Consider the following 51,037-nt stretch of genomic DNA (forward strand, 5'->3'; position numbering starts at 1 on the left):
CTTTACCCTCAAGATTTTCAACCAGCCTGATCATTCCCTGACCGAAGCCCCACAAGGTATCGACAGGGATCAAAAGGTTTTCTCTCTTATTACGATCTGGTTTACAGGTTTGTATGGTGCTATAGAGGGTCAAGGCTTTAATAGTGGCAAGTTTTCTCAAGTTGATAATCTTCTCACTATAACCAAGTGGAAATTGCAAATAGCTGTTTTGTCTGTTAAGATCGGGAAATTTATAAAGCAGATACAGAAGGTATTTTTGATGCGGTGGAGTCAGTTAAAAAAGAGAATTGAAATAGGAGCAACATCCTATCGAAAGTCGCATGACCAGGTTGGGCGAGGATGGATAGCTATTGATAAATGTCAGATTATCAATATGTGTACAATTACATATGAAATAGAATTGTTCCAGAGAAGACAAAGGGAAAATCTCAGCTACCAGGAGATGGGTAGAAAACTCAATGAAATGAATATATTTTGTCAATACGATTGGTATAAATCTCTCTCTATCTATTTAAACTTATCAATCGATGAAATTATTGACTCTGACAATGAAATTGTACGGGCAATAGGGATGATTGATTCTAGAACAGGTAAGCGAAAGCTTAAAAAATTTGATGTTTCAAATGAACATGAGTTAGTTAAGAGGCTCTATGATTTTCGTTGTAATGCAGAAGGATTATTTACAACTTTTGATTTCGAAGACGAACCAAGTTTTACGACTCCACTTCCTGTCAATAGGCTATCAAAGATATCTTCTGAAGATAAAGTGAAACAAAGAGAAGCAGACAGGAAATTGGCAAATGCTCGAAAAACTCATAAAGTCAGAAATCTTATTGAAGCTATCTATAATGGGCAGATAAATGAGAATAACCTGGATAGGGAAATTTCAAAGATAATTTTTGAAGGATTTAAGAATTCTTCTGATCCTTTAATCCTTTTAAAAACGCTTCGATACCTTGAAGGAAAGTCAAAACTAATCAAAGAAGCTAACCATATTAGAGGTGTTATTGCATTAACAGCAAAATCTTCTCAATGGTTGAGGCCATTAGATACCTGGCAACCGTCATCACATAATGTTGGCAAGCAATTTTCTTCTCTGTCTAGACATTTGTTGGCAAACTATAAAGTACCTTTATTCATGGATGCAGCATGGTTGAAAGACAATGAAGTTTACCAGAGTTGGTTCATTAATTTGGGGGGTGGAAAAAATATTCGATCTGCCGAGAATCTTCCCATAACCTTAACAAAAAAGATAGCCCACTGTTTTTTAGAAGCACCAAATAATTATTCCATTGAAGCCGCTCTCAGGTGGGGTCAAGTTATAGCTTTGGGGGGAAATAAACGTTTGACTGACGCACTTTTGGAAACAAGACTGATAAATAGTTTTGAACATGATGATTTCTGGTTGTCTGTGATCCGTTTTTTTATCAACAATCCCATGTTAGATACTATTCACATTAACCCAATTATTGATTATATACATCATCAAAAATACGAAAACCAGATAAGGTTTTTGGAAAGGGGAGTAGCCGAAGAAATTGGACCGGCACAACCTAATTTTACTATGAGAGGCAGAACTGTTAATTCTATTCTCCGTCAAGTAGATATATGGCATGGACAATTAGGTAAGGAAAGAAAGGGTGGAAATTTAATCTGGAAAAAATCTTCATTTAACGATTTTAAATTTATTGAAGGCACAAAAGAAAATAAGAATATGAAAATCTGGAGAATAAGAGAATTATTAAATAGTAGAGAACTTATAGCTGAAGGGAGACATCATAGTCATTGTGTGGCAACATATTCACAATCTTGCTTCAATGGTTTATGCTCCATTTGGTCTATGCAAGTTGAAACTGAGGAAGGGATTGAAAATATTCTTACGATTGAAGTGAATAATAGAAACAGGGAAATTAGACAAGTCAGAGGAAAAAGAAACCGACTTTCAACCGAGAAAGAAAAAGAAATACTGAAAAGATGGGCTAGTAAAGAAAGTATTACGATAGCATCTTACATTTAAAAAGAGCTGAATAAACATCAATAATTGAGATGTATTTAATAATATGGAAATGAAAGAAAATAAAACAAATATAAAGATTATTGCTTCTGAAAAAAACTGGATTGAAGGGGAAGCAATTCAACAATTAAATAATACAGCGAAGCTTGAAGGGATGCTTAAGGTGGTGGGCTTACCCGATCTTCATCCCGGTAGGGGAAATCCTGTTGGAGCTGTATTTGTTATTGAAGATAAGATCTATCCTTATCTTGTTGGTAATGATGTTGGGTGTGGCATGGGGTTCTGGCAAACGAATTTGAAACGTAAAAAAATCAAACTCGATAAATGGGTGAAAAAGCTGGAGGGATTGGAAAGTCAATGGAAGGGTGATACCGACTTGTGGCTTAAAGAATTTGATTTACAATCTTCCAGCTTCGACTATTCGCTTGGAACAGTAGGGGGAGGGAATCATTTTGCCGAGCTACAACTTGTTGAAAAAGTGAAAGACAGGGAAGCATTTGGAGCGATGAAACTTGAAAAGGATGCTCTTTTTCTGCTAGTTCACAGCGGTTCCCGGGGGCTGGGTGAAAAACTTTTACGTACTCATGTTGATCGATATGAGGCCCGTGGTTTAGAGGTGGATAGTGAGGATTGCGATGAATATATTAAGGGCCATAATTATGCCGTTAATTGGGCTGTCAGTAACAGGGCATTAATAGCGCATCGCTTCCTTTCAATGCTTTCATCTGAAGGCAGGCAGATTTTAGATTCCTGCCACAATAGCGTAACTCCCGTTACCTTTGCCAGTAAAGATTACTGGCTCCACCGGAAAGGGGCAGCACCTTCTGACAACGGTCCACTCATAATCCCCGGATCAAGAGGGACATTCAGTTATCTGGTTCATCCTTGCGGCGGTCAGGAGGATAATGCATATTCACTTGCTCATGGTGCAGGCAGAAAGTGGAAACGAAGCGATGCGAAAGATCGCTTGCGCCGGCGTTTTAATAAAGAATCACTGAGCCAGACAGAGTTTGGTGGCAGGGTGATTTGTGAAGATAAAAACCTGCTTTATGAAGAAGCACCACAAGCTTACAAAAACGTAGATATCGTCATATCGGATATGGTTGATGCCGGATTAATCCGTGTGATTGCCACTCTCAAACCACTGATTACCTATAAAACGAGGGTAAAATAGTGAACTGCTGGCTTCAATTGACGTCCGGTCATGGTCCCGCTGAATGTTGTTGGGTTGTATCTCAAACAACCAGGGCAATCATGAGGGAGGCAGGAAAAATGAATATTAAAGTTACCATGCTTGATGCTATTCCCGGTGATAAGCCCGGTACCCTTAAATCTGCCCTGCTCTCTTTGGAGGGAGAAGAGGTATCACCTTTTGCAAGGCAGTGGCTTGGTACTATTCAGTGGATAGGTAAAAGTCCCTTTCGGCCAAGGCACAAGCGAAAAAACTGGTTTATAGGTGTACAAATTTATTACCCCCCTGACAAGTCATCCATTTCTGAACAGGACCTTAAGTATGAAGCAATGAAAGCCTCCGGTCCCGGTGGGCAGCATGTAAACAAAAGTCAGACAGCTATTCGTGTTGTCCATCATCCGACAGGCTTATGTGCTGTTGCTCAGGAAGAGCGATCACAATACTTAAACAAAAAACTGGCCCTGGCCAGGCTTTATTCACTTATTGAAGAGGCAGAAAAAAAGTCTCAGCAGAAAGAACAAAAGGAACGCTGGAACCAGCATAATGAGCTTGAACGTGGTAATCCTGTTCGTATTTATGAGGGTGAGACTTTTAAAAGGGTTTGAAATAATTTTATATACTTTCTTGACAATGTACGATTACTGTCGTACACTAATAGATAGTGTAAATGGCTTTTAAGAAAGCAAAAAAACAGGTTATTCATTGCTTGCAAAATGGTAATGTGAGCCATGAGACGCGTGGAAATATTGATATAAAAAATCTCTTGGCTACCGGTGCAGTTGCAATTGATGAAGTGATAAGCATTATTCTTCGCGCCAAAGGAGGGGACTATAGCTGTAGCCCTCACCACTTTGATAGCAATGTTCCGGTGCATTTGATCAAGACTATAAACAGAGGTAAGACATGGTATATAAAGTGGTACATTCTTGACCCTGATGCAGTTTTTATTAGTGTCCACAACTGAGGAGAATGATTATGAAAATTATAAAAGTTGGTGATAAAGGCAAGGCGGCTTGTGATAAATGCGCTGCCTTTGTGAGCGTAACCTATGATCTTCGGGATGTACCTTTTAGTGATGGTTCCGGTACGGTTAGTAAGGTATTAGTTGGAGTCTGTGATCAGTGTGGTCATGTATGTGTTTTACCTCACCAATCTACACCTCTTGTAAAACGTCAGTTAGAAAAGCAACGCAAGTCTATAGAGGCCCGTATCCCTGCACACCTGGTGGATATTTTAAATCTGGCAAGTGAAGAGGTTGGCTGTAATACTGACTTTGTACAGTCGATGATTAAATATTACTTGCATGCTCTGGCTAGTAAAAAAATATCGCCAGGTAAATTGGCTGACTATTTAAAGAGTGATCTTGCCAAGGGACCTTCAATTAAACGTATTTCATTAAAAGGGCAGCATCTTCATGAAGATATCATGGCACTTAAGTCATTAACTCACCTGAAATCAAATGCCGACTTGATTAAAAGTGTAATTCTTAAAATTTACGATGACATTCTTCAAAATAAAAGGTCAAGACCTATGCATGATTTAAAAGGTATTGCGGCTGCTATTAATTAATCCACCTTTTTTGAATGTGGATGCTGTACTTTACTTAATCTGGGACCTGACCGTTCTTCTCCCCCTTCCCTTCCAGAAAAAACCGCTCATCAAGAATCTGGATTTTACCCTCAAGCTTTTCAACAAGCCTGATCATCCCCTGACCGAAACCCCACAAGGTATCGACAGGGATCAAAAGATTTTCTCTCTCATTTCGATTAGGCTTGCAGGTTTGTATGGTGCTATAGAGGGTCAACTGTTCAGCCAGGGCTTTGATAATGGCAAGTTCCTCTCCGAGAACTTCATAGTCCGATAGTAAAAGGAATTTGTCTTTCCCTTTTTCATAGTGTTCAATCCTTTTTTCAAATTCTTTTATCATGTTTGAAGCTCCCATTTTTATAATTTCCCCATATAATACTTTCTTAACCCGATGTTGCTTATATTAACATTAAGTTTGCCAGCAATGCAAAGTTTATTAACAGTATGTTCTTTTAATTTACTTTGAGTTGTTTTTCCTATAGAAAACACTAATACAACAACACAAAGGAATTATTTGATGATCATTTGCAGATTAAAATCACTTATTGCAAAAATTGAAGAAGAGCAAAATTTAAGAATATCTATGCAGGAACTTGCCGATGCTTGTGGATCGACAAGACAGACCATATCAAAATTGGCAAACAACCAGGAAACACGAATGACCGTTCAGCAATATGACAAGATATTGAAGAAACTGAATTCCTATGGTTATGAATTTAAGATAAGTGAATTATTCGAGGAAAGGTAGTTCACTTTGAGGGAATTGATGCGCTACTGAAAAGCTCAGAGTGGATTGTGAGTAAAAGGTTGAGAGCCCTCCTTGGAACAGGCCTAAATAAAGGGGGTGCTCAGGAAGGAGAATTTACCTGGGGTTGTCGCTATCTTCCCCTCATTATAATAAACTTTAAAACTACTTCCTGTAATGCACAAAAATACCTTATCTTCAAAACTTATAGAATACGATCAGTAATCAACTGAAATTGTCATTAATAGATATATTTGCGCGACTTAAGAAACTTTATGAAAGATTGTTACCTTTCAAGGAGATAAATTAATGAATGGCCAATGGATGGGAGACTATAACGGTACTAGCAGTGGGGTTATTATTGTTAATATTGACGATATGGGGGATCACTTTAAAGGGATAGCTTACTTAAATGAATCAGACAATACTCTCCCAAGTACAGCCATACCTTTTAGGACAAATGAAAAAAGTAATGACCTGACGCTTCAAGCATATGTCTTTCCTATTAATAGTGAGACAGGTGTTCTAGATGTATGGGAGAATGTTAAACAATTTTACCCCTCTGATTTAATTTTCCCCGCTAGTGCCGATATTATAGGGAAGTGGGATAATGAAGAACTAATATTGACTTGGACAACAAATATTGGGACATCAGGATCATGTCTTTTGCCTAAAAGTAAAGCGGATAACCCCTCAGATTACTCACCTATTACTAAAGTCAAAGACTGGAGCAGTTATAAAAGTTATGTAGCTGATTTAGTGGAATGTAGGTTTTTATTTAGAGGACAAAATGCCCCATGGCGGCTTCGGACGGCATTTCACAAAACAGGAAGAGCCGATTTAACTAAATTTATTAATGAAGATATCCCGACGTTATATAAGCATTTAAGTTCAAAAACACGCCATATTTTCAATTTAAATAATCCTGATGAAAACGGTGCTTTTTTTAACCTGGCACAACATCATGGTTATCCTACTCCATTACTAGATTGGACTTTCTCTCCTTATGTAGCTGCCTTCTTTGCTTACAGAGGAATTACAAATGCTCAAGCATCTAAAGCAGATGAAAAACAAAAAGTACGCATTTTTATTTTTAATCAGGAACAATGGAAAAAGGATTTTATTCAAGTTCAACAGCTACTCACATCCGGGCCTCATGTATCTATTGCAGAATTCATTGCAATAGATAATGAGAGAATGCTACCCCAGCAAGCGGCCTCATTGGTAACTAACATTGACGATATTGAAGATTATATTAAGTCCAAAGAGGCGAAAACAAAACGATATCTTAAAGTCATAGACTTGCCAGTGAACGAAAGAGCAAAAATAATGCAAGAGTTAAGTTATATGGGAATAACTGCGGCTTCCTTATTTCCAGGTCTAGATGGGGCATGCGAGGAGTTAAAAGAACGTTTCTTTAATATATAAAACCATTTGGCATAGCAAGCGTAGCCTGGATATAATCCAGGAAATAAAACATATACCTACAGTCTGCCAACAAAATATCATTTTAAAATGATTGAAATCATTATCCCTCTAATCCTTTTCATTTTAATTATTTTCCTTGGTTTTATTTTTAAGTCTCTTTTCTATAGGACAAAGCTTGGGAAATTTAAAAATGTATCTGTTAAAGGGAATAAACTTATAGTAACTGATTATGGTCAATTTTTAATAGAAAGAGATAAAGAACAAATCAGAATAAAAGCTGAAAAAACCAGAAATCAAAAATGCATTGCTTATTCGGAAATTGCCGGACTCAAATATGAATATGACAGGCAATTTGCTTTTCTTCCTGAATTTTTATTCGGTGACTGGCCATTATTTAAAAAACATGAAGATACTTATGAGTGGTACCATATCTATCTGGAATTAAGAAGCAATGAAAAGATACCTCTTTATTCTATTGGTAATTATGAACAGCGACAGCTTGCACTTGGATGGAAGATTTTCTTGGAGAAAATCTTCCTTGAAAAGCTTGGAGTTTATGAGGATATAGAAAAAAGTAGTAGTATTGTATTTAATGAAATAATGAAAATCTTCAGAGAAGCAAAAGTGCATGTTTAGTTGTAGGATTGGCTTAAAGAAAGAAGCACTGTAGGGCGAATAAGCTAGCGCCATCCGCCGCATGATTGAAACATTACATCCTACTAAATAGTAACCGGGGACAGCGACCATTAAACAAGAAACGAAAACATCTGTATGGCTCTGATGAGAATTGAACTAAGGACTAAAACAGGGACTACCATCCCCTTTTATTCGGAACAGTAGCAACTTTCAACCAGAAAGTTGCAATATTTTTCGCAATGTGTTTTTAATATAGGCATAAAATCAGTCAACAGTTAAAATCTTAAATATTGCGATATATGGTCACCACAAATATTGAATATATCGATTGTCACTTAATGAGCGAGTTGACTGAGCAAAGCTCAGTGATTGCAAGGTGGACACGCCGGCACAATGACTACCGCGTCCGGCCGTATGCAAATGAACAGAATGATTGACGATGAAATAGAGCAGAGGAATGACGGTCCCATCGCAGCCAAAAATATATCACATTATGCATGCAGATCGGTTGCCATCGTTTATTGCGGATGGCAGCCTGTGGTGTGATGCAGAAATTGTGCGTCGTAAGCCACCTGGTACCACCATCGGGATGAATGGTATTAAGCAGCGCCGACTCCAGTTATACCTGAGCAGTCACCCGAACTTGCATGTGGGTGACTGCGTGCCTTTTTACTTCTGTCCACGCTCCATTATGCTTTACCTAATCTATCGAGGCAATGACTCCGAGCTGGACTATAAGGGTGGACAAGCGTCTATTATCCATTTGAAAGCTGATTTATATGATTCTGTAAAATGGGCTATGCAGAATAATAAGCGTTGGGCCTTCACTCTATCAAATGCCGGAGCTTATTATTTTGAAGACCGGTGTAATCTGGAACAGTTAAATGAAATCGATTGGGATTCGGTGAATGCAGGCAAATGGGTTGAATGTAAAGAAGGAAAGCAGGCGGAATTCTTGATAGAATATAGTTTCCCCTGGCATTTGATCGAACATGTTGGAGTATATTCACAGGCCGTCTATCAACAAGTAGTAAATGTGTTACCTGTGAATGGTCATCGGCCGAAAGTTGAAGTCAAAACAGACTGGTATTACTGAAAAAGAGGAGGATTCAATGATTGAATATAAGAGTGGCGACATTCTAAAAGAGGATGCCGAGGCCCTTATAAATACCGTGAACTGTGTTGGTGTTATGGGGCGTGGTATTGCGCTTCAATTCAAGAAAACCTTTCCTGAAAATTTTAAAAGCTACGTCGCAGCGTGCAAGAATAATGAGGTGCAGCCCGGTTGTATGTTCGTATTTGAGACCAGAAAGTTAATTAACCCACGCTTTATTATAAATTTTCCAACCAAACGCCATTGGCGGGGCAAGAGTCGGATAGAGGATATCGAATCTGGGTTAAAGGCACTGGTGGAGGTTATTCAAAAGTATGACATTCATTCAATCGCTATCCCACCTCTGGGCAGCGGTCTAGGAGGGCTTAACTGGGCAGCGGTTAAGCAGCGTATAGAAGAAGCATTGCATCCGCTTACGGATGTGCGCGTTATAATCTTTGAGCCAAAAGGCTCTCCAGCCACCGAAAAAATGATACATAACCGAGAGGTGCCGAATATGACAGCCGGCCGGGCAGCTTTGGTGGAATTAATGCATCGTTATCTTGGTGGCCTGCTCGACCCCTTTGTTACTCTGCTGGAAGTACACAAGCTGATGTATTTCATGCAGGAGGCGGGAGAGCCTTTGCGGCTTAAATATAAACAAGCTATTTATGGTCCCTATGCTGAAAACCTTCGACATGTATTGCATGCCATCGAAGGGCACTTTATTTCAGGTTATGCTGATGGAGGTGATACGCCGGATAAACAATTAAATCTCGTGCCAGGGGCTATCAAGGATGCGACGGCTTTCTTGGTAAAACATGACAAAACCCGCGAACGTTTCGACAAGGTGGTTGATCTTGTAGATGGATTTGAGTCACCATTTGGCTTGGAGCTTCTGTCGACGGTTCACTGGATTATGAAGAACGAAGCTGTTCATTCAATGGAAGACGTTGTAAGTCTTACTTATGCCTGGAATGATCGCAAACGGCAATTCACCCCTCGTCAAATTGAGCTTGCCGTGAATGTACTTGCACAAAAGAACTGGGTAGCCTTCAAGGGAGATTAAATTTGATAGCGATATTCCTTCTGCATAATATAGGGATAACCCCCGTATTCAAAATGACATGTTGCATACCATGAAATAAGCTTAGCCCATGCCGAGAATAGCAAAAGTAGTAATCCCTGAATATCCTCATCACATCACCCAAAGAGGGACTAATAAGAGGGATATCTTTTTGGATGATAGAACAGCACTGGAGGGAAGAGAGGGTCAGACTTGACTATTGACCTTGAGTGTTGGAGCCGTAATTGGGAGATTGGGGTCAGACCGACTCAACCCATTGACACCAAGGAATAAATACCTAAAAAAGGCCTCTTTTCAGCCTTAGAAGGCCCTTTTTGACATCAAAATGAGGGATTTAATCAAATGCTGGATTCCCGCTAAAACAATGCGGGAATGACAAAAGATTTAAACCCCCGCCTACCCTGATAAATAAAGTTGACAGTTCAAAGGTACGCGAGTAATTTACGCTACCGCCGGGACCACGGTTTTCTTCAGCTTCCTCTCAAGGAAAAAACAGGCGAAGGGGATGACGGAGGCGAAAAGGGCTATAATCCACTGAGGATAGCAAGGAAGCAGAGATAAGAAAGGCAAGCTCAACGGGTCGTCCCTTAGGCGGATTGGATTTTTTGTTGACGATGGAAGAAATAACCGGTCGAATGCTCAGACCTAAAAAAGGGGGGCGGCCCAGGAAAGAGCATTAACCCGGGGGTTATCCCTATATTACCTTTATTAATGCGATTTGCTATGTTCTGGAAGTTTTTCTTCAGCTATCATCTTCCAAATAAATGAAGCCATAAGTGTTGAAACAATAACTGTATGCCTGTTGCCAAGTTTAGTCTGAGCTGCCCTCATTTTTGTTTCCATATTAATATCCCCTGTTAAGTTAAATATGACATCCACACTCTCCGTCATCTGCGTGATCTCATCTTCGTGAGCGCAAATATGTACCCCTAATCGTTTAGCATAGCGAAGCCCGGGAGCGTTAATATTACGTTCAAATACTGCGGTGATATTTATTCCTTTTTCTTTAAATCCGTAAAGTTTTTTTGTAAAAGTGCTTCCAACCCTCCCAAGACCGATAATGGCAACATTTATTTCATCTATCATAAGAAATCCTCCATGATCTAAAATACTGTATTATATAACTTGGATTTTATTGCTTCAATCAAAAAGAATCTCTAAAAAAGCTGAGAGAAGGAAAAAGGGTTTTCTCCATGGGTAAATTAAATCCTTATTGATCCCCAATTTCTCAGTAACTTCCGGCACACTTCTTCCTCGCTTTTGAGGCAGCATCACCTCATTTCTCTTAACGTCTGAGTCATACTCCCTTCTACTTTGAATACCCATTTTTTTACCTGCCTCAAAGTGAAAAGTCTTCCCTGGTTTACATTTTTCCAGACCTTTATCTTTTATATCCAATTATTTTGCATTCATTTACTCCACCATACTTGTATTGCGCGACATTTACTCCACATTCAAAGGCCACAGGATTCCCTGCTCTGCAAAATCAAAAATATTTAAAAAGTGAAATATGTCACAAAAAAAAGAAGATATGCCACGACAGCGGAGAGATATTTGTGCTATATATAGCCCTGTTTTGATAAAAAAGTTTGATTCGGCACTAATACACAAACAGCAGATAACCATAAGAACTTATTAAAAATATTAATAGCTGATTATTTTAACTCTTAATGAATGGCGCCTCATATTTGTTGCCATAAATGCTGAGGGAGAGGGGATAAAGGCTTGAAGAAGAAATTGACAAAAGTTGAAATATATTGGGATTGTCCAATATATAGACTTGTTTCCTATGAACTCTCCCCTATGAACTCCCCACCGTGGCTATTTTTCAGAACTAAAAGATCCGTAAAACCACGTGAAAGCAGATATCCTTAATGATGCAATAAGAAACGGCAGAAAGCTTATATTCAATTGAAATCCAATAGATAAGTTTTAATAAGGATACATCCAAATAATCTTTCAGTTCCTGGAAAGTAAAAAAAATCCATTTTTTTAAATCAAGGAGATTTATTATGAAAAAGAAATTAATGTGCATGGTTTTATTTAGTATTTTTTGGAACCCCTTTTTATCACAGGCAGATGCGTCTGTTATAACCCAGCTTACCAATAATACAATTAACGATATTGTTCCACGAATAGGCGATAACGGCCATGCAGTATGGTATGCAAATGACGGTACAGACAATGAGATCTACCTTTATGACGGCGCTACCGTAACCCAGCTTACCAATAATGACGGTTATAATGATTCTTTTCCCCGGATAAATAGCAGTGGCCATGCAGTATGGCTAGGTTCTGAAGGTTCAGGTTCAGACAGTGACATCTACCTTTATGACGGCACATCAGTTATCAAGCTTACCAATAACACTTATCTTGACATTAGTCCCAAGATAAGCGATAACGGCCATGTGGTATGGCATACATTGGCCGGTTCAGACTTTGAGATCTACCTATATGACGGCGCCGATGTAACCCAGCTTACCGATAACACTTATCATGATCAGTATCCCCGGATAAATGGCAGTGGACATATAGTATGGTATGGAAGTGATGGGTCAGACAATGAGATATTTCTTTATGACGGCGTCTCCATAACCCAGCTTACCAATAACGCCTATAATGACTTTGACGCCCAGATAAACAACAACGGCCATGTGGTATGGATTGGAAGTGATGGATCAGATGATGAAGTCTTCCTTTATGATGGCGTCTCCATAACCCAGCTTACCAATAACGCCTATAATGACTCTGAGGCCCGGATAAACAACAATGGCCATGTGGTATGGTATGGAAATGATGGGTCAGACAATGAGATCTACCTTTATGACGGCGCTGCCGTAACCCAGCTTACCGATAACACTTATCATGATCAGTATCCCCATATAAGCGATAACGGCCAAGTCGTATGGTATGGACTGGATGGGTCAGACAATGAGATCTATCTTTATGACGGCGCTGCCGTAACCCAGCTTACCGATAACGCTTACCATGATCAGTATCCCAGTATAAACAATAGCGGCCAAGTCGTATGGAGTGGAAGTGACGGTTCAGATTATGAAATCTACCTTTATGACGGCACATCTTTAAAGCTATCCCCGCCTTCAGGCGATTATATTTTAACCCAAAAGATGGATCTTGCTCTTATTGTTAAAGGCCAGGGTTTTTCAATTACGAATATAGGTGGCACATTAGACGGCGTTGATATATCCGGGACTCTTAGCGCTTGCTCTATTTCCGGAACCCTTACATCAGGTGGCCATACCTTAAGATGTCCTAATGTTTATGGGACTTTTCTGGGAGTTGGCGCCCATACTCTGGATGTTACCCTTGACCTGAGTAATGGAACCACTGTGAGTGACTCCATTCTCTGGAATGTCCTGGAAAACACTGAACCTTAATAAAGTGCTATTCTATCGGTATTTCTGATAGAGCCTTTAGAGGGCGCCCCCCTATCCTGTTATTCGGGGGCGCCTTTTTTTATTATCCTGGAAAGGACAGTTGGATCCGGCATTGTCCGGTTAGGAAATTGCCGTGATTAATTTTAAGGTAAATATTCCATAAAATTGTTATTTCGACTCGGAGATCTCTGAGAGGTACGAGGAGAAATCTTTAAGATCTCTCATCACATTCGAAACAAGGATTTCTCCTTTCACCCCAAGGGCACTTGTCACTTTGTTCGGGCGCCTTCGAAATGACAATTAACCTGGGGGTTGTTCCTCTGTTTCTCTGCTGAAAGTATCACTATAGTGATAGGAGAAATTTCAAAATTAAAAAAGATGAGTACGCCCATATTAGCATGCTGCAAATTGCAGATGGAATTACACCGGCATGAAAGAGATAAAGCTATGGAAAAACCCGCCCTGCCGGATATGTTCCTAATAATATGAAAATAATGCACTGAATTATGCTTCAGCCTTTCTGTTTTTCAACCATTCAATAAAATCATCCGATGGCACAGGCTTGCTCAGATAAATGCCCTGCACAATATCGCAATTCATTTCTTTTAACAAATTGATTACCTCATTGTTTTCAACCCCCTCAGCGATAACCTGGTAATTCAGGTCATGGGCCAGGTCGACAATAGCATGAACGATACTACGGTCATTTTCGTTGGTTTCCATATCGAGGACAAAAGATTTATCGATTTTCAGTTTATCAACGGGAAAACGCTTCAAATAGGCCAGCGAAGAAAATCCTGTTCCAAAGTCATCAATGGAGAGGCTAAAGCCCATTTTATTGATCCTGTTAAGCGCTTCCATCGTATTATCAATATTTTCCATTAATCGGCTTTCCGTCATTTCAAGTTCAATTGATTGAGGAGAAATTTTCGAATCCAGTAAAAGAGATTCAAGTTCTAAGGGGAATTTATAGTCGTAAAAAAGATGAGTACTGATATTTATGGCGATAGAAATATCCAGCTCCATTGCCTTCCATGATTTTAAATCCTCAATAGCCTGCTTTATAACCCACATAGTTAACGGTTTTATAAGGCCTGATTGCTCGGCAATGGTTATAAATTCATCGGGAGGGATAAGATCCATTTTAGGATGCTGCCACCGAACCAGCGCTTCAACACTGTCTACCTTATGATTATTAAGATCCATCTTTGGCTGGTAATGAAGTAAAAGCTGGTTGTTCTCAATGGCTTGCCTTAATTCTCCAAGAAGCGTTAAACGGCGAATGCTGAAGGGGTCTTCCTCTGCGTCATAGATGGTCCAGCCTGATTGGCTCTCTTTAGCTTTATACATGGCAATTTCCGCATGACGAATAAGCGTTTCTGCATCCTTGCCATGCACGGGATACATGGCGATGCCCATGCTCGTTCTTATATGCAGAGAAAAAGCATTAACGGTAATTAACTCATCAAGCAGGGAGGAGATCTTTTTTGCAAAAGCGATGGTATCCTTTTTATTCTCCGTAATTTTCAGGATGGCAAATTCATCTCCTCCCAACCGGGCTATGGTATGGCAGAAATCTTTATATATATTTAACCTTTTCGAAATTTCGATAAGAAGTTCATCACCACAGCCATGGCCGAGCGTATCATTGATCTCTTTAAATCGATCGAGATCAAGAACAAAAAGAACGAGGCTTTTTCTTTTTTTTCTAATTTCCTGAATGCTGTTATTCATGTTCCTGAAAAGAAAGGTACGGTTTGGTAAACCCGTTAGATCATCGTGCAGGGCCTGATAGAGAATAGTATCATTCTGCTCGTTAAGGCGTCTTGCTATCCAGGAAGATAAAATGAGAGCTGCCCAGATGGCAATCCACAAAATAACAATGCCTGTGATAATGAGTCTCGTTGCGATGGCCCCTAACGCATGGCTTGCTTCTTCAGGCAGGCGTCTGGCCAGAGTAAGTTTATAAGCGGTTCCCTTAACATCCATTGATGCAAAAGAAATATGATAGTCCTTGTCGTCGATATGACTGGTTTGATAGGGACTATCATTGTCCGTAGCGGTTTTTAGATGATTTTTTACGAGTTCTAAAAGACGAGAATCGTCACAATGATGGTAGGCTAATCCGCTTGAATCGCTAATGATGATGAATTTTGTCGGTGAGCTTAAGGGGGCATAGCTTTTTTCGATCCCCTCTGGGTCAAATTGAACATTTTGAAGCTGAGGGGCCAGAAGGGCAGCGGTATCCTTCATGAGAGCCAGTGTTATTTCTCCTTCTCTTGTTTTGTCGATATCCTGCGCTATCCGGTAGGATAGCAGACCACAGAGGGCGAGAACCGTAATGGAAATTAAAATAAAGGAGACGAGAAGTTTGGACCGGAGTGACATCCCTTGATATTTACTCTTTAGGAACCGTACTCAGGCCGGCTAAAAGATAAAAAGGACAGAAACGAAAAAAAGCAGATCCTATGTTAACAGCGCCAAAGATTCCGATCATTACGGCATAGAGCCGATCCCCTATGATGCTCTGATTAACGAAGCCCAAATAGATGAAAAGTAAACCGACAGTCAGCCGAAGGATCTGATCTACCCGTCCCATATTTTTTTTGAGTAAAATCATGATGATCTCCACTTTTGAAAGGTCAGTAAAAAACTTTCTGTATGATTAAGAAAATTCCTGTTTATAATTAAACTATAATAGCTTTTGCTTTACTTTCTGTAAAGGTTTTGTTTGCGTATATTCATTGTATTGAATATATGAATTTCTCTCTTGCTATTAAGATGAAATACTAAGCTGAATGGATTCTAATTACTTAGACATTAAAGCGGAAATGTATGACATCTCCATCTTTTACGACATATTCCTTTCCTTCTATCCGTAAAAGCCCTTTTTCCCTGGCGCCCTGCTCTCCCTTTGATGAGATAAAATCATCAAAGCCTGTTACTTCGGCTTTAATAAAACCTCTTTCAAAGTCTGTGTGAATGACACCGGCGGCCTGGGGTGCCTTTGCTCCTCTGTGAATAGTCCAGGCCCTCACTTCCTTTACTCCTGCCGTAAAATAGGTGTCGAGAGAAAGAAGCTTGTAACCGGCCTGTATCATTCTGTCGAGGCCTGACTGACTTAAGCCGAGGTCATTCAAAAATTCCTCTTTTTCGTCAGGCTCAAGTTCGGATATCTCCGCTTCAATGCTTCCACACATAACGACCACTTCTGACCCTTCCTTTTCAGCGATACTTTTTACGAGATCGACATATTTGTTACCTGCAGGCAGATCGTCTTCTCCAACATTGGCACAATAAAGAACCGGTTTTGATGTTAGAAGAAAGAGGTCTTTAATAGCTTCCCATTCCTCAGCTTCGAGGCCGATAGTCCTTACGGGGTGACCGTCATTGAGGTGATTACTCACCTTTTCCAGGATCGACTGGGTTTTCTGTGCATCCTTATCTCCCGATTTGGCGAGCTTTCTTGTTTTTTCGAGCCTCTTATCGACACTCTCCATATCGGCAAAGATAAGTTCTGTATTAATAATTTCTATGTCCCTTTCCGGATCGACGGAACCGGCTACATGAGTAACGTTTTCATCTTCAAAACAGCGGACGATATGAGCGATGGCGTCAACCTGTCTGATATGACCTAAAAACTTATTGCCCAGCCCTTCTCCCTGACTTGCTCCCTTTACAAGGCCGGCAATATCGACAAACTCCATGGAGGTTGGCACGACTCTCTCGGGCTTAACGATGCCCGATAAGTCATCGAGCCTTGTGTCGGGTACCTGAACGATGCCGACATTGGGTTCTATAGTGCAGAAAGGAAAGTTTTCCGCATGTGCTCCAGCTGCTGTAATGGCGTTAAATATAGTAGATTTTCCGACGTTTGGCAGTCCTACAATGCCGCAATTAAATCCCATGATTTCTCCTGATAAAAATTTTGTCTCATTATAGTCCTAATTAATGGGGTACTTCAAGAAGGATATGCTTTTGTTAAGCTTTACCTTGACAAATTGCTATGCCCATATAGAATAGGCTCTAACGTTAATGGAGGCAATGTATAAGGATTCTCATGGCCAGATCCTGCGGAATAGTATTTGATAAAAGATACCTGCTTCATGATACGGGCGCTCATGTTGAAGTCGCAGACCGGCTCCGGTCCATTGGAGATATGCTTGACGAAACCGGTATATTGGGCCGCACCACGCTTATAGAGCCGAGATGCGCAACGGAGGAGGAGATTCTCCTGAATCATAGTTCTTCCTACCTTGAACGATTAAAAAAGATGGGGCCTGGTTACCTCGATGCCGATACGGTCGTATCGGAAAAATCTTACGAGACGGCGCTCCTTGCCGCCGGTGGATGTCTTAATATGGTCGATGCTATTATGAAGAAAGAAATTGATAATGGCTTTGCCTTTGTGAGACCTCCGGGCCATCATGCCGAACGGGAGAGGGGCATGGGCTTTTGTCTTTTTAATAATGTCGCTATTGCAGCCAGATATCTTATTAATGAGTACAAACTCCAAAGAATTGTCATTTTAGACTGGGATGTTCATCATGGCAATGGAACACAGCATTCATTTTATGGAGAAAGAGAGGCGCTTTATCTCTCTATACACCAGAGTCCCTGCTATCCCGGCACCGGCTCGGTTTTTGAAACAGGAGAAGGGGATGGAGAAGGTTATACTATAAACCTGCCCATTCCTGCGGGGGCCGGTGACAGGGCTTATCTTAAAAGCTTTGAAGAGCTTTTTATTCCCGGGATTAAAGCGTATGCGCCGGAAATTATCCTGGTTTCAGCCGGTTTTGATTCACATTGCTGCGATCCTCTTGGCGGTATGGAGGTTTCTGCAGCCGGTTTTGCTGAAATGGCACGCATGCTGGTCCATACAGCCGAGAACCAGTGTGATGGTAAAATAGGGTTTTTTCTGGAAGGTGGTTATTCTTTGGATGGCCTTGCAGAGTCGGTGAAAGAAGTGCTTTTGGTTGCCCTCGGGGAAGAAGAGATTAAGAAGAAATTGACCGATGGAATTAATATCGACCCTGTTATTGAAAAGGCAAAGTCGATTCATCATCTCGCATGATGGAACTTTTCTTGAATTCTATTGACAAAATATGATTAACAGCAAGTATGAACAAATGTAAAGGAGTTTCAATGAAATATTTAGGGAAATATTTAGGGAAATATTCAAGGTATTCTTTTTTTACCCTTATCTTTCTGTTTTCTTTATCATCACCGGCTATTTCTTCTATTCTCGAGGACATCAAAATAGATTACCTCGATAATGGATTAAAGGTTGTTACCATTGAAGATCACAAGGATCCTGTCATAACGTTCCAGGTTTGGTACCGCGTGGGTGGTATGAATGAGATCACAGGAAAAACAGGCCTCGCCCACCTGACGGAACATATGATGTTCAAAGGAACAAAGAAGTATGAAAAGGGGGAGGTTTCCCGTACCGTGGCAAGACATGGTGGAAATGAAAACGCCTTTACCAGCCAGGAATATACAGCCTATTTCCAGAACTTTGCAAAGGAAAAACTTCACATATCGCTTGAACTGGAGTCCGACAGGATGGTTAATCTCGTTGTGGATCCCAGGGAGTTTCTTCTTGAAAGAGACGTTGTTATGGAAGAGCGGCGGCAAAGAACGGATGATGATCCTACTTCGTCAGTTGTTGAAGAGATGTACGCCTCGGCATTCAAGGTTCATCCTTACAGAAATCCCGTTATTGGCTGGATGAATGATCTTGAAAACCTGCAACTCGAAGACCTCCTTGACTGGTACAGGACCTATTATGTTCCCAATAATGCGACCGTTATTGTTGCCGGTGATATTACGAGAGCAGAGGTGCTCCCTGAGATCAAAAAGTATTTTGGGTCCATACCGAAGGGGGATGAACCCCCACCGGTAACAATTGTGGAACCGGAGCAAAGGGGTGAGCGAAGGGTGTGGGTTAAGAAAGAGGCTCAGCTCCCTTTCATATTTGCAGGCTACAAAACGCCTAACATCGGTCATCCTGATGAGTTTGCCCTGGAAGTGATTGCAAATATCCTTTCCTCCGGCAAAAGTTCGAGACTTTATAAATCGCTTGTCTATGACAAGCAGACGGCGCTTTATGCCGGAGGCAGCTATGACGGGCTTTCGAAGGCGCCGGGTTTGTTTTACTTTTATGCTGCTGCTAAGCCGGGTGTGAAGACGGATGATGTTGAAAATGGAATTTATGACGTTCTTGAAAAACTGAAAAAAGAGGGTGTTACCGATCTGGAAATAGAGAAAGCAAAAAACCAGATTGAGGCCCATTTTGTTATGAGCCAGGATTCTATTTTTTACCAGGCTATGACTATTGGCCGTATTGAGTCTGCCGGTATCGACTATTCTTATCTTGATGCCTATCTTGATAATGTAAGAAAAGTGACGAAAGAGGATGTAATGAGAGTTGCCAATCAATACTTTATTCAGGGTAAGAGAACCGTTGGAATACTGATTCCTTTAAAGAAAGGGGAACATAATGAAAAGCACTAGAGGGCTCAACTTTTATAGGCTAACCGCTTTGATGGCGGTGTTTCTTCTGTTTTCAGCAGGCTGTGCCGGGCAAATAATAAAAAGCGGTCCTGAAACGACAAAAAAGGGCCTCGTCAAAGAAGAGACTTCATTAAGAAAACCGGAAAGATTTATTACGGACAACGGCATTACGGTCCTCTTTCTCGAACGTAGTTCTCTCCCCTTTATTACGGTCAATGTTACTATCCGGGCAGGATCTGTTTTCGAACCTCCTGAACTTGCCGGCCTTGCCGGTTTTACGGCAGACTTGCTTACTGAGGGTACGGCTGCCAGAAGTTCCGGTCGAATTTCCGAGGAAATCGATTTTATTGGCGGCTCTCTCTCCTCTTCCGGTGGCATTGATTTTTCTTCAGCTTCCCTCAAGGTTCTCTCCAAAGACAGGGAAAAGGGTTTTGAACTGCTTTCGGACATTCTCTTGAACCCTTCCTTTCCTGAAGAAGAGATAGAAAGGGAAAGGAGCCAGGTAAAAGCGTCCATTATTTCCAAAGCAGATGATCCCTCTACTGTGGCTGCCGAAGAATTCAATGAGCTTCTATTTGGTGATCATCCCTATTCAAGACCGGCCGAAGGCTATCTTGACAGCATCGAAAAAATCAGCAGAGACCACATTGTTGATTTTCATAAAAGATATTTCCTTCCCAATAACAGCATTATCGCTGTTGTCGGTGATATGAAGAAAAGGGAGCTTGTCAGACTTCTTGATAAATACTTTGGCCCATGGAAGCGAGGAAACGCTGTGGCGGCAAATTATGCTCATGTTAAACCGCTTGTAAAAAAGGTTGTAAAGGTAATCGATAAGGACCTTACCCAGGCCAATGTCCAGCTTGGACATATTGGTATGAAGAGGGACAATCCTGATTTTTATGCTGCCTATGTAATGAATTACATTCTTGGCGGCGGCGGCTTTGTATCACGCCTCATGACAGAGATCAGGGATAATCAGGGGCTTGTTTATTCCGTATATAGCTATTTTAATCCTCTCAAAGATCCGGGGCCGTTTAAAGTGGGACTTCAGACGAAAAATGAGTCGGCAAAGGAGGCCATCGAGGAATCCTTAAGACAGATAAAGGCAATGATTGAAAAGGGAGTTACCGGGGAGGAGTTGAGAAATGCCAAGGACTACCTTGTGGGCAGTTTTCCTTTAAAATTTACGACCAATTCGAAGATTGCCGGTTATTTGACTTACATGGAGGTCTATAAGCTCGGTCTCGATTATCTTGACAAGTTTCCAAAAATAATAGAATCATTAACTATCGAAGATATTAACAGAGCTGCCGGAAAGTATCTTGATCCTGAAAATTATCTTCTTGTTGTCGTCGGCAATGAAAAAAAGATGGGAGAGCTTGATATTTAAAATACCTTAATTCTTGATCAAAATGCTGAGTTCAGATGAAAGACGTTATAAAAATTATAATAGCTATTGTCGTTACTTCACTCCTATGGCTTGTGGCCATGCAGGATGCAAATTACAATAACCTCAGAAGGAATGAAAAAGAGGTATGGATTCCCACACTGGTTATCATTAATGATTTGAAGATTACTTCAAATAGGGGGGAAAGGGAAATTTTAGATCAAAAACTCAAATTATTTGAAAAAAATTGGCGATCTTATTCTCAGGGTGGAGATAAGCCTCTTGTCTTTTATGAAGAGATTATAAAAATCGGCAAGGATTTAGAAAAGAAAAAACCCTGATTTGATACCGGGATTTTTCTATTCATATTCCCGGCCGCTTACCTTATCCCGGTTCTTCAAATGACAGAAGTCAAAGCCAATGACCTGGCAGATGGTGAAGCAGTAGAAGACCTGCTTCAAGGAAAGTTAAAGATAATCCAGAATGAGAAAGGATTTCGCTTTTCCATTGATGCCATTCTTATTGCCCATTTTGCAAGGATAAAAAAGAAAGATAATATTGCCGACCTCGGCACCGGTTCCGGAGTGATACCGCTCATTCTCTCCTATAGATACCCTCTTCATTCCATTACCGGCATAGAGGTTGACGAGGCTGCAGTTTCTATGGCAAAGCGCAGCGTTGATCTCAACAATTTATCTGAAAAAGTTAACATTCTTGCCGGGGACATAAGAGAAATCAGGACAATTTCAGCGCCTGAGGCTTATTCTTTTGTTATTGCCAATCCGCCCTATGGCAAGGTGGGCAGCGGCAGGTTAAGTGAAGGCCTGTCCAGGGCCTCGGCAAGGCATGAAGTGACAGGGGGGCTCAAGGATTTTATTAAAGCCGGCGCCTATTTGCTCAAATACCGGGGGGTCATGAGTATTATTTATCCTGCTAAAAGGCTTGCCGACCTTATGTATGAAATGAGACGTTGCGGCATAGAGCCGAAAAGGCTGAGAACGGTTCATTCCAGAAAAGGTGATGCTGCAAAACTGGTTATGGTTGAAGGCGTTAAAGGCGGGGGAGTAGAAATGGAGATAGAGGCTCCCCTTTATATCTATGAAAATGAAGATCGTTATACGGAAGAGGTTAAGGCCATGTATTTATAGGCGCCTGCAGACTTTTTAGCGGCAGATTCGGTCCAGGTCCGGCCGGCGCCTGATTTCCTTACCCTATTTCTTGCCTTCATTTTGCAGCATTTGAACCAGCTTTTTTCGTTTCGCTTCCTTAGCCATTGCCCTTTTTATGCTTTTTTTGATTTCCCCATTGCCTATATTTGATGTGGCTTCTTCAATTCTCTTACGCTCTTTCTCTGAAAGGCTGATTTTTTTCAGCTCTGCTTCAATATGAGGCGCTTCAGCTTTTTGTGCCTTTAAGGCGCCTATTTTAAAGTAAATATTTTCGACGCTGTTTTTGCCCAGTCTCTCATTGAGTCTGTTTTTTATTTCCTCTTTTAGAAACTGAAGCTGCTGCAACCAGCCATGGTCCGATACGGTGACTTTGAGCACACCCCTGGTAAATGCCTCCGGTTCCGCATGAGCAGCTATTTTATCTCCTACACAGCTATGCCAGTATTCAAAAACCTTGCAATCTTCTATCCTCTTTTTATACTTCTTTTTGCCAAGAAATGTTTCCAGAATAGATGACAGTTCGGTGGGAAAAGACTTTTTTCTGCGAGAACTCATTACTTACCATGCCGGAAGGCTTAATGTGTTAAATTAACCGAACAGAACTGCTCCCCTATGAGCGTAAAAAAAGAGCATCTTTTCAATTTTCCCTGAAAGGCATATTTAGCAATAATTAAAATAATGAAGCCGGGGATTATCATTCCGATTCGTCTCTTTTTCTTTTAGAGGCCTTTAATTCTAGGGTAAAGTCCGGGAGTTGGTCAAGGGATAACTCATTAGCGCCTTATTGTTTAATAAGATCTGCAGATTATCCGGGTCTCATATCCTTCTGCCATGAAAAATTGAATAGTAGCGAACATCTGCAGGCGCATGTGAGATCATTCCTGAAATGATTATAAGAAATATAATCATTGTTATTTCATGGCCGGGCAGGGCAAAGAGAAAGGACAGGATTACTAATTTAAGATATATAGCCATTCCTCTTAACTGGATCAGCCATACACCGTTTGACCATAGCTCGATAGCGACAAAAAGGAAGCCCGTCACATATATAAGTATTACAAAAGGATAGTAGTGATAATTTGGCGGTGTAGAAAAAAAGATGCCCGCCATTCCGGCCATACCGGCCAGATGCAGTGTTCGAAGGCTGATTTTTAGCCATCTCATTAAGGGGAAAGACCTGCTTTTTGCAGGGAAAATAAGAGAATATAGAGTCATAGTAATGAATTTATATAAGGCGGAATATTTCTTCCATTACCTCCCTCGTTGCCCTGCTTACTTTCAGACTAAGTTCCATTCCATATTCCATATTTTCCGGTTCGATGCCGATAAGAACTATTTGCGGGAGTTCTCCCAGTTGCTTTGCCAGCATGAGTACCTCCGGAAGGTCTATCTGGTGACCTGATAGTTTTAGTTCAGGGCGCCTTATTATGTCATCAAAACTGAGGCGATAAACCGTTCCCGGCCTTGCTCCTCCCCTTACGGCATCGATGAGTATAACTTTTTCATAATCTTTCATGCAATCAATAAGCGTGTATCCTGCCGTGCCGCCATCGAGAAGACTGATATTTTGCGGAAGATGGACGCGCTTTTCAAGGGACTCAATAATTTTTACACCAACACCTTCATCGCCCAGAAGGGTATTTCCCAGCCCTGCAATGAGTATTTTTTTTTGATCCGTCCTGAAAGAAGTTGTTGAATTAGAAGTCATAAAGTTAATTTTTAGGCGCTTGATAATATGAAATATTATCATTGCCCTTATGTTATAAGACAAAAGAAAAAGGTTTGATTATTTGCTCAACCCCTGCTCGCTAAAGTGTAACAGGAAAAAGAATAATTTCAAACCAGCTTTACCTCTCTTACCTGGCATATGATAGAAATGACATTGCAGCCCCGGATTGAGGGCACGGTATAAACGTGGAAATCACTTCAAATTAAATGTTAATTGTGTTATATTTATTGCGAAATATAACTTCTGGAATTAGAATCGTGTTATCATTTTGCATCTTTTTTTTCCATTTTGTCTTATGAATTCGTAGATAGTTTTGCTGATTTTAATCAAGTTGATGTGATCGTTTCCAGGTTGTAAAGGCGCTGCTTTTCACCGTTTCCACTGTTTATTGAAAAAAATAAAACAGGATCGAATGAACATAAAAAACTACTTTTATTTTACCGCATATATCCCTTTTTTTATAATTACGAAGATTTTTAATGTTCTGCCGCTGCCTGCCGCCCGCCTGCTGGGAAGATTTATCGGCTGTTCCTTCTTTTGTGTGAGCCATAAATACAGAACCATGGCGGTCAATAATATCCTGAAAGCATTGTCGCTTAAAAAGATTGATGCCCTCAAAATGGCCCACTCCACCTTTGAGAACTTTGGCGTAAGTTTTGTTGAAATGGTTAAATTCCAGGGTATTTCCAGGGAAAAGGTTTCAAAGTATGTTGAGATTGAAGGGTACCACAACTATTTAAAGGCGGCTCAATCTGAAAAGGGCGCTTTTCTCATGAGCGCCCATATAGGAAACTGGGAAATGCTGGCTGCTGTTCACAGCATGCTTTCAGGTTCCATTTCCGTTATTTATAAAAAAACAAAAAATCCCTTTGTAGAAAAATATATAAGTAAAATGCGCAATAAAAATAATATTGTAAGTATTTACAGGCGGAATTCAGCCCGCAAAATTGTCAGCGCTTTAAAAAAAGGTGATACAGTAGGGATCTTGCCTGACCTTAGAACAAACAAAGGACTCAGGATCGAGGCTGATTTTTTTGGTATGCCTGCTTTGACCAATTATGGCATTGCGCTTCTGGCTATCAGAACAGGGGCGCCTATTGTCCCCGGTTTTGCCGTAAGAACAAAAGAGGGGCGTCTCAAGTGTATCTACGGTGAACCCATTTACCTGGAGAAAACGGGAAACGACCCGTCATCCTTGAAAAAAGCGGTTTCCAGGATCAACCTCGTTCTTGAAGATATCATAAAAAAATATCCTGATCAGTGGTACTGGATGCATGACAGGTGGAAGCCTGCTGCAGTACAGGAAAAAGATCATGACTCATCTCTCAGAAAAAAAGCAGCCTGATTATCCTCTCAACGCAATTTCTCTTTTTCATTGTAAAACGGTTTAAATCAGATCTTTTGGTTTCTTATCCTTGAACCTCTCGTCGAAACGGCACATCAAAATAATAGAAGGCAAATATAAATGATGTGAGGTATTAACATGGAAACGAGAACATTAATCATAGAAAAGGAAAACGGGTGGGGCATATTCGATGCCTTAAAGGGAGATACTCTCATGGAAGGTCTCTCTGATATGGAAGAAACTCTGAAACTCTGCCGTAAACGACATTATGAGATGCCGTACCGGGTTAAAAACGGTCAGTTTTTAAAAGATCTTGATGGAGAATTTCTTTATCTTACGGAAGGTGGAAAGAGTGGAAACCTGGAGCTTGAATATGCCGATGGAACGCCCTGCCTGGACTTTGAGGCCTGCCCTCATTGCAAGAGCCCCGCTTTTGGAAGATACAGGGACGGACATAACTGTTACTATTGTCCCGCCTGTGAGAAAGATGTGGATTGTGTTCCTCCCGAGGAATGGATAGGGGCAGCAGACTAGCCTGTCAAAATTCCTTTGAAAGGGAAATGGATTTCCCTTCAGAATTTTTAAAAAGTCCTAAAAAGGTCTGAAAAAATGGAAGTAATACCTTTTGGGCAGAGGTTTATTCTCATCATTATTTTCAGGGACTTGGAATAGCATCTGCTTTTTATCAATCTTCACTTGCCCTTAATCTCTCCTTGCAAGACGACCCGTAATTCAAGTAAAATCACTACCCTTATGTCATCCAGAATCAGCCATGAGATCCACCGATTAAATCCCCGCCAGAAAGAGGCCGTTCTCCACAGGGAAGGTCCCCTTTTAGTCCTTGCAGGCGCCGGCAGTGGTAAAACCCGCGTCATTACCATGCGTGTCGCCCATCTCATTGATAAGGGCGTTTCTCCTGAAGAGGTTCTTGCCGTGACTTTTACAAACAAGGCGGCACGGGAGATGAAAGAGAGAGTCCGCTCCATGTTAAAGGGGAGCTCCGCTTCCCTGCCGCTTATATCGACCTTTCACTCTTTGTGTATGAGAATACTGAGAAAAGAGATAGAGCACATCGGTTACAGGAAGGATTTTACCATTTATGATACTTCCGATCAGCTTTCCCTCGTTCGCAACCTTATGTCTGATGTAAAGGTTCTCGATAAAAGTGTTAAAGTCGAATCAATCATGGAAAGAATAAGTTGGGCAAAGAATGGAATGAAACCCGCCCATGATATGGAATCATCGGAAACGGATGATGTGGGCGCTCTTTCAAAATCACTTTACAGCAGATACCAGGAGGCAATGAAGGCATTTAACGCCGTAGATTTCGATGACCTCCTTTTGCTTACCTTGAAACTTTTCAGGGAACATACAGAGGTTCTTGAGCGGTATGTCCATCGATTCCGTTACATTATGGTTGATGAGTACCAGGATACAAACAGTATTCAGTATCAGTTCATCAGGATGCTGGCGGGAGAACGTATGAATCTCTGTGTCGTCGGTGATGATGACCAGTCTATCTATGGCTGGCGGGGGGCTGATATCGGCAATATTCTCGGTTTTGAAAAAGACTTTAAGGGCGCCAAAGTGGTGCGTCTTGAACAGAACTACCGGTCTTTCGGATATATTCTCAGGGCGGCTAACGGTGTTATCAAAAATAATACAAAAAGAATGGGCAAATCCTTATGGACCGAAAGAGGGCTGGGACCCAGGATTAAACTTTCCTCTGCCGATAATGCAGAAAGTGAGGCCCGGAGCGCAGCAGAAAGAATCTCTCTTATAAAATATGACAAGAAGCGAAAGTATGAAGATTTTGCCATTATTTACAGGGCTAATCTCCTGTCGCGCCCTTTTGAAGAGGCCTTGAGAAAAGAAAGGATTCCCTACACTGTTATTGGCGGCACCAGCTATTTTGAGCGGAAGGAGATAAAAGACCTTGCCGCCTATCTGAAGGTAATTGCCAATCCTGCCGATGATTTGAGCCTTCTCAAAATTGCCAATATTCCCAAAAGAGGGCTGGGAGCAACAACACTGGAGAAGTTTGCAAACCATGCAAGAGAAAAGGGTATTACACTTTTTGATTCTTTCAGAAGGGCAGGAGAATTAACGACGATTAATGAAAAACAGGCAGGAACAGTCACAGCATTTGCGGCCCTTCTTGAAAAGTTCATGGTACCCTTTGCATGCAAAGGGAAAATGACAGGTGCCATGAAGGAGCTTGTGAGGGATATCGGATACAAGGATTATCTTTATGAACTTTACAAAACCGTCGATGTGGCCGTCAGAAAGATAGAGAACGTAGAAAGCTTTATTGCAAGCATGTCCCAGTACGAGCAGGATGACATGGAATCGACTCTCCAGGGTTTTCTTGAAATAATGGCTCTTACCGATATGGAGGAATCGAAGGAAGAGGAATCCTTCGGCGTGACGCTCATCTCTCTTCATTCGTCTAAAGGGCTTGAATTTCCCGTCGTCTTTCTTGTGGGCATGGAGGAAGGGATTCTTCCTCACAAGAAATCCCTTTTTACCGAAGGGGGGCTTGATGAGGAGAGAAGGCTCTGCTATGTAGGGATTACGAGAGCCATGGAGGAACTCTATATCAGTCATAGCAATCACAGAAGCAAATACGGGAAAGATGAACCCTCCTCACCTTCCCGGTTTATCGATGAAATTCCTGATGAAGTTGTTCAACGGGAAGGTGGTGACAGCATTGCCGATGCCGATGAAAGCGACAAGAAGGCAAAGGCTTTTTTTGCCAATATTCATGCCATGCTGGAGGATTAGCGCTCCCTTCACGGAGAATCTCCATGTTTTTCATTTCGACGGAAGGAATAACCTTTTTATGAAAGTATTATGGTTTGAAATGATGCGATTTAGCCCGGAAGCACGATTTTATCCTTGACAGAAGAGGTTAGGTTAGGTTAAATAGCCGATTATTTGTCTGTTCAGTACTGTAAAACCATCAGCGAAATTTCTTACCAAATTGTAATAGGGGAAATTCTCCCCGCTCAAGTATGGATAATCAAATAGAGGAGGGCTTAATGAGAGACAAAAGCAGTTCGAGACGAAACTTTCTGAAAAAAGCAGCCATGGGCAGTGTCGCCGTTGCTGCAACAGCGGGTATTGCCAAAAAGGTAGTTGACATCGCTGTAGAGAAGGGAAGAAAAGGTTCCGATGCCGAATATCTCAGCCAGGGAGACAGGATTTTTCATGGCAGGGAGTATGTCGAAATGAGTGAGGTGGAAAAGAACCGGCAGGTCAGGATGTTTGTAGATAACTACAGATATGATAAGGTCTGATATTAAAGATTTTAGTATCTAAACATTTCCAGGGAGATGTCTATGTCAAATAAACAAAACATTGAAAAAGGGAAGTCTCGCAGAGAGTTCCTGAAGGATGCCGGCGTTGCAGGCGCCGGCGCATTTGCAGGTGCCGCTGCGCTCCTGACGGGTTCTGATGATGCTGAAGCCAGGACGACATGGGCCGAGCACTTTCAGAAAAACTACAGGCTCATGACTGATGCCGAAAAGCAGGAAGCGAAAGAGAGACTGGAGACACGTTATTCTGAAGAGTATGACAAAAAGGTTGAAGTTGGTATTGAGCCGTCCATGCCGGGTGTGCTTTTCGGATATGCTCTCAATATCCAGAAGTGTATCGGTTGCAGGCGTTGTGTTCATGCCTGTGTAAAGGAGAACAACCAGTCCCGTCATGATCCGGAAGGTAACGCTACTGAAATTCAGTGGATCAGGGTTATCCGTATGGAGAAAGGGAACTTTGCTTTTAAGAAAGAAAATATGGATGAGGGCTATCCCCATAGCAAAGGTGAAGAGTATGGCGTTCAGGTTGGAGGAAACGCGTACAGCCCCGTCGGCACCATTCTTGAGGGGCAGCATTACTACGAGCCGCAGCGAGTTCCCGAAAAGGATGCTTTCTACTTTCCTATCCAATGCCATCAGTGTGAAAAGCCGCCCTGCGTTAAGGTTTGTCCCGTAAGAACGACTTACAGAGACCCCGATGGTGTTGTCGTTATCGATTACAACTGGTGTATCGGATGCAGAATGTGTATGGGCGCCTGCCCTTACTGGGCGAGGAGATTTAACTGGGGCAAACCCAACCTTCCGAAAGAAGAAATGAATCCCAGAACTCACTACATGGGTAACAGGCCGAGAATGAAAGGTGTTGTTGAAAAATGTCACTTCTGCCTCCAGAGATCGAGGAAGGGCAGATATACGGCCTGTATCGAGGTCTGTCCTGTGGGCGCCAGAAAGTTCGGTAATCTTCTCGACGAGAATTCAGAGGTGAGGAAGATTCTCGACAGGAAGAGAGTTTTCAGACTCAAAGCTGAACTCAACACCTTTCCTAAATTCTTTTACTTTGTTGATTAAGGGGTATCGATATGAAACAGATAAGATTTGGAATTGATTTTCTGACATATGCCCTCAAAGGGGGCGGCAAGTTTTACGTATGGCTGCTCTTTTTAAGCTTTTTTATAATGCTCTGGGCTTTTGGCAACATTACGCAGATTGTACAGGGTATGATAGTAACCAATCTGAACGACCAGGTAAGCTGGGGGCTTTACATGTCCAACTTTGTTTTCCTTGTTGGTGTGGCGGCGGCGGCAGTAACCATCGTTTTTCCTGCCTATGTCTATAACTACAAGCCCTTAAAGGATGTTGTCATTATCGGGGAAATGCTGGCCATTTCAGCCGTTGTTATGTGTATTCTTTTCGTTCTCAGCCACATGGGACGCCCTGACAGGCTCTGGCATATTCTTCCGGGCCTGGGAATATATAACTGGCCCAACTCCATGCTGACCTGGGATGTTGCCGTATTGAACGGCTATCTGGCGCTGAACCTGATATGTGGTTTCTACTACATGTACAAAAAATATACGGGCGAACCCATGAACAAAACTTTCTACATGACTTTTGTTTATATTTCAATCGTCTGGGCTTTCAGCATTCACACGGTAACGGCATTTCTTCTCAACACCATGCCTACAAGGCCTATGTGGTTCCATTCCATTGTGCCCATTAAATTTATTGTGACGGCTTTTTCGGCGGGACCGGCATTCATCATTCTTTCTTTCTTTATAATCAGGAAACATACAAAGCTTGAAATTAAAGATGAAGCGATTAACATGATTTCTACGATAGTTACTTTCTGCCTCGGTATTTCACTTTTCCTGACACTTTCCGAGGTTGTAACGGAACTTTACCCGAGCACGGAACATTCATTTTCGCTCAAATATCTCATGTTTGGAAAACATGGGCTTTCGAAGCTCGTGGGCTGGTTCTGGGTATCACTGGCAATGAACATTCTTGCCTTTATCCTGCTTATTAATCCAACGACAAGGAAAAATTACAATATTCTTCCTTTTGCCTGTGTTCTTCTTTTTGCAGGTATCTGGATCGAAAAGGGGATGGCCTTTGTTCTTCCCGGTATGATTCCGAGCCCCATCGGCGAGTTTGTTGAATATTCACCCTCATGGATTGAGATCGGTAATTCTCTCGGTGCATGGGGAGTTGGATTGACTGTCTTTACCATCCTGGCCAAGGGGGCAATAGGTGTTCAGCTTGGTGAAGTCAAATATCCTTCGGGCAATTAGACCTTTTTCATGAGAGGAGTGGATATGAAAAATTATAAGATTTCAAAAATTTTGTTCTCCTTACTGATTGCGTCATTCGTGCTTTCCGGTATAGCACATGCCGCAGATCCGGAAGTATGCTTCGAGAGCAGGGGAATGAAAAATGAAGATGGTGAAGTTGTAGGTTACACCATAAGAGAGAAAAGAGATATAGAGCCCGGCTGGCCTAACATTAAATGTTCAACAAGAACAGGCGGTGTTCTTTGGTGGGGTGATCCTTTTGACGAGACGGAACCCATGGGTGAGCTTCCCATTGAAGCGGACTACACTTATGAAGAGGCGGTTGTAAAACCGAGGGAGGCGCATCTTATGGAGGTGATAGGATTATTCCCCTGTGCCGACATGTGTCATGGCGATCCGGAAATTGTGGCTGTGCCCAAGGATACGACGCCAAGGGAACTCGTTGCCATGCATACGGAAAAGGCTGAAAAGCCGACAGACCTGAAGCATGGAAGGGGAGCCATCTGGTGTCTCGATTGCCACAGCAGAACCAACAGGAATAAGCTCATTGATCATCGTGGAAATGAAATCAGCTTTAACCAGCCCATGAAACTCTGCGGAAAATGCCACGGCCAGATCTATCGTGACTGGAGAGATGGTATCCACGGCAAGAGGATCGGTATGTGGACTCCCGGCGGCAAGAAAAGATGGTGGGTTTGCACCGAATGTCATGACCCGCACAATGTCCAGCAGGCGCCTGTCAACAGGGGCTTTGCTCAGCTTCAGCCGGAGCCGGCGCCTGAATTGCCGAAGGGCATGCTAAACACAGACCATGAGCAGGAGCATGGTCATGGAGGTGGCCATGCCGCTACGGAAACAGGACATTCGGCAGGCGCTCATTAGGATTATTAAATTAACATAGATAAAAAAAGAGGAGCTCAAAAGGCTCCTCTTTTTTTATTTCTACTTTATTATCTATTCTTTAGCACCTTTTTAATTTCCTCAAATGCTTCACGGGGGTCATAAATATCATCCCTTATATTGACGCCCTTTCTTTTTAGCCTCACCAGGACCTCTGTTACATAAGGGAGCATGGCGAGTGTCTCCTCCTTTTCAGAAAGCCTGGAGAGTATTTTCCGGGCCGGCCCATCATCCCTTATCAATCCCTTATCGATAAAGATTATTCTCTTGGCCATATGGAGGAGATCTTCTATATCATGGGAAATAATAATGACGGTTTTACCCTGATCAGAAAGATTTTTTATTTCATTAAGGAGCCTGGTTTTTCCCACCGGATCAAGCCCTGAAGTAGGTTCATCCAATATGAGAACAGAAGGCTCCATGGCGAGAACCGAGGCAATGGCCACACGTCTTCGCTCACCATCGCTGAGTTCACTTTGTCTCTCCTTTCTGATGAAGTCAGGGTCCAGACCGGCGCCCTTACATGCCTTTTCGTATCGGTCTTCAACCGCTGACGAAGAAAGCTCCATAATTTCTCTTAATGGGTAGGTTATATCATTAAAAACCGTATCACAGAAGAGCTGATGTTCAGGAAACTGGAAAAGAAGCCCTGTTTTGCCCGGCCCCGGTCCCGGTGTGATAATATTCCCCGAAGTCGGCTCGATAAGACCTGCCATTATCATGGCGAGCGTTGTTTTACCCGATCCCGGCGAACCCATTATGCCAAGTGTCTCACCATTGCTTATGGCAAGGGTTACCCTGCTTAGAACCTTCTTTTCTATAGGTGTGCCTGCATTGTATATGTGGCTGACCTCTTTTAAAGATATCATCTCCTGTCAGGAGGCCTCCCTCTTCCACAAAATGTCATTGATTTCAGTGAGGAGCTCGCTAAAGCCCAACCTTTCATGAGCAGAAACAGGTATACCTTTAATCTGCATTAACGATGCTGCCAGCGCTTCCGCCGGAAGGGCATCGATCTTGTTAAGGACAATGCATCGTGGTATATTAGCTGCGCCCACTTCATGCAATATATTCTCTACGGAACGGATATGGTCCTCCATCTCTGCATCAGCAATATCGACAACATGAAGAAGAAGCGCCGAATCCAAAAGTTCGTCCAGTGTTGACTTGAATGCATCGACCAGGTCCTGCGGGAGGTCCCTGATGAAACCGACGGTATCACTGAAAATAATCTCCTTTCCCTCACCGAGCCAGAATTTTCTCGTTGTCGTATCAAGTGTTGCAAATAAACGGTCTTCCTCTAAAACATGACTACCCGTGAGTGCATTAAAGAGGGTCGACTTTCCGGCATTGGTATAGCCCACAATGGAGATGAGCGGCATGCCGCTCCTTAATCTCCTTGTTTTTCTTACACCCCTTCCACGGCTCAAATGATGTAACTCTTTTTGCAGCGCATTTATTCTGTCGTCAATCCGCCTTCTGTCCACCTCCAGCTTTGTTTCACCGGGACCCCTTCCCCCGATTCCACCGGTAAGCCTCGATAATGCATCGTCCTTGGCCATAAGGCGGGGTTTTATATAACGAAGTTGTGCCAGTTCCACTTTAACCTTACCTTCCCGGCTGTGAGCCCGTTGAGCAAAAATGTCGAGAATGAGCTGGCTTCTGTCCATTACCTTAAGGTCTGTTATTTCCGTAATGGCTTTTACCTGGCCCGGTGAAAGGTCCTGGTCAAAGATGAGCAGGTCTGCGCCGTACTGAAGGCTCATAATAAGGAGGTCTTTTAATTTACCGGAACCCATTAAAAATCTGGGATTGATTTTCCTGGGATACTGGATAATTTCATCGAGTACTTCCGTTCCCGCCGATATGGCAAGCTCCCTCAGTTCCGACATGGAGGCCTCCGCTGAATGCCTGTTTTTATCGGTAACACTAATGAGTATGGCCCGGCCGCTTTTCCCCTTTTTCTCTTTCCTTTTAAGTGACTTTCCGATTTCACCTTCAAGCGAATCGATAAAATGATCAAAGGGGATATCAATATTCCAGGGAAATTGGGGTTTTAAAATCTCCCAGCGTTTTTCATCAGGATTTTCGGGAACAAGGTGGGCCATATAGGTAAGGCCGGGAAGACCCGAGTCTTTTACCTCAATGGCCAGCATCATATCGAGTTTGAGCAGCGCAAGGTCGGTAAGGTCATCTTCAGAGAGTGGCTCTCCTTTGAGGTGAGTGTGAATACATCTTATACCCCTAAGTCTGCCAGGGCCTGTCCTGTACCTGCTCAGGTCGGGAATAAGAATTTCCTGCTGGCTTCCCGCCATAACGGTAATGATTTCACCTTTTCTGCTTGCAAGAATTCCAACCTGACGACCTGTATCACGGGATATTTCCGTTAAATACCTTGCCAGCTCCGGAGTAAGTACGGACGTTGAAGGTATTTTTCGCCTGTAAATATTTTCCAGCCGCTTTAACTGTTCTGCCTTAAGGCCTGCTGTATGACCTATGACTTTTTTTATGTGACGTTCCTCCGCTTTTTGATACTTTTTGATAGATTTTACAGAGCGCTGCCTAAATAATCAAGGAACTCCTTCAGGAATTCCTTCCTCTCATTCATCATTTGTGTTAATAATTTAGAAACCTTAAGAGAAACTTTATGATGGAAAATTTTATTGTTGCTGCTATTCAAATGACCTCTGTAAATGACAGAGATGAAAACCTTAATAAGGCAAATATACTTTTATCAGAAGGTATAGAGAGGGGGGCTTCTCTTCTGGCTTTGCCGGAAAATTTTTCCTTTATGGGAAAAGAGGAAGAAAAGACAAGGGTCGTGGAAGACCTGGAAAGTGGCATTTCCCTTAGGTTCCTAAAGGAATTTGCCTTTAAAAAGGGGGTCTGGATAATGGGTGGCTCTATTCCCGTCAAAGCAGATAGCGGTAAGATGTATAATACATCCCTGCTCATTAACGACAACGGCGATATTGCGGCCAGGTATGACAAAATTCACCTTTTTGATGTAGATATTGCAGGGGGTGAAAGCCATCGCGAGTCAAAACTGGTTGAACCGGGCAAAGAGCCTGTTACTGTTGATACACCCCTTGGCAGGCTCGGATTGTCCATCTGCTATGATCTTCGCTTTCCTGAACTCTACCGCAGTTTGACTCAAGAAGGAGCAAAGATCATATTTTCGCCCGCTGCTTTTACGGTGGAAACAGGCCTTGCCCACTGGGAAATTCTAATACGCGCCCGTGCCATTGAAAACCAGGTTTACATGATTGCGCCGGCCCAGTACGGCACGCATAGCTCAACACGGCGCACATTCGGTCATGCTATGATTGTCGATCCCTGGGGCAAGGTGCTTGCTAAAGCGGCGGACAGGGAAACGGTTATTACCGCTGAGATCGATTTTTCTTACCAGGACGAGGTAAGACAAGGCCTGCCCTGCCTACGGCACAGACGTTTCTGACTGTGGGGCGGTGATAGAGAGATAAGCAGGCCAGGGAAACCTCTTTTTTATTTAACAGGCCTCTTTTTTGTTTGTCAGGTGAAACTCTGCTATTATTAATATAAACCGCTGTTTATCGCAGAGTCCGCTTAACAATCGAATGAAGAGTAAGGGTCAAATGGATAGGGGAAACATTTCAGCCCTGATAATGGCGTTAATTCTTGTTTTTATAAACCTCTCTGGTTGTGCGTCCGTTATCCCACGTGAGTTAAAGAAAGATCTTGATCTTGACATTACTTTCGAGGATGTGATCGCAAGGGGAGATTCCCTTTCAGGGGAGAAAATACTCTGGGGTGGTGTTATAGCCACATCAAAAAATGAAGTCGGCAAAACAGTAATAGAAGTCGTCCAGGTTCCTCTCGGTTCCTCCGACAGGCCGGGGAATATTGATTTATCGAAGGGACGCTTTATTGTCGAACATAAAGGCTACCTGGAAACCGCCATTTATTCTGAAGGCAGAGAGATTACCGTAGCCGGTAAAATAAGAGGGACCCGGCCTGGCAAAGTCGGTCAGATGAACTATAGTTTCCCCCTAGTTGAAAGCATAAAAATCCATCTCTGGGAAAAGAAGGTCGAAGAGGTTTATCCCTACTACGATCCCTTTTATGATCCATTCTATCCCTGGTGCCGCCCATATTCACCTTTTTATCCTTATCCTTATCTGCCCCACCGGCACCCGCCTGAAAAGTAGGTGCAGTGAAGTTAGGAGTAATGCTTATTTGCGAACAGGGTAGCTCTCCCGGATCCTGTTCCTTGAATTAAAATTGCCGATTTTCCCTGGATGATGAGATAGAAATAACAAGATGAAACCACTGGAACTGGCTTATCAATATATGGATTATTTTTATGGCGAAGGACCGATAGATGCCATGAAGGATTTATTGACTGAACCCTTTACATTCAAAGGACCATTCTACGAGTTCGATGGGGCAGAGGCCTACATCGCTTCCCTCAAGGCAGACCCGCCGAAAGATATGGACTATGATATCATGCAAGCCTACGAAAATGAGACTTCCGCCTGTCTTGTTTATCAATTTTCAAAAGAGGGTGTATCAACAGCCATGTCTCAAACATTTGAAGTTACTAATGGGAAAATATCCCGGATTTTGCTTGTCTTTGATTCAGGAGCCTTTGGTTAATATGAACAATAGCAAAGCTGCTCCTTCACCTCCCTCTTGGCCTGACCCTATGACTCTGACCCGCCAAATCGGCAGATTCTGCAAAAAAAAGTGAAATTTTCTTTAAAAACCCAAAGATTATAAGCCTGGAGTCTGAAAATATCCCGCCGAAACTGTTACCCAAAGCAAAGAAGGTCGCACAAATGGCAGCAAGCCAATTTCTTTCAAAAAGGCCTGTCTATAGGCTCAGCGATGAGAATACTAAGCACCAGCCGGGGAAGGCTGTATTGAAGTTGGTAAAAGTGGAAAATAACCCGTTATTAGTTGAGTTAAGTGTATTGTAAGCCTAATATTTGCGTTCAGCCGACCCGCCTCTGCGGCGGTCGGCTGATGCCATGCGTTGATTTGCAGCGTTAGGCAATTCTCTAACTGCGACGACGGCTTGCAAATCCTGTAACTCCAGGCGCTATTAAAATTACGCCGGTTAATAATTGAATAGCGGAATTAGTAACAATCGGAACTATTCCCTCAGGAGTAATCATTAATCCGCCTATAATAATTACAAATGCCCAGGTTAGTGGTCCTCTAATAAAATTCATTTTTCATCTCCTATTCAAAAAAAGCAAAAAAAGCCGAAAGATTTTCTGAAAAAAAGCAAAAAAAGCCGAGTATTTTATTTTTTGATAGGCTATGGTAATTATAAAAACGGATGAACCTGTATTTTTTTAAAAAAATCTTTATGGAAAGGAGGGGCGGATGTTTAAAGAAAGGATCAATAATTTTGGGGTGCATAAAGTGAAGATTTTTATTTAAAGATAAATTGTGAAGGATGAAAGAAAAGGAGAAATGGAAGGTGAAAAGAGTAAAAACAGAACCGCTTTTTTCTTCTAAACAGCTGCAAGTATGGAGAAGCAATTTGTCAAAACCTTCAGGTGGAGACAAAGCATTTTTTTAAATATAACTTAAAATGGGAGGTATAAAATGAAAAAAATATTTATTTCAATATGGGTGGTTATTACTTTATTGCTGATGACTATCGGCGTCGGCCTGGCGGACATCAATGAGGGACTGGTAGCGTACTATCCCTTCAATGGCGATGCAAATGATGAAAGTGGCAATGGTCATCACGGGAGTCTAAAGGGCCCTTCTTTAACTTACGACAGGTTTGGAAATGTGAACGGCGCCTATAGTTTTGATGGAATAAATGACATGATAATCGTTCCTGATAAGGGTGATTTTAACACAGGAGGGGAACTGACCATTGCCCTGTGGATCAATTTCCTTTCCGAGCCGCCTTGCACGCCGACAAGTTTTGTAAGCAAGTCGGCCTGGATGGTAGGAAGCAACAGCGGTTATATATTCCCCTACGTTGGATATTCAGCCTGCGGTGACTTTGGGCTCATTACGTATACAAATTACTGGAATTTTAAGCGGTCATTTTCTTATTACAGTATTCCTGACCCCTATAGCTGGCACTTTTATGCGGCAACCTATAAAAGTGGTGAGAGAAAAGTCTATCTCGATGGAGAATTGGTCGCAATCGATTCCCAGAATGCTAACTACCCGATAAGATCCAATTCAAACAATCTTGCTATCGGCAATCAGCCCGGAACACAGGAGTGGGCACATGCCGAGATGGATGATATCCGCATTTACAACCGGGCCCTTTCCGATGCTGAAATCCAGGAGTTGTTTAATCAAAAACCTGAAGTAATCGAAGCCGACCTTCAAATTGAGCCGGGCACATTAAATTTGAAGAGCAACGGTAACTGGATAACCGTTTATATAGAATTGCCGGATGCATATTATGCCGAGAACATTAATGTGAGTTCAGTTGCCTTGAGTAAAATCAATGGAAGCATGTCCGGTTCTCCCTTATATGCCGTCGGCCCTTCGGAAATTGGAGATTATGACGGTAATAATATTTCCGACCTGATGGTCAAAATTGATAGGCAGCGTTTGATTGAGTTACTGGGAAAAGGTAATGCAGAGCTTACTTTGTCCGGCGAACTGATAGATGGCGCCCCCTTCGAAGGGAGCAGCCTGATTAAAGTTATCGATAAAGGGAGAAAATAAATGGCAGGGCGATAGCCGTCCTGGTATATTCAAGTGGGATTAACTAAAAAACGCCCCCTCGCTTTTTTTAAGCCTTGGGGCGTTTTTTTTTAGCCGAAATCAGGTAAAAAGGAGGTCCTTGTAGATGTGCCGGAGGGCTAAGCCAATGAGCTTACCCATCATGGACAAAATGGCTATAGGGATTTTTCCGCTGTAAAGACCTGGTAATTCCCTGAAAAAAAAGTATTTTTGCTTACCTGCCACCGGTGCCCTGGATCTTCATGGAGAACTTGTAGTGCATCAAATGTTTCCCACATTTCAACGGCAAAGGGCTCAAAGACTTTAAAAAAACAGCGGCCCGAAATTTTCAGAATCAATGACGTTGGTTTATGGTATTCGGCAAATATCAATTTTCCACCCGGTTTTAAAACTCTCATCGCTTCATTGAGGGATGTGACTTTTTTCTCATAAGGCAATTCATGAAAGAGAAAAAATATGATCACATAATCAAAAGACTCATCCTTGTGAGCCATAGCCAGGGCGTCTTCAAGCAGATATGAGCAATTATGGTGGACATTGCCGTACTTCAGTTTTCTCTTCGTATGCTTGATCTCATTGGCAATGAGATCAGAAATGATCACCTGTGTGGCGCCTTCCTGTATACATTTTTCCATTATTTTTTTAGATATATTTCCAAAAGCACATGAAGCCTGAAGAACAAGTTTGCCTTCCATTGATGGGTTTAGTCGCTGGAGAACAGTTTCTGCAAGTCGATGATAATTAAAAAAGAGGATTGTTGAAACGATGAAGGACCTGTCTGTTAGCCATATAAGGAAGCTGTTACTATAGACCCAGTAGATATGAAACGCTTTGTCATCATTAAATAATAGTTTCTTAATAATGAGAGACCCTCTGGTTACAAGAAAGAAATAAAGCACCACTAAAGAGATCAGTATTACCCCGATTTTAAAAACCAATAGCATAAATAGAGCCTGACTTTTTTATATTATCTCAGGCCCGATACGTCCTGAATTGGTGATGCCATGTTTCATCCTGACAATAAACTAAATATAGCAGGCAAGTGTATGTTTTTCAAAAAGCAGGAATTATAAGGGAGGACTATCATGCCCCCTCCTTTGCAGTATTAGGTTTTTACAGGTGAGATTAAGAAGACAGGATAAAGGGGGTATGTTTTTTATAAACCGGAAAGAGGGTCTTCCCTTATTCCTGCCAGGGCGGAATGGGCTTGGCGCTTTTGATTGAAACACCGGCTTCCTGATGGCACCCGGCACAGGTAGTCAGCAGGCGTCCGTAGATGACTGCCCGCTCATGGAGTCCTTTGGTCGCCTTCGCCGTCCGTCCCAGGTCCCGCAATTCAGCTTCGCGATTTAACAGGCTATTTTTAACGCCACTCCCTTCATTGCCAAATACCCTCGCTTCGGCCAATGCCGCCGCTCCGCGATACCAGGCCTCCTGAAAGGGTCCGGTGACGCCCTCCCACAATCGCTCTGTGGCCCATTGATGAGTGCGCATTTCCCTTTCTACTCCACCTTTCTCATCCGGTGGTGACGGCCAATAATAGAAAGTGCCTACACCGAGAGCGGCATGGCAGGCGCCACAAGCTTCGGCAACTGCACCCATGACGGGGCCTGCCTTTTCCAAACTTGAGATGCCCGCAGCACTACGGGCGGCTTTGCGCAAGCGCGCATGGTGGGGACGCCAACTCTCCGGTGCGGCCGGTGGAAGTGTTTGTGTCTCTATTTGGCTTAGCCGTCTGCGCAACGCTTCCAGGTTTCCCTGAATAAGCGCATCGTGACTCAGGATTGCAGAGTCATAGTGTTTTTCCATAACGGCTATCATCTCCACTTCCGTCGGCATTTTTTGGGTATCCGGCTTAGGCTGGGCAATTGCATTTCCCCATTCGTTATGGCTGAGAAGTACCATGGTGAGAGTTATTAGAAGGAAAATAACGATACTTTGCAAAAACAATGCAGAACCTGTTTTACCTTTAATCCCTTTCCTGCTGATTCTGTGCATTTATTTTCCCTCCTCCATTTTTTGCAACAACTGCCCGCCATCGAAGTGACAGGCAGGTTTTTAACTTGCCCTTTATAATAATAGCTAGCACAAGAAGGAAGTAATTGCAAACATCTCATCGGTGACAGCCCTGATGGCTTTATTTCCAGGCTGCTGCGCAAATCGATGCAGGGTAAGGCCTGGCAGGGAGAGACATAATGGCGCATTGAGTTGAGCAACTGTGCTTAAAAGAAAAAGGTCTGAAAAAGATGGCCGAATTCGGTCTAAAGGCACTTATGGGGAGGGTGAAAAGGGGTTCCTGCCTATGGCACAGGCTGCATCACTAATCCTTTAGAACAGCTATAGCTTCATCTGAAGGGCAAGCCACATAAACAACACCTGTCTTTTTGTTAGCTGCCAGCGCTACCGGTCTGTTACAAACATCCATTTTGCCGACAATGCTTCCCGCTCCATTTGGATCGACAACAGTCACTGTATTATTGGCTGTAATGGCATAAAGATAAGCATTAGCGGGATTGTAGGTAAGACCGAGCCCTCCGAAATTACCGTAGTCAAGGTCTATCATTTTTTCTATTTCAAGGTTTTCGCCATTAATTACAAAAAGCTTCCCTGTTCCGGCGACAAAAACAGACTCATTACTACTCGCAGGCGTGGAAAGGGCATTTATTTCAAGCTTTTTAACCACTTCACCCTTTTCAGCATCAATAACAAGAAAACCCTTTTTTCCCGAAGAGAGATAAATTCGCTTATTCCCGGCCATATGCATATAGGGAGAAGCCATAAGTCCGTGATTAATGACTGAATCTGCCTGACTGTCTTTATACTTGTGAATATCGCCGCTCCAGTCAGGGAGATATAAAAAGTCGCCATCTGAAGCAAGATCAGGAATAAATCGATCAATCCTGATCTCTCCCGTTAATTCCAAAGTTGAGCCATTGAAGATTAAAACTTCGCCCCCACCGGTGGAAGCAAGGAGCTGGCCAAGGGATGAATCGTACAAAATCGCATTCGTTCCTACATTGCGGTTGATTCTCTTTCCCAGCTCAATGGTCTTTACAACTTTCAGCTTCTTTTCATCGATAACAGAGATTGTTTTATTAAAATAATTGAGGGAAAACAACCTGCCGCCCTTTTCGTCAAGGGCCAGGGCGATGGGTTCACCTTCGACAGGGATAGTTTCAAGTGCCATAGCAGTCGTCACCAGCAAGGGAGCGCAAATAAGCAGAAAGATAAGAATGGCGAAGATTTTTAACTGCAACACAGGGCAAAAAGTGTGCCTGTAAAAAAGGTCTTTTACTCCCTTCGACAAGCTCTGGGCGACATATTTTTTTATTGATAACATGGATTTTATTTGTCGTGGTGAGCCTGTCGAACCATTGAATGTGGCTTTTTCGGCAGGCCATTACTCCTTATTACACAACTACCTCTAGTAGCGGCCCGACGCATAGGGGTAGTTGGCTCTCATCCCTTCCTGCCCGCCATGGCCCTGATCACAGGTGCTTATACCATCGCCATTATTTGCCGTCCAGCAGAGGACACCGACCTTAGTCGTTGCCCTCGTCACACCGGTCCAGGCCGCGCCATTAAGGAGCCTGCGGCCGCGGTAGCTGCTTCCGTTCGCACCAAGGCCCAGGTTAGAACCGTGAATCCCTCCAAGTGCACGGAAGTTGGTCCCTGCCGACTTGGTGGCTCTCGCATCCCCTCCATGACAATACATGCACATAATGCCGTAGGTATTGGTATATGAACCTCCCCAGCCACCGCCATTATCAGAGTCTTTTGCCGATCCCCAGCCTGTATCATCAGGCAAATGGGGCAGTCTCGACATATATTTCCAGCCGAAATTAGTAAAGCCCGTACCGGTAGGCGCAGAGTCCCCGCCAGGATCGCGGTCCTCATAACCGTAAACATCGGCACGGTGGCAGTTGAGGCACATATAATTGACCATAGCACCGCTGGCGCCGGTCCATGTTGTGTTGCCGTCGGGGTAACCCACGGTCTGCACAAGTGTGGCATCTGTCGTTGATGTCGTTGAATTGAGGCCGCCATAGAACCAGGGGAAGGTTTGCGCCTCCAGCGTCCTTAATATCCACTGGGAGGAGGACCCGTGCGGGCCGGACGGCCCTTCGGGATCATCACCGTCATGGCAATCGGCGCAGCCCATCTTGCTCCAGGGACCGTAGGGAGGAACAAAGGTATTGCCGAGTCCAGCGGAAATAGCATAGGAGCCACTATAACTTGACGTCGGCGTGGGGCTCAGGGTGAGCGTTACCGATGTCGTTCCCGCCTCACTTGCTCCACCGCTTATACCGCTTATCTGGAACCACCCCGAAGTGGCAAACATGGGTGGACAGGGTGCGGTGGCGGAACACTTCCCTACATTGGGCATAACATTAGTATTGGAATTTGTATAAAGCGTCCCTGCATAAAGATACCAGCCGTTAAGAACGGTTGACGGTATTCCATTGTTAAGGCCCGTAATGGTAGCCGTAGGTGAACCGTTGCTTATCGTAATGGTTCCTCTCGTAAATCTCGGCCAGGGGGTGGCCCCTCTTCCTGAATAATTTGCGCCGTTGTTATAAATACTGCATTTTCTGACAGCAAACTGCGACCCACCGGGAGGCGTTGAACCAAAGTTGGGGTCAACGTAAATTCGAGTAGAGGTATGATACTCAATAGCCCTGATCTGGCCTGTTAAAGTGCCGCTCGTTATTTCAACACAATACCCTGTGTATTGCCCGGCCGACCATGAATTGTTGTAGCCTATGTAACTTTGATGATTGCTACCTGAAGTATAGGGTCCCACGCCATCGGTGGAACTGCCGATATTTAAAATAGGCTGGTTGTTTCCTTTATCAACAACAGGATGATGACCCAGGTTGTCGGGATTGAATTCCTTGGCAATATTGCTGGTCTCGTTCTCTTCAAAGTCAAGAACGGCAGCAGCAGGGGTATCAGGAATGGTAAAAGGCGTTCCGCCAAGGCCCCAGCCATAGTCGGAATGGCATTTGAAACAGAGCTGATAAATTTTGTCTGTTCCGCCCGTCAGGCTCGTTACTTTACTGAATATGGGATTGGTATAATTGCCTAGCGTCGGCGCATAGGCGTAATCAGCCGAAATACCCCAGGCACCGCTATTGGGATTCCAGAGGTTATTGCCCCGCTCGGGGTGACCGTAAGGCTGCAGGACATAATAGGAATCACTTGCAGGAATGGAAGAAACACCATCAAATGCAGCCCCCACATTCAGGGTAGTCGCTGAATTTGACAGGATAAGCCTGTCCTGACCCAACCCTGTTCCGTTCTGGATTCTCAAAATGTATCCCCGCCACTGATCCTGGGCCCATGTTTTATCATTATCCGTCAGTGAAGTCAGAGTTCCCGATTCAGCCGTTCCGTAGTCATCACCGGGTTTACGGTTGGCATGAGGATTATGGCAGTCCTGGCAACCGGTGTGAAGACCATCGGTAACGGACGTCATATTGAACCAGCCCTTAGCCGTGGCCGTGGCCGGTGCATTAACGACCTCATCGGAACGGTGCTTTGCAAAGTACCTGTATATACGGTGACGATAAGGATTTCCGGCGCCCACATAATAGCGGCTGTTGCTGCCCGGAGTAGACGTCCAATCAGGCGTTACCACCATCTGCGTCGCCGTATTGGAAACAACGCTTCTGGCAACCTCCGTCTGGCCGCCACCACCCCAGACACCCTTGCGGCTCTTTCTGCTCCACCTTCTTCTGCCACTTCCGGCGACTATTTTGATGGGCATGCCTGCCCACTGGTCTACATCCCAGTTTCTGGTCGTATCATTCAATGTATTAACGGTGTTGCCACCGGTACTGCGCCCTTCCTGACCGTAGCCGACAAACATCCCCTCCATCTGTACCGTCTTGGCACTTTCAAAGGTCTGTACACCATAGTAGTCGGTATTATTGGCTGCATTAGGATTGGTCGTTTCACTGTGACAGCGGAAACAGAGCTCCTCTTCGGCAGGGTCACCGATTGAATACTCGCTGGTTGAATCGGGTGTTGTACCCCATGCAGGACTGACAGTGACCCCTGTGGCCGTATTACTCACGATCTCTCTTACTTCTCCAAGCCCTGTGCCACCGGTAATCCTGATGGGACGATTCTGCCAGAAATTGCTTATCCAGGCCTTGCCTGTATCATTGAGGGTGGTACCTGTATTACCTCCCGTCGATTTGCCGATTTCCGAATCCCTGGAGAGGCCAATAATATAGATACTGGTAGCATCCGGTTGCGTAAGCCAGATGGGGGCCACATAGAGGGTATCGTTTGTATTCCTTCTGATATTATTCACCTGCCCTGTCCCTGTTCCCTGGAGAATATAAATCCGCTCATATTGCCAAACATTGTCATCCCACATTTTCGTTGTATCAGTAATACTTGATACCGATGCAAAGGCGACAGTTCCCGTATTATTATTATTGGGCATACTCCCCTGGTATTTGGCTACGTTACCAAAGTGGAGGCCAAAGCGGTAGGTGGAGTTCTGTTTTTTCTTTGGCAGGTTGTCTACGTGGCATTTGGAGCAGTTAGCGTTAAAGGTTGATCCGTCAGAAGTGAATGTGGCAGGTACAGTAAAATTATGAGGGCTCCCTTCAAACTGTGCCTTCCGTATGGGCATGGTATTGGTCGTGCTGTCTGGCCTGTCGTAACTCTTGCTCTGGGAAGTCCTGTGACAAGATAGACAGATGCCACCGTAAGTCTCACTCTGTACGAAATCCGTGTTCTGACCCGATGTGGCCCCTGGCGTTACCGATATGCTCGGCCTCAGGTTATAGGCCCTACCGGGACTCTGGGAGTTGATATCAGGACGGAAGATATTGTGGTCCACATGACACATGAGGCAGCGCCTGTTTTCATCGGATTGACCTCCCATGAGGTTGGGCTGGGCCTTGACGGGATACTTGCTGGCTGAAGCCAGTTCCGTTACGTTGGCATTATTGAGATAATGATGATAACCGCCGGAAGTACCGTTCATGATGAAGAAGAAATCACTATGGCATCCTGAACAAGGAAGGTCCCCTTTCGATTCACCGGGCAAGAAACCTTCCGTATGGAGGTGGCACAAAGTACATTCAAGGCCTGCATTATGTTTTACACCGTCTATGTCTTCTTCAGAGGTATAATTTCTCCATCGTGGCGTGTCGTCATAATTACTGGTCCTCGTGTGACAAACCTGGCAGGGTCCCCTCCTTTCATTACCCGAACCGGAAACAAAGCCATACACCGATTCACCGGACATATTCCTGAAATCCACTTTTTTCCGGTAAGCAAAGGTCTGGTTTGCGCCCGTATAAACCTTGAAGGAAGAAGCAAGGAGAAAGATATTTTTCGTATTGTGCGGTGTATGACAGTCACGACAGACACGTTCCCAGTTGCCGTACTTGGTCGATTCTACATCGGCAGAGGAATGGGCCTTCAATGCATGGCATGACATACATATGGTGTTGTCATTATCACGGACAAGGAGCTTGCCGTCTCCGGCAAAGCCGCTGTAGTTGTTGAGGGGCGCAATTCTCACAGTGATATCAACTTTCCTCGAAGTACCCACATTATTGGCCTTATCAGTGGCCTGGATCTGGATGGTGTAGTCTCCTGAACCGGCACCGGGCTCGAAGCCGTAAGTCCTGAAAACGGTTGATAGCGTATCGGAAGGTCCCCAGGAAGAGAGAAAAGAGGTAATATCAATACTACCGTTGCTGCCCCCTTTCCACCAGTTAAGAACAAAGCTGTTAGCGCCGATTGTTTTTATTTCATCTGCCTTGTCCCAGGCACGGAAAGTAATTTTAACGGGATAGGATGAAAGACCATCCGTATTGATCGTCATGCCGTCAGCGGGAGAAAGTATGCTTACCGTAGGGGGGACCGTATCGGCGCTAACCGTAGTCACAAGAATGAGGGTGCAAAGGTATATTGCCCCCAAATGTTGAGAGAATTTTCGCAAAATTTACCTATCCACAATAAATTAAATAAATAAAAACAACTTATAGGAACATTCAACAATAGGGGGGAAGGGAGAAATATCAATAGGAGATGGGCAAATCACCCCACAAACCGTTCACTATAGAAAAGCAGCAAAGCTAACTTACAATAGCATTGCAACGAAAATGCCAAAAAAGGACAAGAATATCTACTTAAACTTTACTAATTTGGTAGAGTTTATTAAAATTTAATAATTTATGAAAATATAGCAGTTTATATAATTCTGAAGGACAATATGAAGAGGAAGAGAGATTACCTATACTTAATCTTAAAACAAATAAAAGCACAATAAAACATATAGTTAAAGATTTTAAAAACCCTGTGACAAAACAGAGAAGCATAAAAACACACCATTTATTTTATATTATTAAAATTAAATTCTAATGGGCTTACCTAGCAGTATAAGACAAAATAAATTTTCATAATCATGAAAATATTGCCAAAACCAGAAATATTTCATGAATTAGCACTTTTTTCTTTATTTACAAGTCATATAACTGCATATACGTCAAATAACGACGCTCCTCCGCTATAAAAAAACTATTATTAAGAAATATTAAAAATGCAGAAATTTATTTACTCATAAGGATAATTGCGATATAAAATATTGAAATAAAAAGATGGGGATGTTCAATGGGTGAAAAAAAGAAGACAAAAAAAGCAAAGGCCCTGACCGGTGACGGTTGAGGGCTTTTTTTGTATTTTGAGATTATAGTCCAGTAGAAAAATATAAGATCAAAAGATAGTTTTAGACGGGATTAACGGGATTTACAGGATAAAGAATAAAAATATTTTGACACTGATTTGCACTGATTTATTACGATTTTTCAAAGGCTTATATCAAATAAAGGTTTATCAGTGATAATCATATCTTATCCATGCTTATCTGTGTCGAACCGGGATTTTCAGGTTTAAGGATTTTAAATCCTGTCAGAAAGATAAAAACTAAACTGCCAATCTCCCTAAAAACAGAAAGTATTCAGGATATATCCATTGAAGGTAAAAATTTGAGCACCAAAGAGATAAAAAACGATGACTATCGAGCATTCATTCAGGATGTCAAAGAACGCATTCAATCTGCGCAAATCAAGGCAGCCGTTGCCGTTAACCGGGAACTGCTGTATCTTTATTGGGATTTGGCCGAACGTATTGCTGTAAAGCAACAGGAGGCGGTCTGGGGAGACGGTTTTTTAGCTCAAATGAGCCGTGATCTACAAACCGAGTTTCCCAAAATGAAAGGATTTTCCAAACGGAATCTGGAATTAATGCGCCAATGGTATCGGTTTTGGTCGAATGAATCGTCAATTGCGAAACAGCTTGTTTCGCAAATTCCCTGGGGCCACAACCTCGTTATTATTAGCAAAATCAAAAACAGCAACGAAGCCCTTTTCTACCTCCAGGTCTGTAGCGTGAGCAATGACCACGAAAAACTGAAGATCAAAAGCTTATTTTAGACGGGATTTACAGGATCAACGGGATAAAGAGCAAAAAATATTTTGACACTGATTTAGTATGATTTTACAAAGGCTTATATCAAATAAATATTCATCAGAGATAATCATATCTTATTTGTGTCAAAGTAGGCTTTTCAGGTTTAAGGTTTTAAAACCCGCAACTTGCAACCTGTAACCTGCAACAGTCTTTAATAAAGACCTGTAGCGTGGGCATTGCCCAAGAAACGTATAATGTTCAAAGTGAATTTCAGGCAGGATTAACAGGATCTACGAGATAAAAACAAATGATTTAAAGATTTTAAAAATCCAGTCAATCCTGTAAATCCTGTCAAAAGAAAAAGAATTAAGAGAGCCAAAAAAGAATGAAGATTAAAAGAAAAAAGCCAAAAATAAAGAAAGTCTTATCAACCTGCGGCTGGTGCGATAAAAAGATTGGACATGATGAGAGAGTTTTTGGACTAGGTGCCCGAAAACAGCCCGGAGTCGATCTTTCAAAATATGAAGGCGGCATTATCCCGGTTACCATTACTTCAATCGGAAAAACAGTTTGGGCCATTGTTCCTACACCTGAATCAGATGCACGTAAAGAGGGTAAAGACTTTTTATTTACGGCATGTTCGGATGAGTGTGCCGGTAAGTTAAAAGATGCACTGGAAGAGGAGAAAAAAATCGGAGATATCTTTTATGGATGACCTGAACCATGTAGACCTGTAGCGTGGCCATTACCCACGAAAATATAAGAGCAAGAGATAATTTCAGACGGGATTAACAGGAATTAGGGGATAAAGAATAAATAAAAACATATTTTGACACGGATTCGCACTGATTAATTACGATCTTTCAAAGGCTTATATCAAATAAAGGTTTATCAGTGATAATCATATCTTATCTGTGTTTATCTGTGTCGAAAGAGAATTTTAAGGTTTTAAAACCTGCAACCTGTAACCTGCAACATTCTTTTAAAAAGGGGGAATAAAATGAAACTGCTAATCGCCGAAGACCACACAGCCCTACAAAAAACAATGGAAATGATGATGAAAGCCTGGGGCTTTGACTTTGACCTGGCCTCCAACGGGCAGGAGGCCGTCAATGAGGCAAAAAGGAACAAAGGGGCATATGACCTTTGCATTATGGATGTAGAGATGCCTATAATGGATGGCTGTGAGGCGACACGCATCATGCGACGCGACTTAAGCTACTTCCCCATCATGGCCTACTCAGGCAATCACAACTACCGCGAAGAATGCTTTCAATCCGGCGCTGATGATTTTGTAGAAAAACCCTGTTCTCCCCCGCTTCTTTTAGCTAAAATACGGGAACTGGCCGTAAAGACTTATCAATTTGTATTTAATGGAAAAGATTTATTATTAAAAAAGGAGATGCCGATGGATCAGCAGCATGCAAAGGAACTGATTGAACTGAAAAAGCAGGGGCTTGTTAAAATGCGACTCGACGGCCCGGCGGATCGGGAGATCATTGCCCACAAAAACACACCTAATAAAATTTCTCATGATTTCGTTGTTAAAAAACAACTCATGTCGGAATTCCTCAATCGTGATCCTGAAAAGCCAACTTTGTGCGACCTCTACAGAGGACATAAAAACTGTATCGTTGAAACCTTTATTGATGAAGAGGCTTATGCTGAAAGGTTAAAGGCAGAAGATGAAGATATGAATAAGCATACAGAGAAGGTTTTTAAGGGGGAAGAGGAATAGAGCTGTCGGATAGTATTCGAAATGGGGTGTTATCGGGAAACTGTACAAGTGCCGCATTATGTTCCTAAAACGAGGTGTGGATGAATAAATTCAAAAGAATGACAAATGACACCATTTGCATATTGAAACAAAATGGAGATATTGTTGAAAATGTTAAGGCAAGTGTTCAGAAAAACAAAATTTTCATTTTTCGTTCAGATGTATTGATAGAGATAGGTGACCATGTTCGTAGAAAAATGTCAAACGGGTCGGAAGAAACATTCAGAGTAATTGATCCTGGGTTCTATGAAAAGGTTGGCAATATTGATGCACATTATCAAATGGACGTTCAAAATGTTGGGATTAACGAAGTGAAAAATACAATTCAGCACAAGAATCTGGAATCAAAAAAAATTACAGATCTAACGTTGGAAGAAATAGACCAAGAAATTGATCGTATCGCTGGATTTGAAGCAAGTGGCGGTGGTTATGGCAGTCCTGATGCCAGGTTCGCAGATGAAAGACGTTTAAAGACCTTAATAAGTTTGAGAGAGCAAAAGATGAACACATCGTCACCAAAGCCATCCGTTGATGTGAATAGAGTTTTAAATGAAGTTTTTATTGTTCATGGACATGATGATGGTGCGACCAACCAAGTTGCAAGATTCATAGAAAAAATTGGACTAGTAGCAATAATATTGCATGAGCAAGCGAGTGAAAGCCGTACAATAATTGAAAAAATAGAAAAGTATTCGGATGTTGCATTTGGAATCATCCTTTATACTCCGTGTGATTTTGGTAAAGCAAAATTAGATAAAGATTTGAGACCGAGAGCCCGTCAGAACGTGGTTTTCGAACATGGTTATTTGATCGGTAAAATTGGGCGCAGTCGTGTATGTGCATTAGTTAAGGGTGATATTGAAGTACCCAATGACATAAGTGGAGTTGTGTACATCAAATTGGATAAAGATGGAGCGTGGAAGTATAAGGTGGCAAAGGAAATTAAAAGCGCTGGCTACGCTGTAGATCTAAACAAGTTGATGTGAAAACATAACGGAAAAATCGGGGACGGGTTCACATTAATGAAAGAGAGGGAATAAAAGGGGACGTCCCGAATGGCACTACGTGGACAGGGGCGGCCAAAGGGCTCTAAAAAAAATCTGTCCCCTTTATTTTATTCGAAAAGGGTATAAAGGGGTCGCGTCTAAACAGGTTGTCCGAGAATAGTTTGCCGTAATCTTTTAACAGCAAGTGCACCTTTTTGCCAAGCCTCTGTTTTCATGGATAAAAAATAGATACTGCCAAAACGTACTGCCGTTCCCTCGGCAATAGCT

49 protein-coding genes are annotated in these 51,037 nt (G+C 42.6%); 33 read left to right on the forward strand and 16 right to left on the reverse strand.

Translation table 11 applies throughout. The features are described 5' to 3' along the window. The 5 genes from OEV42_09835 to OEV42_09855 form a co-directional block, all read left to right on the forward strand. Positions 1-2,017: PcfJ domain-containing protein (locus OEV42_09835; GenBank protein ID MDH3974563.1), on the forward strand; the 2,017-nt coding region annotated here is incomplete at its 5' end. A 49-nt stretch (positions 2,018-2,066) separates the two neighbouring features. Further along, positions 2,067-3,188 (forward strand): RNA ligase RtcB family protein, encoded by a 1,122-nt coding sequence (locus tag OEV42_09840; GenBank protein MDH3974564.1) that lies wholly within the window; start codon positions 2,067-2,069, stop codon positions 3,186-3,188. After that, positions 3,188-3,811, forward strand: coding sequence for a peptide chain release factor H (gene prfH, locus OEV42_09845; protein ID MDH3974565.1), 624 nt, complete (start codon positions 3,188-3,190; stop codon positions 3,809-3,811). The genes OEV42_09840 and prfH overlap by 1 nt, the downstream gene beginning before the upstream one ends. Positions 3,812-3,873: 62 nt before the next feature. Further along, on the forward strand, positions 3,874-4,170 hold the full coding sequence (locus tag OEV42_09850; GenBank protein ID MDH3974566.1) for a hypothetical protein: 297 nt from the start codon (positions 3,874-3,876) through the stop codon (positions 4,168-4,170). 11 nt (positions 4,171-4,181) lie between these two features. Continuing rightward, positions 4,182-4,775 (forward strand): hypothetical protein, encoded by a 594-nt coding sequence (locus OEV42_09855; protein MDH3974567.1) that lies wholly within the window; start codon positions 4,182-4,184, stop codon positions 4,773-4,775. Between the two features lie 34 nt (positions 4,776-4,809). Here the strand turns inward: OEV42_09855 and OEV42_09860 are convergent, their stop codons facing one another. Next, the gene (locus OEV42_09860; protein MDH3974568.1) at positions 4,810-5,133 is read right to left on the reverse strand and encodes a hypothetical protein; all 324 of its coding nucleotides are present in this window, start codon (positions 5,131-5,133) and stop codon (positions 4,810-4,812) included. Between the two features lie 177 nt (positions 5,134-5,310). On the opposite strand from OEV42_09860, the gene OEV42_09865 reads away from it, so the two are divergent. The 7 genes from OEV42_09865 to OEV42_09895 all read left to right on the forward strand — a co-directional run bounded on the left by OEV42_09865 (position 5,311) and on the right by OEV42_09895 (position 10,343). Further along, on the forward strand, positions 5,311-5,541 hold the full coding sequence (locus tag OEV42_09865; protein MDH3974569.1) for a helix-turn-helix domain-containing protein: 231 nt from the start codon (positions 5,311-5,313) through the stop codon (positions 5,539-5,541). Between the two features lie 306 nt (positions 5,542-5,847). Beyond that, positions 5,848-6,966, forward strand: coding sequence for an FRG domain-containing protein (locus OEV42_09870; GenBank protein ID MDH3974570.1), 1,119 nt, complete (start codon positions 5,848-5,850; stop codon positions 6,964-6,966). Between the two features lie 87 nt (positions 6,967-7,053). Then, positions 7,054-7,602, forward strand: a complete 549-nt coding sequence (locus OEV42_09875; protein MDH3974571.1) for a hypothetical protein — start codon at positions 7,054-7,056, stop codon at positions 7,600-7,602. Positions 7,603-8,022: 420 nt separating this feature from the next. Further along, complete coding sequence (locus OEV42_09880; GenBank protein MDH3974572.1) at positions 8,023-8,148, forward strand: hypothetical protein; 126 nt, start codon at positions 8,023-8,025, stop codon at positions 8,146-8,148. Beyond that, entirely contained in the window at positions 8,096-8,698 is a 603-nt protein-coding gene (locus OEV42_09885; GenBank protein MDH3974573.1) for a DUF4433 domain-containing protein, read from the forward strand. Before OEV42_09880 ends, OEV42_09885 begins: the two co-directional genes overlap by 53 nt. Before the next feature lie 16 nt (positions 8,699-8,714). Further along, positions 8,715-9,764 (forward strand): macro domain-containing protein, encoded by a 1,050-nt coding sequence (locus OEV42_09890; GenBank protein MDH3974574.1) that lies wholly within the window; start codon positions 8,715-8,717, stop codon positions 9,762-9,764. A 432-nt stretch (positions 9,765-10,196) separates the two neighbouring features. Further along, complete coding sequence (locus OEV42_09895) at positions 10,197-10,343, forward strand: hypothetical protein (GenBank protein ID MDH3974575.1); 147 nt, start codon at positions 10,197-10,199, stop codon at positions 10,341-10,343. A gap of 147 nt (positions 10,344-10,490) precedes the next feature. On the opposite strand, the gene OEV42_09900 is transcribed toward OEV42_09895, so the two are convergent. Both OEV42_09900 and OEV42_09905 read right to left on the reverse strand, forming a co-directional pair. Then, entirely contained in the window at positions 10,491-10,868 is a 378-nt protein-coding gene (locus tag OEV42_09900) for a hypothetical protein (GenBank protein ID MDH3974576.1), read from the reverse strand. A 54-nt stretch (positions 10,869-10,922) separates the two neighbouring features. Next, a complete protein-coding gene (locus OEV42_09905; GenBank protein MDH3974577.1) occupies positions 10,923-11,180 on the reverse strand; it encodes a hypothetical protein in 258 nt (85 codons plus the stop codon). A 614-nt stretch (positions 11,181-11,794) separates the two neighbouring features. Between OEV42_09905 and OEV42_09910 the strand changes: the two genes are divergently transcribed. Further along, a complete protein-coding gene (locus tag OEV42_09910; GenBank protein MDH3974578.1) occupies positions 11,795-13,180 on the forward strand; it encodes a hypothetical protein in 1,386 nt (461 codons plus the stop codon). 504 nt (positions 13,181-13,684) lie between these two features. Here the strand turns inward: OEV42_09910 and OEV42_09915 are convergent. The 3 genes from OEV42_09915 to ychF form a co-directional block, all read right to left on the reverse strand. Next, a complete protein-coding gene (locus OEV42_09915; GenBank protein ID MDH3974579.1) occupies positions 13,685-15,568 on the reverse strand; it encodes an EAL domain-containing protein in 1,884 nt (627 codons plus the stop codon). A gap of 10 nt (positions 15,569-15,578) precedes the next feature. Then, complete coding sequence (locus tag OEV42_09920) at positions 15,579-15,800, reverse strand: DUF2892 domain-containing protein (GenBank protein MDH3974580.1); 222 nt, start codon at positions 15,798-15,800, stop codon at positions 15,579-15,581. A gap of 193 nt (positions 15,801-15,993) precedes the next feature. Beyond that, positions 15,994-17,088, reverse strand: coding sequence for a redox-regulated ATPase YchF (gene ychF / locus OEV42_09925; protein ID MDH3974581.1), 1,095 nt, complete (start codon positions 17,086-17,088; stop codon positions 15,994-15,996). A 152-nt stretch (positions 17,089-17,240) separates the two neighbouring features. Between ychF and OEV42_09930 the strand changes: the two genes are divergently transcribed. The 5 genes from OEV42_09930 (at position 17,241) to OEV42_09950 (ending at position 22,234) form a co-directional block, all read left to right on the forward strand. After that, positions 17,241-18,254: a histone deacetylase gene (locus OEV42_09930; GenBank protein MDH3974582.1), complete on the forward strand. Its 1,014-nt coding sequence runs from the start codon at positions 17,241-17,243 to the stop codon at positions 18,252-18,254. Between the two features lie 71 nt (positions 18,255-18,325). Beyond that, positions 18,326-19,696, forward strand: coding sequence for an insulinase family protein (locus tag OEV42_09935; GenBank protein MDH3974583.1), 1,371 nt, complete (start codon positions 18,326-18,328; stop codon positions 19,694-19,696). Then, positions 19,683-21,089 carry an insulinase family protein gene (locus tag OEV42_09940; protein MDH3974584.1) on the forward strand — a complete coding sequence of 469 codons (1,407 nt, stop codon included), beginning with the start codon at positions 19,683-19,685 and terminating at the stop codon, positions 21,087-21,089. The genes OEV42_09935 and OEV42_09940 overlap by 14 nt, the downstream gene beginning before the upstream one ends. Before the next feature lie 35 nt (positions 21,090-21,124). Continuing rightward, complete coding sequence (locus OEV42_09945) at positions 21,125-21,427, forward strand: hypothetical protein (protein MDH3974585.1); 303 nt, start codon at positions 21,125-21,127, stop codon at positions 21,425-21,427. 60 nt (positions 21,428-21,487) lie between these two features. After that, positions 21,488-22,234: a tRNA1(Val) (adenine(37)-N6)-methyltransferase gene (locus OEV42_09950; GenBank protein MDH3974586.1), complete on the forward strand. Its 747-nt coding sequence runs from the start codon at positions 21,488-21,490 to the stop codon at positions 22,232-22,234. Positions 22,235-22,297: 63 nt separating this feature from the next. Here OEV42_09950 and OEV42_09955 read toward each other — a convergent pair whose 3' ends face one another. From OEV42_09955 to OEV42_09965, 3 genes are all read right to left on the reverse strand, one after another. Then, on the reverse strand, positions 22,298-22,810 hold the full coding sequence (locus OEV42_09955; protein MDH3974587.1) for a DciA family protein: 513 nt from the start codon (positions 22,808-22,810) through the stop codon (positions 22,298-22,300). Positions 22,811-23,071: 261 nt separating this feature from the next. Continuing rightward, the gene (locus OEV42_09960; GenBank protein ID MDH3974588.1) at positions 23,072-23,419 is read right to left on the reverse strand and encodes a hypothetical protein; all 348 of its coding nucleotides are present in this window, start codon (positions 23,417-23,419) and stop codon (positions 23,072-23,074) included. Between the two features lie 61 nt (positions 23,420-23,480). Continuing rightward, complete coding sequence (locus OEV42_09965; GenBank protein ID MDH3974589.1) at positions 23,481-24,005, reverse strand: HyaD/HybD family hydrogenase maturation endopeptidase; 525 nt, start codon at positions 24,003-24,005, stop codon at positions 23,481-23,483. A 391-nt stretch (positions 24,006-24,396) separates the two neighbouring features. Between OEV42_09965 and OEV42_09970 the strand changes: the two genes are divergently transcribed. The 7 genes from OEV42_09970 (at position 24,397) to OEV42_10000 (ending at position 31,819) form a co-directional block, all read left to right on the forward strand. Next, positions 24,397-25,329 (forward strand): lysophospholipid acyltransferase family protein, encoded by a 933-nt coding sequence (locus tag OEV42_09970; protein ID MDH3974590.1) that lies wholly within the window; start codon positions 24,397-24,399, stop codon positions 25,327-25,329. 138 nt (positions 25,330-25,467) lie between these two features. After that, positions 25,468-25,863: a hypothetical protein gene (locus OEV42_09975; GenBank protein ID MDH3974591.1), complete on the forward strand. Its 396-nt coding sequence runs from the start codon at positions 25,468-25,470 to the stop codon at positions 25,861-25,863. A 219-nt stretch (positions 25,864-26,082) separates the two neighbouring features. Next, a complete protein-coding gene (locus tag OEV42_09980) occupies positions 26,083-28,113 on the forward strand; it encodes a UvrD-helicase domain-containing protein (protein MDH3974592.1) in 2,031 nt (676 codons plus the stop codon). A gap of 257 nt (positions 28,114-28,370) precedes the next feature. Beyond that, positions 28,371-28,628: a twin-arginine translocation signal domain-containing protein gene (locus OEV42_09985; GenBank protein ID MDH3974593.1), complete on the forward strand. Its 258-nt coding sequence runs from the start codon at positions 28,371-28,373 to the stop codon at positions 28,626-28,628. A gap of 42 nt (positions 28,629-28,670) precedes the next feature. Next, complete coding sequence (locus tag OEV42_09990) at positions 28,671-29,714, forward strand: 4Fe-4S dicluster domain-containing protein (protein ID MDH3974594.1); 1,044 nt, start codon at positions 28,671-28,673, stop codon at positions 29,712-29,714. Between the two features lie 11 nt (positions 29,715-29,725). Continuing rightward, positions 29,726-30,937: a polysulfide reductase NrfD gene (gene nrfD, locus OEV42_09995; GenBank protein ID MDH3974595.1), complete on the forward strand. Its 1,212-nt coding sequence runs from the start codon at positions 29,726-29,728 to the stop codon at positions 30,935-30,937. A gap of 24 nt (positions 30,938-30,961) precedes the next feature. Continuing rightward, positions 30,962-31,819 (forward strand): hypothetical protein, encoded by an 858-nt coding sequence (locus OEV42_10000; GenBank protein MDH3974596.1) that lies wholly within the window; start codon positions 30,962-30,964, stop codon positions 31,817-31,819. A gap of 68 nt (positions 31,820-31,887) precedes the next feature. Here OEV42_10000 and OEV42_10005 read toward each other — a convergent pair whose 3' ends face one another. Both OEV42_10005 and hflX read right to left on the reverse strand, forming a co-directional pair. After that, entirely contained in the window at positions 31,888-32,706 is an 819-nt protein-coding gene (locus tag OEV42_10005) for an ATP-binding cassette domain-containing protein (GenBank protein MDH3974597.1), read from the reverse strand. A gap of 6 nt (positions 32,707-32,712) precedes the next feature. After that, positions 32,713-34,152: a GTPase HflX gene (gene hflX / locus OEV42_10010; protein ID MDH3974598.1), complete on the reverse strand. Its 1,440-nt coding sequence runs from the start codon at positions 34,150-34,152 to the stop codon at positions 32,713-32,715. Positions 34,153-34,487: 335 nt separating this feature from the next. Between hflX and OEV42_10015 the strand changes: the two genes are divergently transcribed. From OEV42_10015 to OEV42_10025, 3 genes are all read left to right on the forward strand, one after another. Continuing rightward, positions 34,488-35,294, forward strand: coding sequence for a carbon-nitrogen hydrolase family protein (locus OEV42_10015; protein MDH3974599.1), 807 nt, complete (start codon positions 34,488-34,490; stop codon positions 35,292-35,294). A gap of 157 nt (positions 35,295-35,451) precedes the next feature. Further along, positions 35,452-36,024 carry a Slp family lipoprotein gene (locus OEV42_10020; GenBank protein ID MDH3974600.1) on the forward strand — a complete coding sequence of 191 codons (573 nt, stop codon included), beginning with the start codon at positions 35,452-35,454 and terminating at the stop codon, positions 36,022-36,024. A 112-nt stretch (positions 36,025-36,136) separates the two neighbouring features. After that, positions 36,137-36,472, forward strand: a complete 336-nt coding sequence (locus tag OEV42_10025; protein ID MDH3974601.1) for a nuclear transport factor 2 family protein — start codon at positions 36,137-36,139, stop codon at positions 36,470-36,472. A 404-nt stretch (positions 36,473-36,876) separates the two neighbouring features. Here OEV42_10025 and OEV42_10030 read toward each other — a convergent pair whose 3' ends face one another. Further along, on the reverse strand, positions 36,877-37,050 hold the full coding sequence (locus OEV42_10030) for a hypothetical protein (GenBank protein MDH3974602.1): 174 nt from the start codon (positions 37,048-37,050) through the stop codon (positions 36,877-36,879). Positions 37,051-37,432: 382 nt separating this feature from the next. On the opposite strand from OEV42_10030, the gene OEV42_10035 reads away from it, so the two are divergent. After that, positions 37,433-38,527 carry a LamG domain-containing protein gene (locus tag OEV42_10035; protein ID MDH3974603.1) on the forward strand — a complete coding sequence of 365 codons (1,095 nt, stop codon included), beginning with the start codon at positions 37,433-37,435 and terminating at the stop codon, positions 38,525-38,527. Positions 38,528-38,700: 173 nt separating this feature from the next. On the opposite strand, the gene OEV42_10040 is transcribed toward OEV42_10035, so the two are convergent. From OEV42_10040 to OEV42_10055, 4 genes are all read right to left on the reverse strand, one after another. After that, positions 38,701-39,489, reverse strand: coding sequence for a class I SAM-dependent methyltransferase (locus OEV42_10040; GenBank protein ID MDH3974604.1), 789 nt, complete (start codon positions 39,487-39,489; stop codon positions 38,701-38,703). Between the two features lie 238 nt (positions 39,490-39,727). Beyond that, on the reverse strand, positions 39,728-40,543 hold the full coding sequence (locus tag OEV42_10045) for a hypothetical protein (protein ID MDH3974605.1): 816 nt from the start codon (positions 40,541-40,543) through the stop codon (positions 39,728-39,730). A gap of 322 nt (positions 40,544-40,865) precedes the next feature. Continuing rightward, positions 40,866-41,885: a hypothetical protein gene (locus tag OEV42_10050; protein ID MDH3974606.1), complete on the reverse strand. Its 1,020-nt coding sequence runs from the start codon at positions 41,883-41,885 to the stop codon at positions 40,866-40,868. An 84-nt stretch (positions 41,886-41,969) separates the two neighbouring features. Continuing rightward, complete coding sequence (locus tag OEV42_10055; protein MDH3974607.1) at positions 41,970-46,496, reverse strand: NapC/NirT family cytochrome c; 4,527 nt, start codon at positions 46,494-46,496, stop codon at positions 41,970-41,972. Between the two features lie 937 nt (positions 46,497-47,433). Between OEV42_10055 and OEV42_10060 the strand changes: the two genes are divergently transcribed. From OEV42_10060 to OEV42_10075, 4 genes are all read left to right on the forward strand, one after another. Next, positions 47,434-48,009, forward strand: a complete 576-nt coding sequence (locus OEV42_10060) for a DUF1016 N-terminal domain-containing protein (protein ID MDH3974608.1) — start codon at positions 47,434-47,436, stop codon at positions 48,007-48,009. A 362-nt stretch (positions 48,010-48,371) separates the two neighbouring features. After that, entirely contained in the window at positions 48,372-48,701 is a 330-nt protein-coding gene (locus OEV42_10065) for a hypothetical protein (GenBank protein MDH3974609.1), read from the forward strand. Between the two features lie 285 nt (positions 48,702-48,986). After that, positions 48,987-49,724 carry a response regulator gene (locus tag OEV42_10070; GenBank protein ID MDH3974610.1) on the forward strand — a complete coding sequence of 246 codons (738 nt, stop codon included), beginning with the start codon at positions 48,987-48,989 and terminating at the stop codon, positions 49,722-49,724. Between the two features lie 80 nt (positions 49,725-49,804). After that, the gene (locus tag OEV42_10075) at positions 49,805-50,749 is read left to right on the forward strand and encodes a nucleotide-binding protein (protein ID MDH3974611.1); all 945 of its coding nucleotides are present in this window, start codon (positions 49,805-49,807) and stop codon (positions 50,747-50,749) included. Positions 50,750-51,037: the final 288 nt, after the last annotated feature.

The sequence above is a fragment of the Deltaproteobacteria bacterium genome (assembly GCA_029860075.1).
Classification (GTDB): domain Bacteria; phylum Desulfobacterota; class JADFVX01; order JADFVX01; family JADFVX01; genus JAOUBX01.

Excerpts from the sequence above, each read along its gene's own strand:
- OEV42_09840 (MDH3974564.1), top strand. The coding sequence starts at position 2,067 with ATGAAAGAAAATAAAACAAATATAAAGATTATTGCTTCTGAAAAAAAC.
- OEV42_09850 (MDH3974566.1), top strand. The coding sequence starts at position 3,874 with ATGGCTTTTAAGAAAGCAAAAAAACAGGTTATTCATTGCTTGCAAAAT.
- OEV42_09855 (MDH3974567.1), top strand. The coding sequence starts at position 4,182 with ATGAAAATTATAAAAGTTGGTGATAAAGGCAAGGCGGCTTGTGATAAA.
- OEV42_09860 (MDH3974568.1), bottom strand. The coding sequence starts at position 5,133 with ATGATAAAAGAATTTGAAAAAAGGATTGAACACTATGAAAAAGGGAAA.
- OEV42_09865 (MDH3974569.1), top strand. The coding sequence starts at position 5,311 with ATGATCATTTGCAGATTAAAATCACTTATTGCAAAAATTGAAGAAGAG.
- OEV42_09870 (MDH3974570.1), top strand. The coding sequence starts at position 5,848 with ATGAATGGCCAATGGATGGGAGACTATAACGGTACTAGCAGTGGGGTT.
- OEV42_09875 (MDH3974571.1), top strand. The coding sequence starts at position 7,054 with ATGATTGAAATCATTATCCCTCTAATCCTTTTCATTTTAATTATTTTC.
- OEV42_09880 (MDH3974572.1), top strand. The coding sequence starts at position 8,023 with ATGAACAGAATGATTGACGATGAAATAGAGCAGAGGAATGACGGTCCC.
- OEV42_09885 (MDH3974573.1), top strand. The coding sequence starts at position 8,096 with ATGCATGCAGATCGGTTGCCATCGTTTATTGCGGATGGCAGCCTGTGG.
- OEV42_09890 (MDH3974574.1), top strand. The coding sequence starts at position 8,715 with ATGATTGAATATAAGAGTGGCGACATTCTAAAAGAGGATGCCGAGGCC.
- OEV42_09900 (MDH3974576.1), bottom strand. The coding sequence starts at position 10,868 with ATGATAGATGAAATAAATGTTGCCATTATCGGTCTTGGGAGGGTTGGA.
- OEV42_09910 (MDH3974578.1), top strand. The coding sequence starts at position 11,795 with ATGAAAAAGAAATTAATGTGCATGGTTTTATTTAGTATTTTTTGGAAC.
- OEV42_09915 (MDH3974579.1), bottom strand. The coding sequence starts at position 15,568 with ATGTCACTCCGGTCCAAACTTCTCGTCTCCTTTATTTTAATTTCCATT.
- OEV42_09920 (MDH3974580.1), bottom strand. The coding sequence starts at position 15,800 with ATGATTTTACTCAAAAAAAATATGGGACGGGTAGATCAGATCCTTCGG.
- ychF (MDH3974581.1), bottom strand. The coding sequence starts at position 17,088 with ATGGGATTTAATTGCGGCATTGTAGGACTGCCAAACGTCGGAAAATCT.
- OEV42_09930 (MDH3974582.1), top strand. The coding sequence starts at position 17,241 with ATGGCCAGATCCTGCGGAATAGTATTTGATAAAAGATACCTGCTTCAT.
- OEV42_09935 (MDH3974583.1), top strand. The coding sequence starts at position 18,326 with ATGAAATATTTAGGGAAATATTTAGGGAAATATTCAAGGTATTCTTTT.
- OEV42_09940 (MDH3974584.1), top strand. The coding sequence starts at position 19,683 with ATGAAAAGCACTAGAGGGCTCAACTTTTATAGGCTAACCGCTTTGATG.
- OEV42_09945 (MDH3974585.1), top strand. The coding sequence starts at position 21,125 with ATGAAAGACGTTATAAAAATTATAATAGCTATTGTCGTTACTTCACTC.
- OEV42_09950 (MDH3974586.1), top strand. The coding sequence starts at position 21,488 with ATGACAGAAGTCAAAGCCAATGACCTGGCAGATGGTGAAGCAGTAGAA.
- OEV42_09955 (MDH3974587.1), bottom strand. The coding sequence starts at position 22,810 with ATGAGTTCTCGCAGAAAAAAGTCTTTTCCCACCGAACTGTCATCTATT.
- OEV42_09960 (MDH3974588.1), bottom strand. The coding sequence starts at position 23,419 with ATGAGATGGCTAAAAATCAGCCTTCGAACACTGCATCTGGCCGGTATG.
- OEV42_09965 (MDH3974589.1), bottom strand. The coding sequence starts at position 24,005 with ATGATAATATTTCATATTATCAAGCGCCTAAAAATTAACTTTATGACT.
- OEV42_09970 (MDH3974590.1), top strand. The coding sequence starts at position 24,397 with ATGAACATAAAAAACTACTTTTATTTTACCGCATATATCCCTTTTTTT.
- OEV42_09975 (MDH3974591.1), top strand. The coding sequence starts at position 25,468 with ATGGAAACGAGAACATTAATCATAGAAAAGGAAAACGGGTGGGGCATA.
- OEV42_09980 (MDH3974592.1), top strand. The coding sequence starts at position 26,083 with ATGTCATCCAGAATCAGCCATGAGATCCACCGATTAAATCCCCGCCAG.
- OEV42_09985 (MDH3974593.1), top strand. The coding sequence starts at position 28,371 with ATGAGAGACAAAAGCAGTTCGAGACGAAACTTTCTGAAAAAAGCAGCC.
- OEV42_09990 (MDH3974594.1), top strand. The coding sequence starts at position 28,671 with ATGTCAAATAAACAAAACATTGAAAAAGGGAAGTCTCGCAGAGAGTTC.
- nrfD (MDH3974595.1), top strand. The coding sequence starts at position 29,726 with ATGAAACAGATAAGATTTGGAATTGATTTTCTGACATATGCCCTCAAA.
- OEV42_10000 (MDH3974596.1), top strand. The coding sequence starts at position 30,962 with ATGAAAAATTATAAGATTTCAAAAATTTTGTTCTCCTTACTGATTGCG.
- OEV42_10005 (MDH3974597.1), bottom strand. The coding sequence starts at position 32,706 with ATGATATCTTTAAAAGAGGTCAGCCACATATACAATGCAGGCACACCT.
- hflX (MDH3974598.1), bottom strand. The coding sequence starts at position 34,152 with ATGGCGGGAAGCCAGCAGGAAATTCTTATTCCCGACCTGAGCAGGTAC.
- OEV42_10015 (MDH3974599.1), top strand. The coding sequence starts at position 34,488 with ATGGAAAATTTTATTGTTGCTGCTATTCAAATGACCTCTGTAAATGAC.
- OEV42_10020 (MDH3974600.1), top strand. The coding sequence starts at position 35,452 with ATGGATAGGGGAAACATTTCAGCCCTGATAATGGCGTTAATTCTTGTT.
- OEV42_10025 (MDH3974601.1), top strand. The coding sequence starts at position 36,137 with ATGAAACCACTGGAACTGGCTTATCAATATATGGATTATTTTTATGGC.
- OEV42_10030 (MDH3974602.1), bottom strand. The coding sequence starts at position 37,050 with ATGAATTTTATTAGAGGACCACTAACCTGGGCATTTGTAATTATTATA.
- OEV42_10035 (MDH3974603.1), top strand. The coding sequence starts at position 37,433 with ATGAAAAAAATATTTATTTCAATATGGGTGGTTATTACTTTATTGCTG.
- OEV42_10040 (MDH3974604.1), bottom strand. The coding sequence starts at position 39,489 with ATGCTATTGGTTTTTAAAATCGGGGTAATACTGATCTCTTTAGTGGTG.
- OEV42_10045 (MDH3974605.1), bottom strand. The coding sequence starts at position 40,543 with ATGCACAGAATCAGCAGGAAAGGGATTAAAGGTAAAACAGGTTCTGCA.
- OEV42_10050 (MDH3974606.1), bottom strand. The coding sequence starts at position 41,885 with ATGTTATCAATAAAAAAATATGTCGCCCAGAGCTTGTCGAAGGGAGTA.
- OEV42_10060 (MDH3974608.1), top strand. The coding sequence starts at position 47,434 with ATGCTTATCTGTGTCGAACCGGGATTTTCAGGTTTAAGGATTTTAAAT.
- OEV42_10065 (MDH3974609.1), top strand. The coding sequence starts at position 48,372 with ATGAAGATTAAAAGAAAAAAGCCAAAAATAAAGAAAGTCTTATCAACC.
- OEV42_10070 (MDH3974610.1), top strand. The coding sequence starts at position 48,987 with ATGAAACTGCTAATCGCCGAAGACCACACAGCCCTACAAAAAACAATG.
- OEV42_10075 (MDH3974611.1), top strand. The coding sequence starts at position 49,805 with ATGAATAAATTCAAAAGAATGACAAATGACACCATTTGCATATTGAAA.